This window comes from Mesorhizobium sp. M1A.T.Ca.IN.004.03.1.1 (genome assembly GCF_003997555.1).
GTDB lineage: Bacteria > Pseudomonadota > Alphaproteobacteria > Rhizobiales > Rhizobiaceae > Mesorhizobium.
The window spans coordinates 124,984-182,654 of sequence record NZ_RZTV01000009.1 but is presented as its reverse complement, the minus strand read 5'-3'; the positions used below and the strand labels follow the sequence as shown (position 1 = coordinate 182,654).

The window sequence follows — 57,671 nt, the reverse complement described above, 5'->3', positions numbered from 1 at the left end:
GCTGAACGCGAAGGTTTTCCAGGCCCGCCTTTTTTAGGTGGTACCGGGACCTTTCAGGATCATAGTGCCTTTGCTCGATACTCGCGTCGAAGAACTCAGATGCCTTAGGAATAGGATGGTCGTTGCCCACGGAGGCGAATCCTCCGAGAACGGTCTTGACTGCCAATTCTCGGTCGATGCTGTATTTTATTGCCATTCGAACATCATTACTGTCGAAGGGCTTCATACCAATCTGCATAGGAAAGCTTGCGTAGGATCCTCCCTCGACTGCATCGATTCGGACATCAGGATTTCTCTGCAATAACTTTACGGTTCTAAGATCGCACTCCAGCATGGCGTCGATCTCACCTGTGGAAACCGCATTTTGCCTGCTATTGGTATCCGGCATTGCGATCAGCGTTACGGCCTCGAAGTGCGCTCTGCCAGACTTAAAGTAATTCGGGTTTCGAATGAGCTCCGCTCTGGAACCTGGCTCGAACCGTTGCAACTTATACCCGCCGGTTCCCACGCCGCTTTCCCAATCGATGGTCCCGCTCATATTAGATGGCATAATCGGGAGGTTCAATTCAGTAAAAAAATATGGCAGGTCGGCGCTTCCGCTGCGGAGCTTGATTACAATGCGAGATTTGCCATCCGCCGTTATCTCATCAATCTGATCCATCAGCGATTTTGCGGCGGACTTTGAATTCTCCCCACGATGGAAATTGAGAGAAGCGATCACATCGTCCGATGTAAGCGTCTTTCCGTTGTGGAATTCGACATCACGACGGAGGTCAAAGACCCAGACCTGGCCTCCGTTTGAGGGTTCCCAGTGCGTCGCTAGTTCCGGAATAATGCTATTATCCTCTGCAATCTCGACCAAATAGTTATTTTTTGCCTTGGTCAGAAGATTCAAAAAATTCGTCGTGTATGAACCGGGCTCTAGGCTATCTGCCGTATTGCCGTCGTCGCATCCGACGCGAAAATGCCCGCCCTTTGTTGGAGTTGCTGCCAAAACCGAAGCGGGAGCGATTTGTCCGAGCAGAGTTGCGATACCAGCCACACCGGCCACCTTGATGAATCGCCGCCTGCTGAGTTCCATTGAATCGCCCGTGTTCGGTACGATAATTCCCACGTCACTTCGGTTCATTTCGCTCACCTCTGATGATGACATGGTTGCGCCGCGACAAACGCGATCTCCATGCCTTGTTAATTGTCATGGCAGACCACCATAGGGCTCAACGACCCCAACACAAAAGTGAAGACTTGTCCCCCTCACTTGAGATAGTTTCACTTTTGTCGATGCGTCGGTCCAATCATAGTAGCCACGGTTTCTCCGGGCTCCAAAGCTTGCGGCCGGACCTCCGGGCAAAAATAGGGATGGAACAATGAGCACAACCGCGTCAGCGGTTATCAATCGGGCGACCCTGAGCTTGGTTACGCTCGTGATCGTCACAGTCGTGATTTCAATCGGTGTGAATGCACTGCCAGGGGATGTTGCACAGACGGTTCTCGGTCAAGCCGCGACGCCCGAGACAGTCGAAGCGTTCAGGCGTGAACTTGGCTTGGACCTGCCACTCTACATGCGGTACTTTCAATGGCTGCATGGTGTACTGACAGGAGATTTTGGTAGGTCCCTGGCCAATGGACAGGATGTCATACACCTCATCCGCCCCCGCTTCTATAATACGCTGTTTTTATTCGCAGCCACCGCCCTGGTGTCGATTCCGATTTCATTGGCACTGGGCATCTTGAGCGCTATCTATCGCAATACAGCGTTCGATAGAACTATTTCGGCAGTCGCTCTGACGGGGATCTCTTTCCCAGACTTTTTCGTCGCTTATATACTTATCGTGTTATTTTCCTATCAGCTTGGCCTGTTCCCGAGCATTGCGGACGTTGACGGAAACTCTGGAATAGCGGGTCGGCTCTACGCATCGGCTCTCCCCGTCTTTACTCTTTCACTTGCAGTGATGGCGCACATTATCCGAATGACGCGGGCTGCCATTGTGAATGTGCTTACTAATCCATATATCGAAATGGCGCGACTTAAGGGAGTCAGGCCTAGAAAGATTATCACCCGCCACGCGCTTCCTAACGCGATGGGACCGATTATTAACGTTGTTGTGCTGAACTTAGCTCACTTAATTGTTGGGACGGTCGTGATCGAGGTCGTCTTCGCATATCCTGGTCTCGCCCAACTGCTCATGGACTCGGTTTCCAAACGTGACTTCCCAGTAATTCAGGCGAGCTGCCTCATTTTTGCAGTAGCCTATATTCTTATGAACATGATCGCCGATATGATCGCGGTCGCTTCAAACCCCCGGCGCCGAAACTGAAAACTGAGGATTAATTGGTATATGTCGTGCGTTTTACGGTGGCGAAAAATACCGGTGTCGGCCAGGCTAGGTCTCCTAGTCATTGTGGCAAATCTTTTGATCGTGGCTTTGGCGCCTATGCTTACGCCTTACGGGGAGGGAGAAATTGTTGGAGTGGTCTGGGAACCACCCATATGGTCGTCAGAGGCGCTGCAGCATTCCCCAGTTGTACTTTTAGGAACAGATCAAGTAGGAAGGGATGTGTATACGAGAATGATGTTCGGTGCGCGTAATACAATTGGCATCGCGCTAGCTACTACTCTTATCGCGTTCTTATTTGCCGTGCCTACTGCTTTGTACTCATCGCTTCAAAAAGGTTGGGTGGACCAACTCATATCCAGAGCGGCCGACGTTGTACTGGCGTTGCCGACGCTCATCGTGTCTCTTGGTGTTATATCTATTTTTGGTAGCTCCATCGTCGTCCTAGTCACTGTCATAAGTTTTCTCAATGTTGCGAGCATTTTTAGAGTGTGCAGGGCCATCGCAATCGATATCAATGAAATGGATTTCGTTGAAATAGCGAAGCTACGAGGAGAGCCGCGATGGTGGCTCATGTGGGGCGAAATTTTCCCAAATGTTTTGCCGCCATTGCTGGCAGAGTTCGGCGTTCGATTTTGCTACGTGTTTCTGTTCATAAGCAGCTTGAGTTTTCTCGGGCTCGGAATTCAGCCGCCAACTGCGGATTGGGGGAGTATGGTACGTGAAAACGGAATCGCCATTTCCTATGGCATTATGACGCCGCTTCTTCCCGCGCTCGCGATCGCCTTGCTAACGGTGGCGGTAAACCTCGTAGTTGATTGGCTTCTTCATGCTACGTCTGGCTCGCGCGAACTTATCTAGGATGGCAAAGATGTCCGTTGTGTTACAGATTTGTGATCTGGTAGCTGAAGCCAGCCACGGAAGTGAATGGAATACGATCCTGCACGGCGTTTCTCTAGCCATCCGGCGCGGTGAGGTATTAGGGCTCATTGGGGAGTCCGGTTCTGGCAAGACCACATTAGGGCTCGCAGCAATGGGCTACGCAAAACCAGGCTGTCGTCTGGTATCGGGCTCAGTGACGTTTGATGGCAAAGATCTCTTGAAGGCCGATGCTGAGGAACTTCGTATTATCCGCGGACAAAAAATCTCGTATGTTGCGCAGAGTGCTGCCGCGTCGTTCAACCCAGCGCATAGAATTGTCGATCAATTCGCCGAAGTCGCGGCCGAACATGGAATAGTGGACGAGGCGAATTCACATCGCCGCGCAAAAGAACTGTTCCGTCAACTTGATCTTCCCGATCCAGAGGGCATTGGGTTCAGATACCCTCATCAAATTTCGGGTGGGCAACTGCAACGATGTATGGTCGCAATGGCCATGGCTTGTAATCCTAAAATCATTGTCTTTGACGAACCGACGACTGCGCTTGATGTCACCACTCAAGTGGAATTTCTCCATCTCGTTAAGCGAACAATCAGAGATCAGGGGTTGGCAGCCATTTATATTTCACATGACTTGGCAGTCGTCGCGCAGGTGGCTGACAATGTCGTAATTCTTCGCCAGGGCGCCATCGTGGAGAAAGGCACCAAGCAGCAAATCATTGATGCCCCAGAGGCCGAATATACTAGACGGCTGATTTCGGCACGTGCGGGGGTTAGGGTAGGGATAGACAGCAGTTCCGTGGATCGAAGTGCCGCGTTACTTGCGGTCGAAGATCTTAGTGTCAGCTATGGTCTAGTAAAGGCCGTAGCAAACGCAGGTATCGAAGTTTTTCCGCGCGAAACCGTGTCAATCATAGGTGAGTCGGGGTCTGGAAAGACGACTTTAGCAAAAGCAATTGTGGGACTGCTGTCAAATGTGAACGGGACGATTGTTTACCGTGGCTCGATTGTGCCGCCTCTTTTCAGAGACAGGTCCAAGAAGTTGCTTCAGAAAGTTCAACTGGTCAGCCAGTCGCCTGACAGCGCGCTAAATCCCAGACATACGGTGGGAAGAGTTCTAGCCAGGCCCTTGTCGTTGTACTTTGGAATGAGGAAGGGCGAGCGCGAAGCGAGGATACGAGAGCTCCTGAGGATGGTCGAACTACCCCCGAATTACGCTGATCGGAGTTCGAGCAAACTATCAGGAGGTGAAAAGCAGCGGGTCTGCATCGCTCGGGCGCTCGCAGCAGTTCCGGAGCTCGTCATCTGTGATGAAGTCACTTCAGCTCTCGATCCGCTAATTGCGAAAGACGTGCTGTTGTTGTTGCGTAAACTCCAGAACGAACTAGGTCTATCGCTATTATTTATAACGCACGACTTAGTCGTGGCAGAAGCTATTTCGCATCGAATAGTCGTGATGCGTCGTGGCCAAATAGTAGAACAAGGCAACGCTTCTGAAGTTATGGCTGCTCCACGCGAGCCGTACACGCAGCTTTTGATCGATGCAGTGCCCCAGATGGATACTTCATGGCTCGACCGGTTTAGCCGGTCAAAGACTGCTGAGAGCCGAAAGTTGCATCTCTGCTTGCAGTCCGCATGAGTTGTGGACGACGCGGTTGCTGGCGCGCCATGCGCGCGAGTACGGACCGGGGGCCGGATATGAATGTCTCGCCCGTCTGGTTCAGGGCACGGTGTGCAAGATCCTCGGCCAAGAGGAAATCAAGCCGCACAAGGTGCGCTACTATCTGGAACGCCGCGACGCCGAATTCGAGCAGAAGATGGCGCAGGTCTTGTGTGTCTATCGCGAGGTCCAGATCCTGAAAAAGGCCGCCGCCAAGTCGAAGAAATCGGGCAAGCCGGGTGCGATCGTCTCCTACGATGAGAAGCCGGGAATCCAAGCCATCGCAACGACGGCGCCGGATTTGCCGCCCGTGCCTGGCGCCTACGCCACCTTCGCGCGCGATCATGAGTACAAGCGCCATGGCACGCTCAGCCTGTTGGCGGGGATCGATCTGCTCACCGGGAAGGTCCACGCCTTGGTTAAGGAGCGTCACCGCAGCCGCGAGTTCATCGAATTCCTCAAACTTCTCGACGCAGCTTATCCGGCCAATGCGGCGATCAAGCTGATCCTCGACAATCATTCCGCACACATCTCAAAAGAGACCAAAACCTGGCTCGCCGCCCAACCGGCCGGCCGCTTCGAGTTCACCTTCACGCCCAAGCATGGCTCCTGGCTCAACCTCGTCGAAGGCTTCTTCTCCAAGTTCGCCCGCTCGGTCCTGCGTCACATCCGGGTGGCGTCAAAGCACGAACTCAAGGAACGCATCATGGCCGGTATCGAGGACGTCAATCGCTATCCTGTCATCCACACTTGGTCTTATAAACTCGCCGACGCTGCCTGATATGATTCGAATCACGGAAACGCTCAACTAGTGCAAGCACTATTAGTACCGGCCCTGTGACGAAGTGACGAGAAAACGGCATTAGTCCATGCACTCATGCGTGCACTCGCAACGCAGACGGCATCTTCACGGGCATCCATGGGAGAACTGAGTGCCGATCTCTAAAATCCTTGTCGCCAACCGCTCCGAAATCGCCATCCGCGTCTTCCGCGCGGCCAACGAACTCGGTCTCAAAACCGTGGCGATCTGGGCCGAGGAGGACAAGTACTCGCTGCACCGCTTCAAGGCCGACGAAAGCTATCAGGTCGGGCGCGGCCCGCATCTGACCAGGGATATGGGGCCGATCGAAAGCTATCTGTCGATCGAGGAGGTGATCCGCGTCGCCAGGCTTTCGGGCGCCGATGCCATCCATCCGGGCTATGGGCTGTTGTCGGAAAGCCCTGAATTCGCCGAAGCCTGCGCCAAGGCCGGCATTATTTTCATTGGACCCAAGCCGGACACGATGCGCCGCCTCGGCAACAAGGTCGCGGCGCGCAATCTCGCCATCGAGGTCGGCGTGCCTGTCATTCCCGCCACCGATCCGTTGCCGGACGATATGGCGGCGGTGAAGGCACTCGCCAAGACGATCGGCTATCCGGTGATGCTGAAGGCATCGTGGGGCGGCGGCGGCCGCGGCATGCGCGCCATCCGCTCGGAAGCCGATCTCGCTCGCGAGGTGACGGAGGGCAAGCGCGAAGCGAAAGCCGCCTTCGGCAAGGACGAGGTCTATCTCGAAAAGCTGATCGAGCGCGCCCGTCATGTCGAGGTGCAGGTGCTGGGCGACACGCACGGCAATGCCGTGCACCTGTTCGAGCGCGACTGCTCGATCCAGCGCCGCAACCAGAAGGTGGTGGAGCGCGCGCCGGCGCCGTATCTGGAAATGTCAATGCGCGAAGAGCTTTGCGGTTACGCGCTGAAGATCGCCCGCGAGACGAGCTATATCGGCGCCGGCACGGTTGAGTTCCTGCAGGATGCCGACACCGGCAAATTCTATTTCATCGAGGTCAACCCGCGCATCCAGGTCGAGCATACCGTCACCGAGCAGGTGACCGGCATCGACATCGTCAAGGCGCAGATCCACATCCTCGATGGGTTCGCCATCGGCACGCCGGAATCGGGCGTGCCGGAGCAGAAGGACATCAGGCTCAACGGCCACGCGCTGCAGTGCCGCATCACCACGGAAGACCCCGAGCATAATTTCATTCCCGACTATGGCCGCATCACCGCCTATCGCGGCGCCACCGGTTTCGGCATCCGCCTCGATGGCGGCACCGCCTATTCGGGCGCGGTCATCACCCGCTTTTACGACCCGCTGCTGGAGAAGGTGACGGCCTGGGCGCCGACGCCGGCCGAGACCATCGCCCGGATGAACCGCGCACTGCGCGAATTCCGTATTCGCGGCGTGGCGACCAACCTCACCTTCCTCGAGGCGATCATCAATCACCCGCGTTTCGCCGACAATTCCTACACGACCAAGTTCATCGACACGACGCCGGAACTGTTCGCGAGCGTGAAGCGGCAGGATCGCGCGACCAAGCTGCTCAACTATCTCGCCGATGTCAGCGTCAACGGCCATCCCGAGACGCGCGGCCGGCCGCAGCCGAAGGCCGATGCGGCGGCACCCAAGGTGCCCTATCTCAACGGCAATGTGCCTGATGGCAGCAAGCAGAAGCTCGATGCGCTTGGGCCGGAGAAATTTGCGGCCTGGATGCGCGCACGCAAAGAGGTGCTGGTCACCGACACCACGATGCGCGATGGACATCAATCCTTGCTCGCGACACGCGTGCGCACATATGACATCGCCCACATTGCCGGCACCTATGCGCGCGCACTGCCGCAGCTTTTGTCGCTCGAATGCTGGGGCGGGGCGACCTTCGACGTCGCCATGCGCTTTCTCACCGAAGACCCGTGGGAGCGGCTGGCGCTGGTGCGCGAGGCAGCGCCCAATCTGTTGCTGCAGATGCTTTTGCGCGGCGCCAACGGCGTTGGCTACACCAACTATCCGGACAATGTCGTCCAGCATTTCGTCAAACAGGCAGCAAGCGGCGGCGTCGACCTGTTCCGCGTCTTTGACTGTTTGAACTGGGTCGACAACATGCGCGTCGCCATGGACGCGGTCGGCGCCGAAGGCAAGCTGATCGAAGCAGCGATCTGCTACACCGGCGACATACTCGACCCGGCCCGAGCCAAGTACGACCTCAAATACTACGTCGCGCTGGCCAGGGAGTTGCAGGCGGCCGGCGCCCATATCGTCGCGGTCAAGGACATGGCCGGGCTCTTGAAGCCGAATGCCGCCCGCGCACTGTTCAAGGCGCTGCGCGAGGCGACCGACCTGCCGATCCACTTTCACACGCACGACACGTCAGGCCTGTCGGCGGCGACGGTGCTGGCGGCGGTGGACAGCGGTGTCGACGCCATCGACGCGGCGATGGATGCCCTGTCCGGCAACACCTCGCAGCCTTGCCTGGGCTCGATCGTCGAGGCGCTGAAGGGCACCGAGCGGGATCCGGGCCTCGACCCGCAATGGATCAGGAACATCTCGTTCTACTGGGAGGCGGTGCGCAACCAGTACGCCGCCTTCGAAAGCGACCTGAAGGGACCGGCCTCGGAAGTCTATCTGCACGAAATGCCGGGTGGGCAGTTCACCAACCTCAAGGAGCAGGCGCGCTCGCTCGGGCTGGAGACGCGCTGGCACGAAGTGGCGCAGACCTATCACGACGTCAATCTGATGTTCGGTGACATCGTCAAGGTGACGCCGTCGTCCAAGGTCGTCGGCGACATGGCGCTGATGATGGTGAGCCAGGACCTGACGGTTGCCGATGTCGAAAATCCGGCCAGGGATATCGCCTTCCCGGACTCGGTCGTGTCGATGCTGCGCGGCGACCTCGGCCAGTCGCCCGGCGGCTGGCCGGAGGCACTGCAGAAGAAGGTGCTGAAAGGCGACAAACCGATCACCGTGCGGCCCGGTTCGCTGCTGAAAGCAGCCAATCTCAAGGCCAGCCGCAAGGAGATCGAAGATAAGCTCGAGCGCAAGCTCAGCGAATTCGAATTCGCCTCGTGGCTGATGTACCCGAAGGTCTTCTCCGACTTTACCTCAGCGCAGGAAACCTATGGGCCGGTGAGCGTGCTGCCGACGCCGACCTATTTCTACGGCATGAAGCCGGAGGACGAGATCTTTGTCGACATCGAGAAGGGCAAGACGCTGGTGGTGCGCTGCCTGGCCATCGGCGATGTCGACGAGAAGGGCATGGTCACCGTGTTCTTCGAGCTCAACGGCCAGCCACGCCGGGTGAAGGTTCCGGACCGGGCGCATGGCGCTTCCGCCGCCAAGGCCCGGCGCAAGGCGGAGCCGGGCAACGAGGCGCAAGTCGGCGCGCCGATGCCGGGCGTCGTCTCGGCGCTCGCCGTTGCCGCCGGCCAGGCGGTCAAGGCGGGTGACGTGCTGCTGTCGATCGAGGCGATGAAGATGGAAACGGCGCTGCATGCCGAGCGTGACGGGGTGATCGCCGAAGTGCTGGTCAAGGCCGGCGACCAGATCGATGCCAAGGATCTGCTCGTTGTTTTTGAGGCCGCGCGCCCATGACCTTGGAAGCTCTCGGACTCCCACATGTTCTGTCCGGATCTCCTGACCGGTACAATCGCTTAAGAGCCTTACGGGTTCATCATTGGGAAATGATGGGCCCGGCATCGTCGGCGTCAGGTGGGCCTATCAACCAGCCACAGCAGCAGGCCATGAGGTCACAGTCGTCGAATGGCCAAGGCCAAGTGTCCCTCGGCTACTGTTCGGCATTCCGTTGAAGGCCTGGAAATTGGTGTTGATGGAGCATGCGCCGCTGCTGCGGCAGGCATGAGGAAGACGACGGTTGGACCGTGACGCAGTCCCTGACCAGACAACTCAGAATCCCGAGCTATTTGTCGAACTGGCCGGTGTGCCTGATCGGAACGCGGAGGAAGCCACGCGGCCCTTTTCAGTGTTCAACCCCTCGACAGGCGAGCTGTTGGCTGAGCTTCCAGACATGGGGTGTCCGGGAGGTTTCCACGGCAATAGACAAAGCCCAAGCTGCGCAGGAACCTTGGGCGGCGCTCAGCGCACGCGAGCGCTCCGACATGTTATGGAATGGGACCAACTCCGGCGCGGCGATCAGGATGAGGTCTCCCGGCCACAAAGCGTCTGACGGGCATTCCCCTGCCGTGGTCCCGCCTCCGCCCATGAGCGAAGGATGTGTTTCGCGTGCAGCGACTAGATCAGGTTGCGTGCGCCTCCCTGGCAACAGCCCACATGAAGCCGAGCAACTCGCGCGCTATCGTCGTCCAGACCATTGTCGCCTTCTTGCCTCGTCCGCTCAACATCCGATAGCCGGCCGTCAGTCGGGCCTGCGCCTTACAGGCGATCTCTCTCACCCCTGGCGGCGCCTGCTCCAGACGATACAGCTTCTTCGCGCCGACTCCCGGCGCATGCTATAGGTCCATGCGCTCTCGACCAGCTGGTGATGCCGCCTCGTCTGACTGTCTCTCCGGTCGACCGCGCTCGCTAGGAACAAGGCCAAGATAGCCCATGAGCTGGCGCGGACTTTCGAAACGGCGCACGTCGCCAATCTCGGTGGCAAACGTCACGGCTACGATTTAAATCCACACCACGCATGTCTGCGGCGCCCGCACGATCGGTGCCAGCGACCAGGCTGGAACGAACTCCTCGATCACAGAGCAGTTCCACCCGTCGAGAGTCGAAGCGGGAGCGGTGAAAGCCGGGGAAAAGGTGGCTCTCGAACCGCTCCCGCGCCCTGCCCGGCTTGGGAGGAGGCAAGGGGCGGACAGGAATTGTCGGGAAATTGCCTTTCTCCACGCGCTGCGAAAGGCGCAACGGGCACGGTCCAGGTTCTTGTGTTGTCTTGAAATTTCAAATGACCTAAGATGAAATTTCAGCAACGGTCCATTCTGTCCACCTTACAACGGCGGCCTTAGGTTTATAGGCTCTGGAGGGCGATGCAATTGAAATCGAGGGATGAAGACATGACAAAAACTAAAGAAAGAGGGGGGAGATGAAATGAAACGCAGACTCCCTCCGCTAGGTTGCTTGCGAGCATTTGCAGTCGGTGGCCGCGAGCTGAAGCTTTCTCGGGCAGCCGAAGAGCTAAACGTAACTCCGTCCGCGGTAAGCCATATGATCCGCCGCCTTGAGGATGACCTTAACGTGAAGCTGTTCCGCCGAAATGGCAGAGAGATCGAGCTTACGGATGCCGGCCGGAAGCTCCTCCCTGCCGCTTCAGCCGCCTTTGACCTTTTGCAGAACGCCGTGGACGAACTCGCCAAAGACACCCGTGGCGGAACGCTGACAGTCAGTGCACGACCTTACTTTGCGATGAAGTGGCTTTCGCCCCGCATCGGAAAACTATGGTCTTTCTTACCCGACGCTGAAATTAGGTTGAGGAATACAAACTCAACTATAGATTTCGAATCAGAAGGAGTTGATATTGATATTGACTTGAGGGGTTCATTCGACGATCCAAGGTACGAGGTGTCCTATCTAATGCCGGGCGCGCTAACGCCAATCTGCAGCCCCGACTTAATTAAAGGTGATTCGCCACTCAGGACTCCAGAGGATCTGTGCCGCTGCACGCTTTTGCGAGACACGAAGAATGATTTCTGGCCGGAGTGGCTGGATGCGGTTGGGCTGAGAGATTTGGTGCCTGCCCACAATCTCTACTCTGACAGTACCATTATGCGGGTACAATTGGCTCTATCGGGCCAAGGCATCGAGCTCGGCTGTCTGCCGCTTGTTTCCGACGAAATTGCAGCTGGAAGCCTCGTAGCTCCATTTGATTTTGTGCTGGATTCCTTTGCCTTCTGCCTAGTTAAACCTCTAAATCTAAAGCGGAAACCTTCTGAAAAAGTGGCCGTGCTCACGAAGTGGTTGATTGAGGAAGCGCGTGCGTAGCTCGAGACAAAGACGGTGCGTCCGCCTCAGTGGCTGAGGTGGCTCTAAGCTGTGCGTCTCCGAGGATCGCTCAGCAGGTGGTCCGAGCCGATCCTTGTCACAGGGGGACGAGCCGTTTCAGGGAAGGATGCGCCCGGAATCGATGTCGTGAAGCTGAGAAACCCCGTCGGGATTGCGTAAGCGGGCCCGGGAGGGGGAGATCCCGTTTTCTCGGCGAGATCAACGCCGACGGCTGCGGACGAGCTCCGGGTCTTGCAGCGGATTGTCGGCCGGTTTCGTCGTGTGCCCGCGAGCCTACGGGCTACGGCTTTATCGCCTAAATCCGGTCGTCTCTCGGCCATAAAGGCACCGTGGTCGCGCCCTTGCTGATCCTGAGAAAGCCGGCGATCTGGTGAAGACGAACCTGGGGGAGGCCATCTCCGCGCCCGGCCTCCTTCGCCCAGCCGGGATCAAAATGGATGAGGCAACGCTCGAATCTCGGGGAGCATCGTTACGTGAGGCAATACGAGTTCCTTGCGCAGGATCTCGTTGGCCTGACGCAACTCCTGGTTCTCCCGTCTCAGCGCCTTCAGCTTCTCGGCGACTTGGTTGGGAAGGCCGACGCGCACGCCGCTGTCGACCTCCGCCTTCTTCACCCACTCATTGAGCGTCTGCCCGGTGTCCCCGATCTTCGCGCCGCGATCGAGGACACAGCCGCCCAGTGTGACGAACTCTCGTATTCGAGAACCAAACGTTCCGCGCGGGCGCACTTGGGGAGAAAACCTGTTCGCCGTCTTGCTCGTGATGACTCCACCTTCTCAAGGTTTGGATCCTCCGGCAAACCTGGCGCGGTTCACTATACGTTCTGCCGGGCTAGCGACTCAACAACGTCAAGTAAGATGTTCGCGCCATTGACCAACTCGTTTGATGGAGTGTGTTCTGCGGGGCTATGGCTTATCCCTCCTACACTCGGCACGAAAATCATAGCCGCCGGCGCGACGCGCGATAGCATTTGGGCATCGTGTGCTGCGCCGGAGACTAGCCGAAGTGAAGACAGGCCTCGCTTGCGGGCGGCAATTTCTATCTGTTCGGTGATGGCTTCATCCATTACAGAGGGATGGGTTCGCGCTAAAGGATCTTTTTGCACAGACACGCTGAATTCAGATGAAACTCTGTCAGCAATATCGACTAGCGCGGACTCCAGTTCCTTTAGCCCGGCTTCGTCTGAGCACCGCAAATCTACGGTAAAGATCACACGCGCGGGTATAACGTTGATAGCGCCACGTTCAAAGTGCAAGCTGCCAACCGTGGCTACGGCCTTCGACCCTGCGCGTCGGGCAAAGTCAATTAGATCGGTAGCAATTCGCATCGCAGCATAACCAGCATCCTTTCGAAGATTCATAGGGGTCGTACCCGCGTGGTTGGCGCTACCCTCGACTATTGCACGCCACCACGAAATTCCCGTAATGCCTTCCACCACTCCAATCGATTTACCTGCCGAGTGAAGCACCGGCCCCTGTTCTATGTGAAGCTCAACGTACCTAGAAGGATATCCGAATGGTAAGTCTTCGCCATTTAAGTATCCGATCGCTAGAAGTTCATCCCCCAACCTTCGACCATGAATATCGACCTTATTTAGCGCCTCCTGAACGTCCAGTCCACCCACGTAAACCAACGACCCCATCAGGTCGGGTGTAAACCGAACGCCCTCTTCGTTTGTAAACGCCGCCACGACGATAGGCTTTGAAATTTTTACACCACTTTCTCTAATAGCCTCTAGCACAGACAGACCCGCGAGTACCCCATAACAGCCATCAAGGATACCTGCATCAACTACAGTGTCGATATGTGAGCCGATCATAATCGGCTTTGCTCTCCTGCCTCTCTCCGCAACCATCCAACTAAAGAAGATATTACCGATCTGATCAATGTGGACGTCGAAGCCTGCACATTTAGCCCACGATACAAGAAGGTCTCTCGCAGCTCGGTCTTCCGCCGTAGCAGCTAATCGCGTGAGCCGGCCCTGAGAATCTCGGCCGGTCGACCCCAGCTGTTCTAGGCGACTCAAAAGCTTTTCACCATCAATCGACCGCATTGTAACTACCCAAAAAGGCCGCTGGCACCTAGGTGCTAAGCAGCTTGGTTATCGGCTGACAAAAAGGTTTGCCCTATCTGCGTAGGCACTGTGTGCCGCATCCTCAGCTCGTTCAAAAACCGAGAAGTCAGTGTAATTAATTGCTATCTGATCACGGGCAGCTCTCTTGGCGCTCGCCTGGTTAGCAGACGTGGACCATCTTTCATAACGACGATATTTTCCTCGTGTACGATCATTTTGCCGGGCGCGTACTCCATCCCCGGCTCGATCGTTAAAACCATGTTCTCCCGAATGATCGTCCCATCTCCAACCCTGTGGGATGGTGGTTCAGTCAATTGTAGGCCGAGGCCGTGACCCAGGCGTCCCACATTGTTTCCGATTGCGCCGGCGTCTTGAATAATCTTGGCCATGGCTCTGAACACGTCATCAGTGGTTGCCCCCGGAACCGCTGCTCTAATTCCCGCTTCGGTTGCAATCCACAACGCCTCGTGCACTCTGTGGGCGTCATCCGAGACTTTTCCGACAGCGTAGTTGCGATCGAAGTCGCAGAAATATCCGTCGAAAGTCGAGCCCGTGTCGATGAACAGGATATCGCCTTCTTCAATGATACGGTCGTGCGGGCCACAAACGATTTGTGGAACGCCGCCCGGGCCGGATATTGCTGGCATGAACGGGGTCGCATCAGCTCCTCGTTTCGCAATGTCTATCCGCAGCTTCCGGACCGCTTCCCGCTCAGACTCCCCGATCGAGATCTGAGATGGCAACTGTTCGTAAGCTTCGCTTGCGATTTGGCAAATGAAGTTTATTCGGTCAATTTCCGCGGGTGTCTTGATCATCCGCGTCTCCCAAATCGCGGAAGATCCATCCGCAACGTCAAAGGCAAGGCTGTCTCGCAGTTTCAAAAAGTCTGAAACGGGCATCCGTATGGCCATTTCTCTGCCTAACTCGGCGCCTATTCTGCCAAACCGCTTTGGCAGACTATCAAGCGTAGACTTGAGCAAGGAGATGCCATCATCTTCCGGTACCGGAGCAGGCCATGTGCGAATATCCTTTATCCAAGTCAGCGCCATCTCTGGCGCCCCAATTTCGGGAATGACCGCAATTGGATTACCTCCTAGAGGTACCACCACGAACCATGGCCGAGTTGGGCTCTCCCAGAATTGAGAATCGAAGCCCGTAAAGTAGCGGACGTTGGGGGGCGAGGAAACAAGCAGAGCGTCGAGTTCATGCCGGCGCATGATTTCTTGCGCGCGGCTCGTCCTTGTTTCAAATTCTTCCGCAGAAAAGCCGCGTTTGGGCATAGAAAGTGTAGTATGCACTTCACATCCTTTCGTGAGACTCAGTGAGGTCTTCAAGACGATTATGGTTGCCGCCCTGTAATACCGGGCTCGATCACCTTTTCTGGCGGCAGACCAACTGCCTCTTCATACGAAGCACGGTCGGTTGCAGTCTCAGTGCAGATCAGCAAGATTCGGCTACCGGCATCTAGCTTTAGCTTTTCTCTCGCTGCCGGATCAGACGCGGCGGCTATTAAGCCCGCGAGCCCTGCCGCTCCGCTTTCCCCGCTGATGATCGGGTAATGACCCCCTCTGAAGGCAAGCATTTTCATTGCTTGCCTTGCATCATCTTCCGAAATGATCATGAAGGCGTCAGCGGTTTCCTGAAGCACGCGCCAAGCGACCAGGGATGGCGTGTAGCACTCTAACATGGCCATGATGGTTGGCTCGCGAGCCGCCACAGATGTAAGCTTTCCCGCGATAGCGCTCTCGTAAAGACAGGCAGCTCGGTCAGGCTCAACCACAATGGTCTTTATGTTACCCAGCGCTGCCAATAGATACGCAGAAATGCTGCTAGCAAAGCCACCTACCCCGGCTTGGAGAAACACGTGAGTAGGAGGAGCAACACGCTCGTGTTCGAATTGCTGCAGCGCTTCGTCGGCTAGAATGGTGTATCCTTGCGCGACAAGGGCGGGAATGGTCTCGTAGCCCGGCCACGAAGTATCAGAGACCAGCGTCCAATCTCGCTGTGAGGCCGCCTTCTCTGCTGCTGCTACTGAATCGTCGTAGTTGCCGGGCACTCGCACGATTTCATCAGCTCCGATCGCCTCTGCTCTCTCCGGAGTGACGCCCTCGTGAACAAATATAACAGATCTGCAGCCTAGGATTCGAGCCCCAGCAGCTACCGATTTTCCGTGGTTCCCGTCTGTGGCGCAGCAAAATGTTAAGTTTGCAGCGAGCTTCGCTGCTGGTGGCGAGAGAAGTTCTGGAATTGTAATCTCTCGGCCAAGCCGTGATTCGAGCATTGTGCGAAAGATCGACATAACAGCATAAGCACCGCCGAGTGCTTTGAAGCTACCCATCCCGAGCCGCCGGCCTTCATCCTTTAGCATAACGTTTGCAGTGTTTGTCGCGCGCGCGACTTCCGGCAAGCTATACAAAGGAGTAGGAGAATGATTTTGCCAAAGCGCTAGGTATGGCCGCACCACATTAGGCGATTCCAGCCCGAAGCATTCTCGATCTTGATCTGCCATACGTGCGCGCAACGAGTCGGTATAGAAAAATCTCATACTTATACCATCGGTAGAAAGGTCATAGAGGAAGGACGAGAGATAATAAACTGATACAATGTTACTGGAGAAATAATCGGCCATACCCGCCCAATTTATCAGAAACATTCGCTAACCGTAAGCAATTCCAAAGCATTGCTTGGTTGGAGGTCACGACGGGCTTTCCAACTTGCTCTTCAATTTCAGCGGCGACTTCCGAGGCCCGCAGCGCACTGCAGCTTAAGAAGATTGCCTCGGCGTCAGGGCGGTCGACATGCTTCGCAAACTCGATTAGAAACCGTGGGTCTACATGGGCGATATCGATATCACGAGTGAGCTCTAGTCCGCCGATATTGACGACGTCAACACCACTGCCAGCTAAATAAGCCCGCAAACGGTCATTAATTTCCGGTATATATGGCGTAGCAACAGCGATCTTATTGATGTTGAGCTTTCTGAATGCAGCTAAAACACAACTTATTAAGGTAGTTGGGATCGCACCAGGCATTCCTGCTCTAAGGCATTCAACGATTTGCGCCTCGCCCATGACAATGCTGCCCGACGTACAAGCATAACACAGCACGTCCAACTGGCCGTCGGCAAGCAGCAGCGAGGCCGCCTGGGGAATTTTCGATAGCTGATCCATGAGATTTTCAGCAGTCAATTCATCTGCCATAGCCACGCGCGAGAAGTGAACCCCTATATCCGGAGGGGCAATCTTGATCATTTCGCTTTCCAGTAATGGCTCGGTAGCTAGAATAACGAACCCAATACGTCCACGGCTATGCCTGCCTCGGTCGAAGCGCGGCGCAATTGTTTTTGGTATTTCGTGATGCACAAGAGCCTCCAGCCGAACAAATCCGGGCGTCACTCCGCGCGATAGTCGCGAGAAGGAAAAGCACGCGGACAACCGATTCGCCAAAGCATTAGATCCTGCGTTGTCCGGAACTTTCGTTCCCGTTCAACGACAAAACTGCAAGACGCGATCATGTTAACCGCTTGCCAACGCCCCCGATGTTAGCCGGTTCCAGCGGCGGAACAATTGAAATACACCAGCGCAATATTGAGAGATTTTCAACAAAAGATTTTTTGAAGCGCCGCCCTTCCGCCATTTGGGCGTCTTTGGGGCCTTCGCGTTATCCAGGGCTGCCGAGGAGCTGAACGTCACCACCTCCTCGCCCGGACACGCGAGTCGATGTGCCTGAACGGTTGCGTTGGAAACATGGAAGAGGGAAGCGTCCATGAAAAGATTAGTGGATCGGCCTGGACTTGGCGGAGAGAACGATGCAAATCGATGCAGCCAAGGTTGATGGCGTGGCGGTTCTTCGCCGAAAGGGATATTGCGAAACTGGGGCACCATGTCGTGATCATTGATCGCGCCAATCTATGTGAGCCTTTCGTCAAACGGCAGAAGATGGGATGGTTGCCGCCCTCCCCAGACGGCATCGCAATGTGCCAAGGTCGTGGTGTTCAACGCCACGAGAAGGAGAGGACGGCAAATGAACGATACTATGATCGGGGTGGACCTGGCAAAGAACGTTTTCCAGCTTCACGGCGCGACAATGACGGGGCATCTGAGATTCCGTAAGAAGCTGACGCGGTCACGGTTCCGGCAGTTTATGGCAAGCCAGCCGCCTGCTGTGGTTGTGATGGAAGCATGCGGCAGCGCGAGCTACTGGGCCCGAGAAATGGTCAAGCTTGGCCACGAGGTGAAGCTGATCGCACCTCAATATGTGCGGCCCTTTGTGAAGTAATGCTCACCTCTCCATTCCTTGACTAATCGTCAGATGGCCATAATGCGAAGGAACGCGGTACCGGCGCAGAAAATCCATACACTTCTGCTGTTTGTCGCTGTCTTTGCTCTGCATTATTTTCCAGCGAACCTCTGCGGTCATTCGACCAGCAGAGGAGTTATTGATGTCGAAATCTGAACGAGAACTGATCGCTGAACTCAAAGCCGTACTGAGCAGTCGCCGATACAGTCGGGTGGTGATCGGAAATTACTGCGCCTATGCACAGGAGTTTCTCGATTACTTAATGCATCGAGGAATTCTGGTCGCAGATGTGACCGAAGCCGAGGTAGCGCGATATCTGTGCCATGCAGTCGCCCTATTCCGGAAGCGCCGTGGTCGAAATCCCGGCAAGCGCTGGCACGAAATTCCGCAGGCGGGTATTCACGCTCTGCTGCGGCTTGTGCAGGATCAGTGGCCACCTGCTCCAAAAGTAACCTGCGCCGCCGACGCACTGCGGTTTGCGGTCTGCAACGAATACGAAACCTGGCTTCGCGAGGAGCGTGGTCTTTCTCGGGCCAGCATCGACGCGTTCTTGTGGGAGGCCAGACACTTCCTGGGCTGGCAACTGGAACGATGCGGAGCCGAAGGCCTCATGGAAGTGAGCGTCGGCGACATCGACCGCTATATGGATATGCGTGCCTCGAAACTGACGCGCAGTTCGCTGAAATGTGCAGCGGAGCGGCTTCGCTCACTGCTGCGTTATCTCCATCGGACAAGGCACATTGGAACGGACCTGTCGCCGCATGTCCTGGCGCCGCGGCTTTACGCCTATGAAGGGGTGCCCTCCATTTTGGAGCGAGACCAAATCGCAGCGGTACTGGCAAGTGCGAGCATGGATAAAACGCCGGCCGGCTTGCGGGACCATGCGATATTACAACTGCTCGCCACCTATGGACTGCGATCAGGAGAAATCCGCAACATGCGGATTGAGGATATCGATTGGCGGACCGAAGCCATTCGTGTCCGTCACAGCAAAACGCAAGCCTACACGTACCTTCCCTTGACGGAGCCGGTTGGCGAAGCAATCCTTGCTTATCTGCGTTCCGGACGGCCCGCGACAGATGCGAGAGAACTCTTCGTTCGCACGCGTGCACCCTATCGCAAGCTCGACAAGCTATACAGCATGGTTCGACGGCGGCTACGTGACGCTTGCGTCAAACCCCGGGGCAAGTGTGGACCTCTATCTTCCGCCACGCGCGCGCGACCGAATTGTTGCGCGCCGCAGTGCCACGAAAGATAATCGGCGATTTGTTGGGGCATCGATCGATTGCGTCGACAGCTCCCTACCTCAAGCTTGCGACCGAGGATCTCAGGGCCATCGCTCTTGATTTGCCTGGAACGGAGGTGTCGGCATGACCGTCCGTTGGCCCGATCCCGATCGCGCGTACATTGGCCGCTATGTCGCGAGCCTTGATGTGCGCAATATCAAAAGCCGGACTTGTTACCGTCAAGTCCTGCATAGCTTCCAGGACGTTGTCGAACGTCACGAGGCACTCGACCAACAGGTGCTACTGGCCTGGTTGCGGCAGTCGTCTGACCGTTGGGCTGCGACGACACTGCTACATCGGACCCGCATCATCGATCGGTTTCTCGACCACCTCCTGGAAACGGCTGCGATTGACCACAATCCCGTCGAAGCGCTGCGTGAGGCATGCCACATCAAACAGTGCATGCCAGTCTGGCGCGCATTGATATCGTGTGATCCAGAACAGGCTCTTGCCCAACTGCGTCAGCCCAAACCGTTCGGCAGTGTGCTGGGCGAGATCATGGCTGAGCATGTCACGAAGATGCGCCGCAGGGGATACAAGTATACTTCGCAACCCGTGTTGTTCTTGCAGTTTGACCGGTTCCTGCAGCTGAACCCGCAACTGGAAACCGAGCCCCTGAGCGTGATGATCGATCAATGGGCGGCAACAAAGGGCACGCGCAACCATGCGGGATCAGGAAAACCAGACATCATTCGCGAGCTTGAAAGCTCTTGCAGAAGATTTGGACCCGATCCGCAGATCACCATACCGGCCCGCGGCTTCTTGAAAGGTCGCAACGAAAGGCCTGAGAGAAGAACGCACTCGATCACCGGGCACATCAGGTTGGAAGGCTTCTTGCATCGAGGGCGGCAACCAGAGAAGAATGATGCTGCCGACGTGGAGGCCATCTGCGAAGCGGCTCTTCGTGCAGCGCGACAAACAAGAGACGAACAGGTTCGGCCGCCGGGGCCGCTTTGCGGTTTGACTACTACGTTGGGTTCTTCGAATAGCGGAGAACTACCTTTGTGTGAGACTGTCACGTAACCAATAATCAAATCGCTTTATCATGAAGCTGCGACAAGAGCACAGGGATATGGTCGCTCCTGTCCAGGGTGGCAGATCGATAACAACATCACGCTCGATCGACTGGGCTCTTTCGAATTCAGTACGTCCGTGCCGGCAATACTCCTACCGCGCCCTGTTTTGCTATGATTAAAAACGTATCTCCCAGATCGCTGCTGATCGCGATGGCACTTTCCGTCCGTCAGAATGTTGCCCACCCGCCCCACCATGGCTCGGCTTCCACAATGGCATGCCCATGGAGGATGTCTTCTCATTTACTGCAAGCCGAGGCGATGCATGAGTGATGCTCAAGTGCTGCTGACAAGTTTGCAATTTTGTTTCGGAAGGTTTGGTTCTACTGCCGTGTTGCAACTGGGAGTGCGTTATGAGAAATCACCTGAAATTCTACGTCAATGGCGAATGGGTCAACCCGATGGTGCCGGCGACGCTGGATGTGATCGACCCGTCCACCGAAGAGGCTTACACCAAGATATCCGTCGGCTCCAAGGCTGATGTCGACAAGGCGGTCGCGGCGGCCAAGGCGGCTTTCCCGTCCTTTTCGCAGACCAGCAAGGCCGGGCGCCTGAAGCTCTTGAAGCGCATCCTCGAAGTCTACAACGAGCGCTTCGAGGACATCGCCCAGGCGGTCAGCCAGGAAATGGGCGCGCCGATCAGGTGGGCGCGCGAGGTGCAGGCCTGGGCGGGCAGGGCGCATATGGAAGCTACCATCAAGGCGCTTGAGGATTACGAATTCAGCGAGAAGCGCGGCAACACCATGGTGGTCAAGGAGCCGATCGGCGTCTGCGCGCTGATTACACCGTGGAACTGGCCGCTCAACCAGATCGTCTGCAAGGTGGCACCGGCGATCGCCGCCGGCTGCACGGTCGTGCTCAAGCCCTCCGAGATCGCGCCGATCAGCGCCATCGTCTTTTCCGAGGTGATGGACGCCGCCGGCACGCCGAAGGGCGTCTACAATATGGTGAATGGCACCGGTCCGGATGTCGGCCAGGTCATGGCTGGCCATCCCGACGTCGACATGGTCTCGTTCACCGGGTCGACCCGTGCCGGCATCATCGTCGCGAAGACGGCCGCCGAGACGGTCAAGCGCGTCGCGCAGGAGCTGGGCGGCAAGTCGGCCAACATCGTGCTGCCAGATGCCGATTTCGAGACGGCGGTACGCAAGGGTGTCGAAGGCTGCTTCGGCAACAGCGGCCAGTCCTGCGATGCGCCGACCCGCATGCTGGTGCCGGCCGCCCGCCACGACGAAGCCCTGACCATCGCCAAAAAGGCGGCCGAAGCGCACAAGGTCGGCGACCCGCGCTCGGAAGAGACCCAGCTCGGGCCGGTGGTCAGCAACATCCAGTTCGACAAGATCCAACGGCTGATCGAGGCCGGTATCGCCGAGGGCGCAACGCTGGTCACCGGCGGCCCCGGCCGGCCAGAGCACCTCAACCGTGGCTATTATGTGCGGCCGACCGTTTTCGGCCACGTCAGGCCCGGCATGACCATCGAGAAGGAGGAGATTTTCGGGCCGGTTCTGTCGATCATCTCCTACGAGGACGATGATGATGCGGTGAAGATCGCCAATGACACCGTCTATGGCCTGGCTGCCTATGTGCAGTCCGGGGATATCGACCACGCGCGCAAGATTGCCGGCCGGCTGCGCGCCGGGCAGGTGTCGATCAACTATCCGGAATGGGACACGTTCGCGCCCTTCGGCGGCTACAAGCAGTCCGGCAACGGCCGCGAATACGCCGACTGGGCGATCCATGATTTCCTCGAGATCAAGGGCATCATCGGCCACGGTGATTAATTGTATAGAAGTTGCGTGCTTACCTATCATGAGTGTCGCGGAAACCTCTGCAGTTGCGTTGGTGAATGGCAACGCAATGCCGTAGCTGAGGCCGGGCCACGATCGCGTGTGCGCGGGTAAGCCCCTATATCGCCCGCCCTAGGCGCGGGATCCGGCCGATGCGCTCGGCCTCGCGCGTCTCGGCCTGCTTGAGCTGACCTGCAGGCGGGCGATTTCTTCACGTATCTTCGATGACGGCTTCTTCATTCCGGTCGCGTCTCCTTAGAAGTCTTGTGGCGTTTGTTTCGCCGGAAGACTTCCTAAAAAGTCGACCGTGAACAATCTTGACCGCTAAGCGGCAAGCTGCTTCGGCCGGTTCAGGAACGCGGCGATCAAGAGCCACAAAAATTGCTTCAGCCACCTGAGCAGGAGGGAGAAGTTATAGCCGGCTGCGGCCAGGATGGCATTGATCGCATCGCCTTGGGTGTGAGCAAGGTAATTGCAGCCCATTCTGTGTTCGTTCTTGATGTGGCCGATCACCGGCTCGACGGCCGATCGCCGCCGCATCTGGCGCTTGATGGCTGGGGTGACACGGCGTTTCTGGCCGCTGGTGAAGACCCTGAACTTGTGGCTCTCCGGTGCATTGTGACCGCGATAGCCGGCGTCGGCGAGGACGCGGCTGATCTCGTTGCCGATGGTCTTTTCCATGTCAGGGATGATCGCTGCGAGCGTGTGGCCGTCATAGGGATTGTCGGGCAGCGCTTTTGCATGCAGGGCGAACTGGCCACCCTTTGAGCGCTTCAGCGTGGTGGCCACCGACACCTTCACCCCGAACTCGTAGGGCGCATGCGCCTTGCCCTTGCCGATGCATTCCACCTCGTGCGCGTGCAGGCTGTAGATTTTGCGGCCGCGCTGGCGCTGACGCTGCTCGAGAACGGTGGCGGCCTGGTAGAGCGACCATTTGAAGAGCGCGTCCAGTTGCGTATCGCCGGCGATCTAGCGGGAGATGTCGCGAATGGTCCGGCCGAGATAGGTCTTGAGCCTGCGCAGCGCTGAACTGCTTGGCGTGCGCATAGCGCTGGTGCTTGATCAGCGCCAGCTTGCCGACCCGCACATAGGTCTGGCGCAAATCCAGTCCCGCCCGTTTGGCCAGCCGCACCAGCCGTTCGCGGGCCCGGTGGATGAGCTTGGCGTCGGTCGGGAACATCACGTTCTTCGGCTGCACGGTCGTGTCCACGATCACTTGGCGCGTGTCGGTCGGCTTCATCGCCCCGGTCTTGACCGCAATACTGAGGCTTTCCTGCAAAAGCGCGACGATCCGCTCCTCGCCAATGCGGCTGCGCCAGCGCGTCATCGACGAGCGGTCGAAGGGCAGCGCGTGGCGGAAGTGCGTGTTTCGGTAATTCACTCCACCCTTTTCGCTAAATCCCTGTCCGGCTTTTGCGAAATGCGCAGGAAGAACTCCTCGCCGCACAGATACTGGAAGTAGGGGTTCTCCACCCAGCGCTCGCACAGCGCCTCGTCTGATAGGTTGAAGGTGTGCTTGAGGATCGCCAGCCCCGCCATCAGCCGGGTCGGCAGCGGCGGCATGCGGGGACCGTCCGAGTAGACCGCGCCGAAACGCTCCTCCAGCACCGGCCAGTCGATCGCCTGCGCCAGGCGCACCAGCTCGTGCTTCATGTTGATGAAATGATCGAGCCTGGAGCGGAAAAGATCCTGTTCTCCCGTCTCGCGCTTCTCGCGTGGTCTGCCCATCGCCTGGCTCCCGATTCACTGCGATGAAAGCAGTGAATCACGCTTCGCCAGGCGGCGAAATCGCAACTGGAATTGCAAGAAAACTATCTCACAAACTGGCCGTTACCTGCAATTCGGAAGCCTGAAAAGTAGACTATTCCTATGCGATATCAGCGGCTTCCGAATTCTTCACGGCCGACTAAAAAGCACGTCCGAAGGAACGTGCAGATTTGCACGTCGGCAAGGCCGACACTTTGGAGGATCATCCCGCCGTTCCGAAGGAGCGGATCCAAGGGCGCAATTATACGTCGCTGATGCGACGCCTTGCGTAGAGCCCGAACGGGCCGGCTGCTCCCGACGAACGAGGTTCGTGTTCGGGAGTTTTCGTCGCCGTGGCCATCGCCCACTTCTCCGTCAGCATCGTCAGCCGCGGCGACGGCCGCAGTGCGGTGCTGTCGGCGGCCTATCGGCACTGCGCGAAGATGGAGTTCGAGTGCGAAGCCCGTACCAGTGACTATTCCCGCAAGCCGGGCCTGGTGCATGAGGAGTTCCTGCTGCCCGCCGATGCGCCGCATTGGGCGCGCAAGCTGATCGCGGACCGGTCCGTCACTGAAGCGGCGGAGGCCTTCTGGAATAAGGTCGAGGCCTTCGAGAAGCGCGTCGACGCGCAGCTCGCCAAGGATGTCACCATCGCCCTGCCGCTGGAGCTATCGGCCGAACAGAACATCGCGCTCGTCCGAGACTTCGTGGAAACGTACTTTCTGTCGAAAGGCATGGTCGCCGACTGGGTCTACCACGACAATCCTGGCAATCCGCACATCCACCTTATGACCACGTTGCGGCCGCTCACTGAGGACGGTTTTGGGGCGAAGAAGGTAGCTATAGCTAGGCTGGGTGAGGACGGCAAGTCGCTCAGGACGAAATCCGGAAAGATCGTCTACGAGTTATGGGCCGGCGACGCACACGACTTAAACGCGTTTCGCGATGGCTGGTTTGAACGGCTGAACCATCATCTGGCGCGGAATGGAGTCTCTTTGCGCGTCGTTTGTTTCCGGGATGGGGATGGTGGGGGCTCGTTGCGACTGCCGCTGGCCTCGCGATGATGACATCGCGATACTGGCCGGCAGCCGTCATTGCCCTGGCAGGCTTTTGGCTCTGGTCCGCCGCAACGTGGACAGGCTCATCCCTACCGGACGGTTGGGAGGGCGTCGATCTCAAACTCGGCCAGAGCCTCGGGCGCGAGAGTTCGTTCGAGCATCAGCGTGGCCTGATTACAACGTTTCGCGCCCGGGCAGCCCAGGGAAGCCGATTCATCGTTCTTCCCGAAAGCGCACTGAGCTTTTGGATGCCGACCGTCGCGCATCTCTGGCAGGAGGCCTTACGCGGATCGGACATCACCGTGATCGCCGGCGCGGCCGTGATCGACGCGGCCGGCCACGACAACGTTATGGTGGCGATCTCCGCCGCGAGGTGCTCATCCTCTATCGCGAACGCATGCCGGTGCCGGTCTCCATGTGGCAGCCGTGGCGGGGCTGGATCGGGCAGGGCGGCGGAGCGCGAGCCTACCTTTTTGCTAATCCCATCGTTGAGCTCGCGGGCACGAGGATCGCGCCGCTGATCTGCTACGAGCAGCTCATCGTCTGGCCGGTGCTGCAGTCCATGCTTCATTCTACGGACATCGTCGTGGCGACTGGCAACGGATGGTGGACCGCCGGCACCGCCACCAATGGACGGTTGAAGAGCTTCGCCCAGGCGATTGCGCTGGCCTGCTTTCATCCCAGGGTGACTTTTGTTCACCAATGGACAAGTAGTTCCCAATTTCAAGGCTTCACACAATCCGGCTCGACCGGCCGGAATAGCCAGAGGCCACCGCAGAGCACCGTCAGATAGACAGCCGCGGCTGCCCCGAATAAGCCCTGTGCCCCAAGCCCATTCATCATGCCGCCGGCCAAGGCAGGGCCGATCATGGCGGCCAGAGCATAGACCGAGGCAAGGGCGGCGGTGGCCGCCGCCAGCTTCTCAGCCTGGAAGCGGTCACCGATCAGCGCAAGCGCAGCGGTGTAGAGTCCATAATTGGCGCCGCCCCAGACCAGCATCAGCCCGGCTACGGGCCAGAACCCCATATCTGATCCGTAGACCAGCGCCAGTGTGCAGGCAAGTGATAGCCCGCAGCAACCAAGCACCGTGCGGCGGCGGCCGGCCCGGTCCAGCGCCAGCCCGATCAGCGGCTGCCCGATCACCAGGCCGACATGGAATATCGTGGCGAGCAGCACCGCCTGCGAGACATTAAAATCTTGATCGAGCATGATGACCGGCATCAGGCTGATCGCGACGGCATCAATCATCGATGCGATAAAGAGAAAGCCAAAGGCTAAAGGGAAGGCGGTGATCGCCGACACAATGTGTCGCGCCGATCCTGGCCCGACCAAGCGGCTGACCGGCCGTTCCACCGCGGCGAAAGGAACCAGCGTCATCAGCGCTATCGCGGCGCAACCGAGGAGAAGCGTGGCCGGGCGGTCGGGCATCAGCGCTATCATCGCGGGACCGAGCACGAAACCAAGGGCATTGGCAGCAGTATAGATGCCCATAATGAGCCCGCGCCGCTCTGGGGCTGCGGAGGCGTTCAGCGCCGTTTCGGCGACGATAAACGTAAGACCCGCCCCGCAGCCCAAAATCATGCGGGCCGCGAACACCGGCCAGAAGTCCCGCAAAAATGCCAGCACGATGAGCGCGGCCGCCATCAACCCCACACCTGCCAGCGCCGTTCGACCCGCGCCCAACCCGCGGCCGAGGCCGGGCACCAGCAACACGCCGGTCATGAGGCCTAGACCGGTTGCCGCCGTATTCAGGCCATTGAGCGCGCCCGACACGCGATCCGATAGCAAGAGACCCAGAAGCGGATAGGTGGTGCCCATCGCCAAGCCGAACATGGTCACGCCCAGGATCAGCGCGATGATTATCCTGTTTTGGGGGTTCTGCGGTCGCGCCATGAATCCTCCTGATGGGGTCTTGAGAAAACCGGCTCGGCACGACACACGTCTCGTTGACGACTACACCGCTCACAACTTCCAAAAGCGCGAAGACTTCTTCCCAGGATATCGAAGCGTCGCCTCAAAAGGCGTGCTTCACTCCGTTCTCGACCTTTAACGGGCCATCAAAGCGTTTCCTCGCCGCCCCGAACGCGGGAACATCGTGTAGATCCCATCTAGTTGTCCAAAGTCGCTTAGCAGGTACTAGCCTAGGGACCCGATCGATGGACGATATCAATGCTCTCCAGACATCTAATCAGCTGCTCTCCCGGCACGGCTAGATTAATCCTCACGTGCATTGGGTGATCAAAGAACCGACCGGGCGTAACTAGAATCCGCTCCGCCAAGAGCAAATGCTCGGCGATACGTCCATCCATTGGGGCAAGCTTTGGAAAGACCGTCACCCCACCGTCGGGCGTCGTCATAGTCTCGCAACTGGCGGAGCGATACGCCCACTCGGAGAAAATCTCAAAATTTTCAATCACTTTGTCCTTCCATAGACTAATTATGTTTTCGTGTTTGCTGAGAATATGCAGTGCCATTGCGTCGAGAACGGGCGGCACCGAGAATGTAAACAGATTTTTGGTCTCATGAGCGGCAGAGATCACGTCACGTCGTCCTCTGAGCCAGCCGATGCGGAGGCCGGGAGCGCCATAAGTTTTGCAGAGGGAACCAGCACCGAGCGTCAATTCGTAGCTAGCCAACATGTCCAAAGCTCGCCGACACTTTCCCTCCCAGTCGATAAAACGGTACGTCTCATCAACTAGGATGTCGCAGCCCTGCTTACTTGCGATATCGATTAACCCAAGAACATCGTGCTCACCGAGTGCGAATCCAGTTGGATTATTGGGAATGGTTACCACAATGCACAGCGTGTCACTTCCAACGTACCTTTCGATTTGCTCCAGATCCAGCCCGCTCGGACAGCAAACGTCCATACCGACCCGAAGAACCTCAAATCCGAGGAACGTCGGAATATCCACCAGTGTGTGGAATGTCGGCGTTACGACCACAACCTTCCGCCGACGTTGCAGGCCTGTGAGAAAGTACAACCCAAGGGCCTCTGTCGCGCCATAGGTAATTAGGACCTCATCCTCCTTGCACTGAAGAAGCTGCCCAATACGCCGACGGAGGGCAATAGAACCAACGGTGTCATTGTACTTTCCGAAGGGCATGCCGTAGATAACTTCACCCGATCCCATTTGAAGGTTCACGAGATCAAACGCTTCGTCGACCACCCCGCTGCCACTTAGATCATGGTCGGCGCCTCCGCCTAGCTCCAGCCATTGATCGAAATTGGTTCGGATTAGCGCATTCAAGGCACGCTCCGACTCAGTGTTTTGCATCGTTCTGCTCTCCCCTTTCGAACCTCGCTCGGTTCTGCTGTAAAAGAAGCTGAACTATCGACGAGCTGCCATCCGCCCCTCGTTGAAACAGGCCACCAGTCTCTTCGCAGTGAGAGCGATAAATGGGATCTTTGAGCCGTGCCAAATGCGCTTTTCGCAGGAGCCAACAGGGCGTTCTTGCGTCGAGATGATGATCCAAGTGGTAGTGATCGTTGTTGATGCCGAACAGCCATTTCTCTATGTGGCGGCTTCGACGATTCCGGGTCATATGGACGTCGAGGGTGCGGCCCTCTGTGGACGTGGTGTGCTCAGATAGCTCAATGAACCATCCTATCACGGGCAGTGCAGTTACGAACGGTATGATCCAAAATAAAAGAAAGAGCGGCAGGAGGCCTAAAAACGCCATTGCGCCGAGCAGGGCGGACCAAAAGGCCAAAAATCCTAGTAGCTCCCGTAGTGTGGAGCTCCGCTCAACAAAGGACATTCCGGATCCGCGCGTCAGGGCTGCTTTCACGGCGCCCACGCGATTTGCGACCAGATAGCGAATGTATCGCCAATTACCTGCCCCTAACATCGGTAGCAGAACAACTTGCAGGAAGAAATCACGATCGGACCGTGGACGGAAAATGCCCTCTTGGGCGAAGAAGGCCAGATCGGGATCCTTATCCAAGCGTCCTAAATAGGGATGATGAAACCGGACGTGCGATTTGCGGTAAGAAGTAAAAAACTGCATAACCATCCACGACATAACATAGCCTGCAGCTTCGTTGAGAAGTTTGTTGCGGGCAAAAACCCAGTGAGAGGCGTCGTGCACAAGTGTGGAAATGGCGCGCTGGCGGGAGGCGATGACAATTATGGAAACGGGCGTTAACCACCATGAAAGAAGTACTGGCAATGCAGCGAATGCCAAAATGATAACCAGATCCTTGCCTAAGAAAAAAATGCCATGCCAGTTGTCAGTCGTCAGCGCCCTCACCTCGTCTTTGATGTCGCGAGAGAACCGATGTGCTACAAAGCGAGATGGCGGCTCGAGGAATTTGCTGACAATTATTTCTTCTGTCGGAGCCATTTCTATCTTCCTATTCAACGAACAATATTGCACATTCACTTAGCGAAGGCGAACAATCCATATCGGAATTCTGGATGAACCCATTTCTTCAACAACAAAAACTCAGCATCCTTAAACTCTCTTGCGATTTCCTCTTCTTTGAATTTCTTCATACGTTCGAGAAAAATCCGTTCATCCCGCTCCAATTCGAGCACTAGCCCTAGAGCTGGAATGTTAACTGTCTGATTGATTGTGCTACGCAGGTGAACCAGCACCTCATTGGTGTCAGTATTGAATTCTGCCTCGTACACGAAATTGTCCGTATTAAAATTAGAGCCAAAACGGGCGTTCAAGTGATTTAGCGCGTTCAGAGAGGACGCTGCACCAAATCCGGCCTTATCGTTATAGGCAGCGTGAAATGTTTCCGCCGACTTGGCGAGGTCTGCGCCGACAAGGAACACTTCGCGGTCTGCAATCGACCGACCGACGGTCCTGATAAGGTCTTGACGCTCATTGATGCTCATGTTGCCGATTGTACTACCAAGAAGTGCGAAAGCCCGCTTTCGGCCATCCGCCATTTCATAGGTTTTTTCGTCGAGGAACGACCCAATTATACCCACCGCGTGAACGTTCGGAATTGATCGCGTGAGCGCGGGAAGCGCGCGCTCTAGCGCCGCGGCGTCGATATCAATCGCTGCGTACTTAATCGATGTCTTTCGCCCGGCCAGTGCCCGAATGACGACTTCACTTTTGCGGCAGTTGCCGGCGCCAAGCTCGACGATAGTGTCAGCGTTCTGCAACTGGGCTATTTCGGCCGCATAGCTGACGAGGAGCTCGTACTCCGCTCGAAATAAATAATATTCTTGTTGTTCGCACTGTTGTTCGAACAGGCGCCCGCCGACTTCATCGTAGATGTATGCAGGCGGAACGCTGCGTGGCCTGCCGAGAAGACAAGTCTTCAGGGCTTCTGGATCAAAGGGATTAATCGAGCTGCCCCGCACCTTACGCCAGGACAAACGCGAATAAACATCAGAGGGGGGCATTATAATGATCTCCCGTAGAAGAGCTGGCGATCGTAGTCCGTGAGTACTGTGTCATGGCGTTCGGAGAAGCTGAGTATACCAATTAATCGCGGTGTCTCTCCGGTCACTTGCGTGACTCGGTGCAGCAACTTATTGCCGCGAATTATTACGAGAGTGCCAGGGGACACGCGAGCCACATTAGAGTACGAGTTGTGCATGGAAAGATATTCGCCAACGCGCGCGTAATCGTATTTATTCGGGAGTAAAGAGAGTGGAATATATTCAAATTCCCCTCCTGACTCGGACTGTTGGAGTAGGAGGGTCACCGAGTAGTTCGGCTCATCATAATGCCAGCCGAGTTCATCGCCACTGTTGAATATCAAGGCATTTACCGAGCCAAGCTTATCGGCGAGAAAGTGTAAATCCGTACCAGCTATTGCGCTTATAAGGTCGACGAAACGTTTGGATCTATATAGAGAGGACAGTGGGAATCGCGAGGGAAGTTGATCCGCAGCGAGGGTGCCTACTCGGTTGTACACGGTGGCGCGTAGCGGATGATCGGGTGCAGACTCCTCGTCTGGAGGGGTCAAGTATATAGTTGATCTTGTTTCTTTGCGGTACGCTTCTCCTTTGGTCGTGGTGAGCAATTCGACACACTCCGCTAGCGTCTGAGGGAGAAGGAAATTCTCTATTTGACAAATACCGAGGTCTGCGAGGAGCTGGCCATGGTGGCTAATCTCTTCGCGCGAAAGGGTGCGGGTTCTGTCGTTGGCATCGGCCGTGGAAGAAGGTCGGCTTGGGTGCTGAGGTACTTTGGTCATCTAGCGCTCCGCTGGTTGGCACGTTCTTTCTGCGGTGTCACATCCGTGTGCAGCTCGTCTCACATCGACTCTATCAACACACCAACTGCATCAAGAAGTGTGCCATTTGGCTGACGGACCTTATGGGGAATATTGTGCCTTCCTTCAGATGTTGTTTGTCGCTGACCCGACGAATCGGACGCAAGATGTCGGGATCATGACGATGGGTGACAGCCTCCCGGCGGCCGCTGGAGGCAATTTTGGGCTCTCCCAATCGGAGGAGCTTCAATGCGGACGCGCTGAAGGCGATTGTCTGATGCGCGACCTCGAGAATGCCCGTCTCATACAGATCACAAGGAATTGCAGCGCCCGCTTCGGCCCGAAGAGCCTGAGACGCTCCCATGGATCAGCTACTGCTGGGGTCACTCAGCGGTAGGTAAACCTCGATCCACCCGTACACCATCCTCCCGTCAACCTTTGTAGGTGCCCGGAAACAAGATGTCCTGATCGACGACCACATTGAATTGTAGCCAGGGCGGATCTCGAGCGTCGGCTGCACGTCCATGTTTCTCTGAATGGTTCGATCGACCACACGCCCGAATGTCTCCGCGAAATTCCGTCTTGTGGCATCCGAGGCCGTGTCTTGCGTCGCGAGTGTGGAGCTCTGCGGAATTGCCATGTCCATGTGTCCATGCTCGTGCCGATCACCGCGATGAGGATGGCCGAACCGAAGGTCTGAAGCCACTTCCGGTCGACTTTGTCCCGGAAGCCGCTAAAGCCTTGAGTATCAGTGCCTGCCATACCGCCGATCCGGAGGTTGGAACCGTTCGGGAAGATGATGTCCGTCCAGACGATGAGTACGCTGTCGCACTGCACTTAAATGTAAGAATGCGCCTGTTTAGACTTAGACGGGACGCTGCGCTTAATTGCGAGAATGACCGAGCTCTGAGTCTCAAATTAACCACAACTGCTGTGAACCGGACGGCAACGGGTTTTGGGCAAGAAGATAGTCAACGACAATGCCGAAGCGGGTGCGGTTTTCACCTATCGTACGGGCGTGAAGCATCTCGAGCATCGCAGGCCCGGCGCGCTCGACGATGGCGACGCCGGCCAGCAATCCTGGGCGCAGGTTAAGGGGCAGGATCGGGTTAGCCGCGGAAGGAAGCGGCTTCCCCCATTCCACGGCGGCAGCGTCGAATTCAGGCACGATGATGCCAAGCATCCTAGCGCCACCAATCCGCTTCTCCGGTCCAAGGGTCTTCGGATCACGCCGCATCAGGAGGAGCCGCACGATGTCAAGCGGCGATGCCCAGGCCCGAACGCCTTGCTCCGCCTCGTCATCGATCAGTCGTTCGCCATGGAGAGCGGCACTCCGATAGTTGCAGAAAGGGGAGGGGATTTCGTGTTCGTCGCTGTCGTGAAGCGGGCCCCCGCACAACGGGCATATGATGCGCCATCCCAGCAGTTGGCTTCGCAGGGTCGGCTTCGGGTCGCTGTCGCTGGAGATGCAGTTCGGGCAGGTATGCGCCGGCTTGGCGGCGATCAGCCGGCGTGATGTATGCGCGACATTGCTAAAGGTCATCCGGCGCAAGGTGTGCGGCTCTGTGGCGAAAGGTTTCGCGAGATGGCGAAGCTGACCGTCGGCCAGATAGAGATCCGCGGCGCGCAGTGAAGAGGCTTTCGGCAAACAATGCCGGAGCATGATGAGCGGCGGGACGCCATAGAATGCCGCATGCCGACTGATCCAGGAAGACAACAGCTCATCGGGGACGGGTGGCAGTATGATTGGTAACTGCCGTTGTGGCTCGACATCCGGCATCATGCGAATGCCGCTTCGCTGTCGAACTCGGGCTCCCAATTCTCGATCGCCTCGTTTGTGATCTGCTCGCGTCCACTTTCGACGGCCTCGACGGCAAGACCGTTGATCATGTGGAAAATGTTGGCCGTGATGCCCTCGGTGATCTGGAGCATCCGGCGCAGGGATTTCGCAGTGAGCACCGACGGATTGCGCAGCGGCGTGTTGCGCAGGATCGATGCGACAAGGGCTTCGAACTGTTCGTTGGCCGCCCATCGGTTCAAGGTGAGCTGCTCGAACCGGCGCGCCAGCTGGACATCGCCGCTGATCGCCTCGCGCGCTTCGTTGACGCCGAAGCAGACGAGCGAGATCTGCAGACGGTTGCTGAGGAAGCGCAGCGTGTTCAGCACGATCCGTTGCTCGCGGTAGGCGCCGGCGAGGATGTTGTGGACCTCGTCGATGACCAGCACCTGCACGCCGATCCGCCTCCATGATCCGCAACGCCGCCTGCTCCATCTGGGCGATGTCGGCGCGCGGGCGCTGCGGTGCGCCGAGCAGAGTAAGCAGTTCGGCGTAGAATCGTCGTTCCCCGGGCCGGCTGGTCATTTCCATAGCAAGGACCGGCGTCCTCAATGTTCCGGTCACGGGATTGAACCGCGGCGGATGTTCGTCCCGAAACCGCTTCATGATCATGGTCTTGCCCATGCCGCTGTCACCGTAGATGGCGACCGAAGGCATTCGCGTGCCGCGCGGATGATCCAACAAGCGGCTCAGCCGATCGAGGAGCCTGCTTCGCTCGCGGGTAGAGCACCCATCGTCGCGATCGTATCGCGCGGATGCGTCGCTCGTCGCTTTCGGCAAGGAGCGCCGCAGCGGCGGGTGTCAGATGGGAGGTCTCATCATTCATTCGCTCAATTCGCATCCTCGACAAAGGGTACGGGTTTGCTCGAATCGACGCCGCGAAGCGAGCCCCAACCGCCGTCATCCACTTTGGATTTCGAGCCGCGTGCTTTCGCGTGTCGTGCCGCGGCCGTTTTCTTCGCTGCGACCTCGACCAGTTCACGCTGCGCCATAGCGGTGCGGATGATCGAGCGCATATCGACCTCTCGCCGTCCTTTCTCCAGCAAGGTGCGCCGAGCGGTCTGCGCCTCCCGAAGAGTTACCGATGGCAAGGTCACATCAGCGTAACGGGCCTCCACGAAGTTGCCGGATGGCCGCCGAACGAAAACGCGTGACATGTCGCGCGGATCATACTTGACGAGGAGCCGGCGCTTTGACCGTCCGACATCCGCGCTTAGCGCAGGGGACCAGTACCGCAAGCCGAACAGGTGAATGCCGTCCGGCCGCAACGTGCGTTCTTCCTCGGGCAAAAATGTCAGCCAGAAGCGCATCCGGTCCTGCGGCAGTCGGAGCGGGATCTCACCCTCGTCCTCTCTCCACACGGCAATCGGCGGTCGGCCGAGGCCGCTGTGGATCGATTGATGGCAGGAGCCAACGACTTCGAGCGCGATGTAGCGCTCAAGCTCCCGCAACGTCAGGGAGGCGTGGCGCTTGGGATCATAGTCGCCGAGTTCCTCCGCGTTGCTGAACGTCGTGCCGGGCATGAGGTGCAGCGCCCCCATCTGCGTTCCGATTAACCGCTCGATATGGCCGCCATAGTGCGGCTCGCCCGCTGGTCGCCAGACTATCTTGATCCCGGCATCCTGGCATCCCCGCTCAAAGAGGCGGCTGCGGAAGTCGGGGCCATTGTCTACGTGCAGCGTTTCCGGTGTGCCGGCGGCCAGGGTTCGTTTATGTCGCGCTCCCTCAGCCAGGCCGACTTGTCGAACACGGAATGCAGCAGGCAGAGACTGGTTGACAGCCGAGACGGCGCCTCTGTCGCCAGGTAAAATCCAGGCACCATGCGGCTGCAAACGTCCAATGCCAGCGTCAGCCACGGGCGGCCGATCGGCGTTCGCGTCTCCTCATCGACGACGAACACATCGGCCTTCGTGTGGTCGATCTGGACAATCTCCAATGGTCGTGAAGCGGAATACTCACCGGGCGTAGCTATCGTCGCCTTTACAATCTTCTTCTCGCCCCTCCGCTTGGCGCGCGTCTCGAGGTCGACGTCCTCAACGCGTGCTTTGATCGTGCGCCAGTTCGGCGACTTGAGCCCCGCAGTCGCGATCGTGGAGCGGATGATCTCTTGCCGCTTTTCGTCGAGGGTCCGAGATCCTTTCGGCCGCCCGCGCGTGCGATCCAGAAGCGATGTGACGGTCCCGCCTTTCCGGAATACCTTGATTAGTCGGTAGATCGTTGCTCGGCTCAACCCGAGTTCTGCCGCGAGCCTCGCGACATCACCAATCGTTGAGCCATCAGGCTGCTGGCGCAGGAAATCGCGGATAGCGTCCGCGCGTCGGCAGGCCTCGTCCCAGCACTGCTGGTCCACCTCATACGGTTAGGTCATTTGCCTCACAACACGGAGATCAACGTGGTGAGTCCTGATTCTCACATTAAGTGCAAATATGTCGCCTCGAATTCTCAAATTAAGTATACAGTCTCAAATTAAGTATTAAACCTCTGAAATAATTGACTTTGCATTCTCATGGCCCCGCAGGTAATGGCACACCAATCTGAGGCGCTGTTTGTGTCGTGTACTGCGTTGCGAGCGGCTCTCGCCGTGCGCGCGATCGAAGCGGCGATTAACCGACCAGTCGTAGCCAGCAACCAGGCGACCTCATGGCAATGCCTGCGCCTGACCGGTGACAATGTTTCACGTCCAAAGTTCGGCCAATTGATGACCCTGCCACTCACAATCCCGCCGTCAGAGGAACCCTTTTATCGGTCCGGACCCTAAGCTCTGGGCCGACTTTCGTCTGTTTGGAATGTGAAATTATGTGAAATTGATGGCCGAGCAGTCGGCCAGAATCGACGGCGAGCCGAACAGTCTTGAGCTTTTTGCAATTCATCCCTAACCTGGAGTTGCATCGCCAAAAGGAGCGCTCATCGCTTCGGCAGGCACTTGCAGACCATGATCGGAATGTCGTCTTGAGACGATATTCCCCTCGGGTTCGGGTAGCCTATCGAAGCGAAATCTTCGACCAGTTGTTTCCGGAGCCCGATATCGTGATGAAATACACAGACGTTGAACCAGGTCTTAAAGATGAAGTCCCCTGGTCGGACAGCCTGACCGCCTACGACAAGGAGCACTTCAAGACCTACTTGAGGTTCCTGGACGCCTCTGCTGACGATGCCAGTTATGAGGAGATGGCGCAGGTCATCCTCGGCATCGATCCGGCGGAAGAGCCGGTGCGCGCGCGGAAAGCCGCGAGAAGCCATCTCGATCGGGCGAACTGGATGATGACGACCGGTTACAAGGAGTTGTTCGCGTAAATGAGGGTGAACGGGCGGCGACACACGCTGCGTGTTCAGACGTGATCACGGCGTCCGCCACAAGAATGGCATGACATCCGGGCCTGCGGGATTGCAGGCTTCCGCTGACGTCTATTCATTGTCAAACTCCGCTCCTCGTACAGGCAGAAGATTCGCTGCGCCGATGCGTCTGTGCGTGGCCATGCAGGTCGGGGTCAGAACAAGATTTGTACGAAATCGTACGTTTAGCCGGGAAAATCATTTCGAGAACCGCCACCCATGCCTAAATGGCGGCATACGTCGCTTTGTCCGCCTAAAAGCTGATACTCGTCGTGCATGATAAACCACGGAAAACATGAGCGATTTTTCTTAGCGTACAATTTTGCACAAATCTTGTTCTGACCCCGTACTGTCCAAGCCGGGAAGATTCCGAAAGGCACCAAAGTCGTCGCAGACTTTTGCAGCGTGCGAAGGTCAAGAAGTTTTGCGACAGTCGCAAAGAGCCTGAAGCCGTCATCCGCCCTCGGTGCTCCAATATATCGCCGCTAACGCCGGATGACGATAATCCCGGCCAGCGCGATGAGAACGATACCGAGCATGGAAGCCGCATCCAGACGTTCCGAGAACAGCACTACGCCCCATAGCACTGCGAAGGCCAGATAAGAAAAGTCCCAGGTCGAGATGATCGAGGATGGTCCCAACTGGTAGGCGATGGCCGTGCCCACACTGCCGATCAGCATCGTCATGCTCAAAAGCCCGATCAGCCCCCATTGGGTCCAGCCCATCGCGACCCACTCGCCCATGAACAGGCTTTGCCCGCTCTCGATCCCTGCCATCACGGTCGCCAGGCTCGCGCCACCTCCCAGAACGATCGCTAACAGGTTGAAGATCAGCGCCAGAACGAAGGGGTTTTCGCCGCGACTCTTGGTGCGCGTCAGCACCATCGCCAGAGCGTAGAGAATCGCGGAAACCAGCGGCATCACGGCATGGATGCTAAGATCGCCGGCCTGCGGCTTCAGCATTAGCAGCACACCGACGAAGCCGAGGGCGACTCCGACCCAACCTTGCACACCGACAGGCTCCCTTATCCCGAAGGCCGCAAAAAGGGTGATGAACAGCGGGATCGTGTAATAGACCGCCGCCGCCATCGAGAAGTCGAGGCACGGTAGCGAAGCGTAATAGATCAGCAGGCTCGATAGAAGCAGACTGCTTCGCACGATGACCCAGGCAAGATGGGCTGGGCGCAACGATACCTGCGGAAGGCGCCATTTCAGGATCGAGATCAACAACGGCAGCGTGACGCAGGACCGCAGGAAAATGAACTGCGACAGCGGCATGTCCGAGATCGTGACCTTAATGATCGCATCCGCGATGGAAAGCGTCAGGTCAGTGAAAACCATCGCCGCAACGGCGATGCCCACCCTGTCCGCCTTGGGGGCCGTCTGACTGATCGACATTTTCGCGTTCCCTTCTTCGTGCGCCGAGGCTACCGGGCCGAGAACGTTCCAACAATTCCGGTTATACGGAAAATTTGTCCGTGTTGTTGTACAATGAGCAACGACACGAAAGAGGATGCGGGGCTTTGGACAGCGTGAACGACATGATCCTTTTGGCCGAAGTCGCCGAAACGGGCAGCTTTACCCGTGCCGGGGGGCGGATCGGGATGCCCAAATCCACGGTCAGCCAGCGCATCGCTCAGCTTGAGGCACGTCTGGGACTGCGCCTCCTCAACCGTTCCACCCGGCACGTAAGCCTCACCGGCAGCGGCCAAATCTATCTCGAATACTGCCGCCGTGTTCGCGCAGAGGTCTCGGCCGCGAACATGGCGATGACCAATCTGAAGGAACAGCCTATCGGGACGCTGAAGATCACCTGCCCAGAGGTGACAGCCACCTATTTCATGTCGACCTTCCTACACGGATTTACCACACAGTTTCCCCGGATCGCGGTCGAGCTGATCGCCACGAACCGACATCTCGACATCATCCGCGAGCGGGTTGATTTCGCTTTTCGCGTTGGCACGACCACAGGTCAGGACCTGATCGTGCGGCGTGTCTCGTCGATCAAACGGGTTCTCGTCGCCGCCCCAGCCTATCTGGCGGCTGGCAGTCCTCTTCGGGAACCGACCGATCTTCTACATCACCGCTGCCTGGTGCATGATGCGCAGCCCGAATGGGTGTTCTCGTCAGACGACACACCGATCGTCATGCGGCCGCCTGCGGCCGCGACTTCGGATTCTATGGGGTTTCTGCTGCAATCCTGCATCGCGGGCGGCGGGGTCGCACTCCTTCCCGCTTATGTGTGCCAGCCGTCCGTTGCGGTCGGCCGCCTCGTGGAACTGCTACCGGGCTGGGAAATTCCACCCTATGAAATGATGCTGATCTTCCCCAACCTGAAGAACCAGTCCAAGGCTCAGGTCGCATTCCGCGATTATGTGAATACCTTCGACTTTTCAGCGTTTGTCGTCGGGCGATAGCCGGAACTTCCAGAGGTCCAACGGCCGCTTTGTTCCGCATAGCGGACTATCTGTCGCAAAATTCCTAAAACCCGCGACAGAGCAGTTGACGCTAGGTTTCCGGCCGTTTTCGTATCCCATGTCATTGTCGCAACTAGTAGAAATACCGCGACATGATCTGCGACAAGCCTTGGGCTGCCGACCTGACCTCGACGTCGGCCGAGTGTTCATCGGCTATGCCGTGTGTCGATGCGCGGCCCGGCCATTGACCGGCAGCGCGCCCGGCTGGAACCCTCGGGAGTCAACCACCATCGTTGAATGTCCAGCAGCAACTGTGGTGGCCCATGCGCCCTCACTCCTGATGGCGACGGAATGCGTAAACCAGTTCTCGCGTGTTTAATCGATATGCAATCGAGCGGCCAGTGAAATCGTTAGCGAAAAATCGCGCCTATCGTAGCCGCTATTGAAGTCGGGAAGTGAAAGCGACAGCGGAGGATCAGCTCGCCCGATTGGACGAGCAGGTCCGCCGCAGTCCGGTGGGCGAAGGCTTCGTCGAGCGTGGCCACTTCTTCGATGCCGCGGCGAGCATGTGGGTTGGGGGCGAACTTGTCCATGTCGAGGACCTGGCTCTCCACGACGCGCACATGGATGTGCGAACGCCGACGCATGAATTGACGATCGCCCATCGAATTCTCCGTGCTCGACGGTGGCTCGCGGGAGAGAAGGCCGGTTGGGCCGTAAGCGACGCGGGGGATCGGCGCGCTCACCGGCCATGGGGATCATGAGCAGGAGGCCGGGGCAGGGGAGGGGGCGACACCGGTCGACGAGACGTCAGATATCGACCTCATGAGTGAAGACGATCCGCTTGCTCAGGAACTTGCCAACGTCGATGCGCTCCTTGAGCAGTCGCAACGCCTCCTTGATCGGATGTCCGACGGCAAGAGCGGCCGGCCCGTCCTCGTCGTCGGCGATCTCGTCGTTCGAGATCCCGACTGGGACGAGGAGGATCGCCTGACTCAATGGAAGCGGGTTTTTGCGGCAGTGCGACGATCTTCCCCCGACGCTCGGCGCGGCGCTGATCTGGGATGCCTGGGAATCGCTCGAGCCGATGCAACGGCAGCATTGGCTCGGAAGCCAGCTGGTCAGCGCCTATCTCCGCGCACGAGGGAAGGTCGCCTCGCATCTGTTCGGCTTCAATGTCGGGCTGAAAGTCGTGCCAAGGGAGCGGCGCCGGTCCCCGAACCGTTTGACCCGTCTGCTCGCCTCTGTCGATGCGATGTCAGCGTCGGCCGAGAGCGGCATGAAGGAGATTGCCCGGCTGGCACAGGCTCGCGAGCAAATGACCCGTCGCCTGAACGGCCGCCGCTCGTCGAGCAGCCTGCCGGCGACCATCGAGCTCGTCCTGTCCCGACCGATCGTGTCGGCGCCGATGATCGCGAAGACCGCCAAGGTGACGCAGCGGGGCCCACTCAATCTCATCGGCGAACTCGGCGTGCGCGAGATGACAGGGAGAGGGCGCTATCGAGCGTGGGGCATAATCTAGTGGGCACGGCCGACGTCCGAAGTTTGTCGCATGTTTCGGACAAAAGCGATCTGCTGGCTGATGCAGTTCCCTACATCAAAAACCGACGCTGATTACTATTCTATATCAGGTTGGTTGACTCGTAGATACGGTATCCTTATCATCCGATCTGTTTGATCGAGGATTCTATATCGTGTCCTATCAGAGCGAGAGCCTGATTGCGCAAACTCGCGAGATCCGCGAGGCCTCCGGCGTTAGCCAGCGCGCTCTCAGCGAGCGGGCCGGACTAACGCAAAGCCACATCTCCCAAATCGAGAGCGGCAAGATGGAGCCAGGGCTGTCGAGCTTCATCGACATGACCCGGGCGCTCGATCTCGAGCTCATGCTCGTGCCGAAGAAACTCGTGCCCGCGGTGCTCGGCCTGGTCAAGGCCCAGGCAACGCCCGACATGCACATTCATGCCGGTCAGCCAAACGACAAGCGCTTCGCCCGCGCCGAACGGCTGGTCAAGAAAATGAAGCAGCTCTACGGGAGCTCGGCCGAGCTCGATCGCATCGAGGATACACTGCGTTTCCTGCGGCGGGTGAATCTCAGCGATCAGGAGATGCAGGTCGTGCGCGAACTGATCGCGCGGCTGGAGCGCTATCAGGCGAGCTCACAGGCGGCACCCATTGTCCGCGACATCGCGCAAAACCTGCAGCGGCTGCGCAATTCCATCGCCCATGGCGTGAGCATCGAACCGAAGCCGGCCTACTCACTCGACGATGGAGATGGCGATGCCTGACGTCGCGGTTCTCGACGTGCGGCTCTACGACGAGCCCATCGGCACGCTAACTCACTTGCAGGGCGATCGGACGATCTTTGCCTTCAACGAAGACTATGTCGAAAACCCCGACCGGCCGACCCTCAGCTTGTCGTTCAAGGACAATCTGGGTGGCCTCATTACCAACATTCGCCCGACGCAGCGGGTCGTGCCGCCGTTTTTCTCGAACCTGCTACCCGAGGGCGGCCTGCGGCGCTATCTCGCTGAGCGGGCCGGGGTCAATCAGCAGCGCGAATTCTTCCTGCTCTGGGTCCTCGGTCTCGACCTCCCGGGGGCACTGTCGATCCATCCGGCAGCCGGTGAAGCCCTTCCGCCCGGTGCCGACGAGGATTTGCCGGAGAACGCCAGACCCAACGCCTTGCGCTTTTCGCTTGCCGGCGTGCAGCTCAAGTTCTCCGCGCTGCAGAACGCCGGCAAGGGCGGCGGCCTGACTATTCCCGCTGAGGGCGTCGGCGGATCCTGGATCGTGAAGCTTCCGTCTCAGCAATTTTCCGGCGTTCCGGAGAACGAATTCTCGATGATGACGATCGCCGGCATGATCGGCATGGAGGTGCCGGTCATCAACCTGGTGGCCCTCGATTCGATAGCCGGCATTCCCGAAGGCATTGGCGAGTTACAGGGACAAGCGCTCGCTGTCAGCCGTTTTGACCGCACCGTTGATGGCGCCGTTTTTCGGAGTCTTTCCGGACGACAAGTACAAGCGCGCGAGTTACGCCAATATCGCACGCGTGATTGGCACCGAGGCGGGGGATGCCGGCGCCGCCGAGTTTATCCGCCGCCTCGTGTTCAGCGCGCTGATCGGCAATGGCGACATGCACCTCAAGAACTGGTCGCTGATCTATCCGGACCGGCGAGCGGCTGCGCTCTCGCCGGCCTACGACCTGGTGTCCACCATTCCTTACATGGAGGGCGAGGATACGGCCGCCCTCAATTTCTCTCGAACAAAGAAGATGGCCGAGCTCGATGCTGATGAGCTTCGGCATATGGCGGCCAAGGCGCTTCTACCGGAAAAGCTCGTCATCGACACCGCCACCGAAACCGTCCAGCGATTTCGGCAGGCGTGGGAGGCCGAGAAGAGGAATCTCCCCCTCGCCGCCACAGTCGTAAAGGCGGTCGACGCACACGCTCTGACCGTGCCGCTCTATGGCGAACTCGCATAGGCGGAGGGATTATTTTGACGCAAGCGGCGCGGCGAGCAGCCAATGTACTGGATCCGGCCCAGCTTGTTCGGATCGAAGCCGTGCATCGCGGCTTCCTTTTTCAGCATCTGTACACGGTGCAGTGCCTGCTGTCGGCGGCGACGTTGTCGGTGCAGAGTGTCCAGGTCGAGAGCGACGAAGATGTCGAGGTGCAGTTTGAGGGGCGGCGCATCTACGTCCAGGTGAAGCATCGGAAAGAACCGCTCGCCTGGAACGATATCGAGGAAGCCCTAACGCGCTTTGGAGGACTGCGCGCCGCTCATGAGCGGGGTGAGCGGGACGGAGAGCCAGCGTTCCTGGTCGTCAGCAACGCAGCACCGAACGGCCCTCTCGCCGCTAAGCTCGCCGCGGCCGACTGGCCGGTCGATGTACGCATCGATTGGCCGTCGGCCGATTCAGTCGCCCGAATCCTGCCTGCTCCACCAGCGTCGCTCCTGGAGGCGGCAAAAGCCGCCAGCCAGATGGCGGAAGACCTGCCGTTTGCAACGCTCGCACCGGAAACCCTTGTCTGGAAGCTGGCAGGTCTCGTTTCTCTCGCGGCCACCGGAGAAGACGAGAACCTGGATCACACCTTCCAAGTTGGAGAGCTTCCCCACCTTTTCGAGCAGCTTGTCCTGCAGTTGCAGGATCTGCCACTGCCGCCGTCTCCCTACCGGGTCCAAGAGCACGAACCCGATCTATTGTCGGGAGAGAGGGTCAGGCTGATCGTTGGCTATTCGGGAGCCGGAAAGACGTCGTGGCTGGCGCAGTCTGCGCAACACGCCTCTGGCACTCTGGTCTATCTCGACGTCGGCGACACACCTGGCGCCGCCCTCGCCAACGCCGTCGCCCGTGAAGTCGCTGGGCGCCTGTTTGAGAAGGGTCAAGGCCTTGGACAGGTCTTTCTGCCTGGCGCGTCCGGGCGAGAAATCCTCCAGCTCCTTTCCCGCCGCCTGGCTGACCAGGGCCAGGTCGTAACCGTTGCCCTCGACAATGTTCACCAGCTGCCGGCAGACGATCTGATGGGGGTGATCCAGTCTGCAAGGGACATACGCTTTGTGCTCTTGGGACGTCCCGAAGGCGAAGTCTCCGCCCTCGAGGCGGTTCTGGGCGTCGCCCGCGAGGCCCTCCTGGGATGGGCACCGGATACAGTGGCCGCGGCCGCGCATGATGAAGGCTGCCAGGGCGATGCTGCCGATTGCCAGCGATTGATAGATCTTACCGGCGGGCTTCCGCTCTTCGTTCTGAATGCCATCTCGGTCGCAAAATCCGATTACGATGGTTCGTTAAAGCGGCTATGCGCAGACCTTGCACGATCGGCACACACGAGGGAAATCGCCCAGGACCTCATTCTCGGCCGGGTCTTTGATCGGTTGCCCGAGGCAGTGGCAGACGTCGCCGAACTGCTCAGCCTCTGCGATGCGCCCCTGAGGCGCGAGGAAGTACGGTCCTATGTTGCAGCAGCGGGAGGTCCCGAGCAGGCCGTCTTCAACCGGACCCTTCGCCACTTGGTGAGTCAGGGTCTGCTGCAGGCCTTTGCCAACGACCGGATCAAGCTCCATGACGCGGCACGCGCCGTAGGCAAGGGACGGCTGCTTCTTCACGGCGCTGAAGGGTTGAAAGGTAAGCGCTGTTCTCAGGCCACGGCTTCGAGCTCAGGAGCCCGGATGTAGGCCCATGGCAGCAGATCATCGATCTGGCTGTTGGGATGGTCGTTGACGATCCTGGTGAGGACATCAGCAAGATAGCCGAGCGGCTCGACACCGTTGAGCTTGCAGGTTTATGCCGACCGTCGAACTATGCCGATTGAGCAAGTTTTTACCAACGCTTTCCTCAACGTAGCGGTAGCTGGATCGGCATAGCTTAGGCTCTCTCCGTCGCAATTGACGCGAAGGAGAGGACACATGAACGCAAGTGACTATCTGCAACGCAGCACACTGTATCGGAAGCTGATCCACGGGCCGTATGGCGAGTTTGCACGCGTTTACGCGGGCAGATTGTCGGACGAAGGCTTCGGTCGGCAATGCACCTGGCGATCGCTAAGCCTATTTCGCGAGCTGATAGACTGGCATGTCGGCAACGGGCACGATCTCCAGGATTTAAGCGAAGTTCATGTTGAGCGGTTTCTTGAGCACCGCTCCAAACACTGGAGCATCGATTCGGGCGCCCGATCGGCGCTCCGGCGCTTGCTTTCCGCGTTACGGCAAGAAGGTTTGATACCAACCGCTCTTCCGATTGAGCGCACGGAGCACGAGCAGATTGTTGATGTGTTCGCGGCTTATCTCACGAATGAGAGAGGGCTCGCCGCCTCGACGGTGGAAAGCCACAAGCTGCTCTCACGCCGATTTCTGCAGGAGGTCTGTCCGGCTGGCGCAGAGGGGTTTGCAGCGCTCACCCCGGAGATCGTCATCGGTTATGTCGAGCGACATGCTCTCGATGGCTCCGCCGACAGCGGCAAGGCGATGTGCGGGGTGGTGCGTGCCTTCCTGCGCTATTTGCATCTGAAGGGCTTCATTTCGATGGCCTTGGCCGATTGCGTGCCGTCCATCCGCCGATGGCGGCTTGCGGGCTTGCCAACCTTCCTGCCGCCAAAGAAGGTCCAGCAGGTTTTCGATGCCTGCGACCGGACCACGGCAATGGGGCATCGGGATTATGCAGTTCTGATGGTCCTGGCCAAGCTCGGCTTGCGCGCCAGCGAGGTTGCGGCCCTCAGTCTTGATGACATCGACTGGCGGTCAGGCAAGATCCTCGTCCATGGCAAGGGGCGGCGACAAGCGACGATGCCGCTACGCCACGACGTCGGCACAGCTATCGTCGCTTACATCCGGCATGGGCGACCAGCTTCACCGTGCCGCCGCCTGTTTGTGCGAACGCTTGCTCCACATGTCGGCTTTGCCTCCGGCTGCGCCATCACGATGATTGCGAAGCAGGCACTCGAGCGGGCAGGCATTCACGGCTATGCGCACCACGGCGCCCACCTCTTCCGCCATAGCCTTGCGACCGACCTGCTGCGGTCGGGGGCCAGCTTTGCCGAGATCGGCCAATTGCTTCGCCACCGGAGCATCGACAGCACAAGGATCTATGCCAAGCTCGACATCGAGAAGCTGCGCGAACTGAGCCTGCCGTGGCCGGGAGGTGCCGAATGAGCCGGCTTCGAACAGCGCTCGAGCGCTATGTAGGCATGCGCCAGGGGTTGGGATACAAGTACCACGGGCCCGCCCGACGGTTGTCGGATTTCGTCACCTTCATGGAGGCTCGCGGCGCCGAGACCATCACCACGGCGCTGGCAATGAAGTGGGTGACGTTGATCGGCCGACAACCGAGTTGGTCCATCCGCCTGACCGATGTGCGCTGCTTCGCTCAGCACCTCGCTCATTTCGACCCCCTGACGGAAGTGCCACCTCAAGACGCTGTGTCGCCGGCGCGGCGGGCAAAGCCCTACATCTATACCGATGCTGAGATCACGGCGCTTCTGGCGGCGGCACTGTCGCTGCCGCCGGCCAACGCCCTGCGTCGCTGGACATATCATTGCCTGTTCGGATTGATTGCGGTGGCCGGGCTACGCCATTCCGAAGCGCTCGACCTGCGCCGGGACGACGTCGATCTCGACCAAGGTATCCTCACCATTCGGGAGACGAAGTTCGGCAAGTCGCGGCTGGTCCCGCTCCATGCCACGACGGTCGCCGTGCTGTCGGACTATGCCGCGCGACGCGACGCGCATCTCGTCGCGCCTCGTAGCCCCTGTTTCTTTGTCGCCGAGCAGGGCGGCAGATTGCTGCACCAATACGTGCACCGGGTGTTCTGGCAGCTGTCGCGACAGATCGGTCTGCGGCAGCGGGGGCAGCGCAATGGTCCGCGGATTCACGATCTTCGTCACCGTTTCGCCGTCCAGGCCCTGACCAACTGGTATCGTGCGGGCGAAGATGTCGAGCGGGAACTGCCGGTCCTCTCGACCTTTCTCGGCCACGCCAATGTTCGCGACACCTACTGGTATCTATCCGCCGCGCCGGAGCTAATGACCCATGCCGCGCGACTGCTGGATAAGCGGTGGGAGGCTCGCTCATGAGTGCCCCGAACGATCTGGCCGTGCTGATCGAGCGGTGGTTCACCGATCGGCTCATGCGACATCGAGGCGTAAGCTCCAACACCATCGCCTCCTATCGCGACACCTTCCGGCTCCTGTTTGCATTCGCGCAGACACGCCTTGGCAGGTCTCCGTCGCAGTTGACACTGCGGGATTTGGACGCGCCTTTCATCGGCGCATTCCTGGAGGACCTCGAGACACAGCGATCCGCCTCAGTGAGGACCCGGAATCTCCGCCTCACGGCCATTCGGTCTTTCTTCAGATATGCGTCGTTCGAGGAGCCGGCCCATAGCGCCCAGATTCAACGCGTGCTCGCGATCCCGAGGGGTGAGTCACCGTCACAAACTGCAACGGGGACGATGAACCGCCTGCATTTCCAAGTGAGTTACAAGCTTCCGGAGGTCGATCGCATCTGCCGATTGAAAGCTGCGATTCCCACCTCCGGCGTTGTGGTGGCATAGCATTTGACTTCCAGTCTGCCGCTCGCGTCCTGCCGAAAGTACCCTGGTCCAACATAGGTGACAGGCTCGGTTTCTTTGCACTGCTCGATCGTGATGGTCGCGAAATCGAGTTCGAGTTCCTTTCGCCGAAACGCCTCAGCAGCCTTCTCAAAATCCATGACTTCCTCCGCACTCGACCAAGCGCCATCACAGATAGGCGTTGGCCGCTGAGCCGTCCACACGGCTGCGGTGTCGGCGGCTCCTCAGCGGACGACCAGACCGACCTAGATCAGGAGGTTCTGGCGGATCGCTGCGCGCTACACGATCGGGCTGGCACCCTAAACGAGTCGCCTGTGTTTGAGGTCGTCTTCCGGCTGCTGAGAGCAGCCCCTTCTTGGCTTGCCGATCGATCCGAATTGCACATGCCGTTGCAAGGACCGCCGGAGCGGTCCATGCGAATCCACTTTTCCGATCTCATTCGGTCGAAACAGGCTGCAAAATATCTGGCCCGCGCCGCGACCGAACTAAGCCTCGCAATAGTGCATGAGGCACTTGCGCGGGTTCTAGGCTACCGTGACTGGCATGAGCTCTCGGAGCTCAACATGCACGTTATCGGCTGAGCGGCAGATTGTTGCGATCTGAGACGGCAAGGCGGCCACGAATCTGCTAGGACAGAAGTATTCACGGGCTGGAAACTGTATGGCCGCAGTCAAGAAGAAGAGTATCGCGCCGCTAGACTCACGTTTCACATTCGCAGCAGACTCCTACGCGCGAGTAATGGGAGGATGGGACTCCCACCTTCGAACGGCTGTCGGCATCGCGGACGGTGAAAGGTACCTCCTGCGCCTGTTCAAGAAGACGGGTACGGCGCTCGACGATGACCTGAGAGCGATCATCGCCCGCGGATTGAGGCGGATTAGGCGCGTGCTTTCGTCCCGTCGCGCTCGGGACGTTCTGGTCGATGTGCTGGAAATTGCCGAAGACCAGAAGGAACTCGCCATCGTCATGGTGGATCCGGGAGGCCCGATTTCAGCAGCCTCCCACCGCAGGAGGACGAGAGAGGGTCGCTTTCTGACAAATGCAAGCCGTGGCGTGTTCTGGCGGAATTTGGTCCGCGTCGCAGAAGCTCTCACTCTATGTCACGACGCGGGCATCGTGCACGGCGGTGTGAACGCGCATTCGATATTTTCGCACCGGGACGACCGCACCGACTGGTGTCTCGGGGGCGTCGAGGCATGCGTTCATATCTCCGACGGCGATCTTGGAGGGTCCACGCATCTTCTTCGCACCTCCGCCGCGATTTCATTCCGACAGGACTGGGTCGATCTTGCCGCAGTCGCCGGCTCTGTTCTCGGGCTGGATGGTGACAACCCTCCGTCACTATTGTCGGTCGAACGCCGCATGCTGGACCGGCTGGCCAGTCCACCCCAGTTCCAGTTGTTTGACGGTGCCATCGTCTTGGAAGAGCTGCGGAATGTCGTCACCGAACTCGACCGGGTCGGATCCAGTTCTGATGGTGAACTGATTCTCTACCCATCAAGGAACGTGGTGCAGAGCGATTTGCCTGCACTGGCGTCGGGGACCATACCCGCGGCCGACGGCGGAGCGGTCGTGCAGTTCGTCGCCGACGATCTGCTTTCGGCTGGCGTCCGCCTCGTCCCTGCGGGCGCCGACATCGCACGCCTAATGACGGATCTCGCAGTCTACAACATACGGATCGTCAGCGAGTCTGTCGGGATGATCGAAGGGGCACACCAGCGCCGTTCGAACGAATGGATGCACGGCGCGGTGGACATAGTCCATCGTCTCCACCTCTCCAGGAACCGGGCAGGGGCCGAAGAGCGGGTTCAGAACCTCGGTCCGGGCGCCAAGCGATGGCGGGACCTCCTGGAGCCAGTCCGGGCCTTTAATGGGGCGAACGACGTTCCAATGTGGTTCGCCCTGATCCTCCTCGAAGCGTTCACTCTGCTGAGAGAGCAGTTTCGCCTTTATCCAGTTGACGTGCTCTTCCCTGCCAACGTGGAAGCAAATGTCGTCTGGTTGGCACCTCGAGACGATGCGCAACGTGATGCCCAGCGCGAGACGATGGGACTACGTCCGGCAGCCGAAGCGCTCCGGCGCGAGCTCAAGTATGACGACGGAAAAGCGAACTGGACGCTGTCGCAAGCAGCGAGCCTGGCAACTGGCCGCGAGCGGGTGCCGGAACTTAACTATGAGGGTAGCAGCCTGATCAACGGGAAGACGGCGCTCGCCTTCGCGACCAACCTGTCAATCCCGCCGGGGCAACGTCTCTATCTCCGGCCTCGCAAGGACACGGGAACCGAGCGGGCCATTCGGCGACGGCTCCAGAACATTGTGGCCGCCAGGTCCAATGTCGAGCTTCTCAGGGCATTGGACGATCCGACGCAGGTCGCAATGGATGAGGTGCTGCGCGAAATCGCGGTTCCTGGTCCGCCGCCACCTGACGCAAAGATGGAGCGATCCAAGATCGAGGCGTGGGAGTCGATCGTCGCCGGAAGATCCATCAATGTGGTTGTCGGGCCACCTGGCGTGGGAAAGACGTTTCTGATCTCACACCTTGTGAAGAGCATCCTGCATCAAACGGCCGATGCTCGAATCCTCGTATCCGCACAGAACCATGAGACGCTCCTTCACATGGAGGACGAGCTTCGAAAATTCCTCCCGGCGGAATCCACCATCGTCGTTCGCGTTGAGCGCTCGCGCTCCAACGAAAAAGAGAGCACGCTGAGGCAGTGTTCGCGTTCTCTGCTGCGCTCCGTGTCAAAGCCCGACTCGGACAGCGCCGCCGTCATGACGAACCAGCTCAATCAGATCATCCAGGCGCTCAGTCCTCATGACATTTCGGACCAGTCGATTGGCGACCGCGCGCTACGCGACACGGACAATCTGATGCTTCGCTCGTCGGACGTGACGCTCGCGACCACCTCATCGCATGTTCTTGAGGAAATGATTGCCGATGGCGAGCAGTTCGACTGGGTCTTCATCGAGGAGGCGGCGCGCGCCAATGGCGCGGAACTGATCGGTGCCCTGCTTCTCGGAAACCGCCGGGTGATGATCGGCGATCACAATCAGTTGTCTCCCTTCGACGCCGCTGACCGTCAGAAGTTCTACGATCCCGGGCGGGCGAGCGAGCTGCTGCACGACGCGAAAGAGAAGCTTACGGCGATTTCCGACCTTCCGGACGAGGTGGAGTTTGCGCTAGAAGCTTTGAAGGCTGATCCGTTCCTGCTTAGCGACGTCCTCGCCGTGGCGTCCCGCCTTGAGGAACCGTTCAGATCCATCGCGACGCGTGAAGAGACCAGGGCGGAAGACACAAACCGCCCCAGCACGATCGCCAACACGCTTCGCGAGCAGAGCCGCATGCATCCTGCCATATGCGAGCTGGTTTCCAACACTTTCTACAAGCGGCAACTCATCTCTTCGGAACGTGTGAAAGCCCGCGAGTATGTGGTGGAGAGCGTGGAAGGATTTCCTGCCTCTCCGATCGTGATCATCGATCTGCCATCCCTCAGCGTTGTCAAGCGGCGGGCATTCGAGCAACCGGTGAAGCGTTCCTATCGCAATGAGGTCGAAGCAACGGCATTGCTGGCAGCCATGAAAAAACTACGGCCGATCATCCGGAAGGGCAAGCCGACGCCGACGCTCGTCGTGCTCTCTCCATATTTGGCGCAGGTGAATCACATCGACCGGCTCATCAAGCCTGAGATTGATGCCGCGACGGATACGCTGTTTGGCTTTGCGAGCCCCCGAGGCGATGGAAAGTTCGTCTACACGAGCGACAGTTTCCAGGGCGGTGAGGCCGATGTGGTTGTCGCCAGCCTTGTGCGCAACAACGTGCTCGTTGGGTCGAGGGCCCTCGGCTTCATGACGAATCCCCAACGGCTGAACGTCCTGCTCAGTCGCGCCAAGTACAAGCTGATCCTGGCAACCAGCCGGCAGTTCATTCGCAACGCCGTGGAGGGGATCGACCCCGACGGGCTCAAGGACGAACTCGGCTTTCTGCGGATCATGCTCGACGAAATTGCCCGCCTGTCCGAGGCCGAATTTCCAGGCACTGGCACAGCTGCTTCCGTCATCGCCGTTGACGAGCAGGGGAGGCTGCCCCTGTGAATAACATCTACATCCCGGCCTGGCACTATCGGGCACCCGGTATCGTCCAGAGGACATGGGGCTGGAGCCCCGTTGAGGAAATGATCCTGCTGTCGCTGGATCGAAGTCCAGGAACGATCGATGACATCTCCGAGGCTCTCAAGATCCCCCGACAGGTGGTCGGCTCCACCGTCGCCCGGCTGATGCAATTCGGACTCGTCGAAGTCAGGCTGTCGCCGCAACCGGTTCTGGCCACCAGCAGCGTCGGTCATGACTTCATACGCGCGGGGCGCGCGCTTCCGGAACGGACGGCCGATCGTGAGATCGGCATCAGCGTTGTCTATGAGAAGGTCGGACAATCCGTTTTCAGGACGCGGGACGTTGACACGATTGCAGTCACCAAGCTTCCCGCCAAAGGCGCGATCATCACGTTCCCAAAGGGGGAGCCACCCGAAACCCACTACTCGATGATGCAGCGTGTCAACCAATTCATGGTGGGAGCGCTTAGGCCCGGCGAGTGGCTACGAGGCGTCCAGGCCAACAGCTCTTTCCTCGAGCCCAGATTTCTCGTGCTTGACCTTGATGAGGTGAGAGACGGCGTCTTGCGGCAAGGGGCAAGCGACCAGCTTGTCGAGGCGCTTAAAGCGACGATCAAGACCGGCGTTCTGCCGAAAACCACGACCCCGCCAGCAGATGACCCTGCGCCGATCGAAACACGATTTGACGCCGATCATTTTGTCGTTGGTTCCGAACAGCATCTGCACCGCTTCGAGCAGATCGTGGGCGCGGCCAAGTCGAACATATTTGTCCTTTCGACCTTCGTGGCATCGCAGTCCGACGAAAAAGGCAAAGAGAACCGCGAACGCATCTGGCGGTCGCTGGAGGATGCTTGCAGGCGAGGCGTGAGGTGCCATCTATTCTTCGGCACATCGCTTGATCGCGCCAAGCACGCCACGGCCATGCAGGAACTCTTCCTCCGCTTGTCCGCCGTCCGCCAGACGAGGGGCTACCTCCAGGTGCAAAGGGACCCGGTAGGCAGCCACGCGAAGTTCCTTGCCGCCGATGACGGTCAGGATGGTGCAGTCGTTATCATGGGGTCGTGCAACTGGCTTTCCTCCCCTTTCTCGGCGGTAGAAGTCTCGGCCGAACTCCGCGAGGGCAACGCGGTGGCGGAGGCACTGGATCTGCTCCGCGCAATCATTTCCAAGCTGTCCAGCGCCAGCCGATCCGTCGAAACGCTTCAGTTCATGGCCTCTGAGCTGCGGCGTCAGCGAAGCCTGCTATCGAGGCCTGAAGCGAGCCAGACGCCGACCGCCATGATGACGGTTCTTCATGCTGGCGATCACGAGCGCCTGCTGCGCGTCGCTGCCCATGAGGCGCAAGAGCGTTTCATCTGCTGCACGAACAGGGTGGGCGCCAACATGGTGCCGGCCCTGTTCGATCCGGCTGAAGTTGCCGGAAGGCGACTGAGCGATGTCCGGGTTTATTACTCGCGCCGCTCCGGCCCAGTCAAACGCGGCCATGTGACGAGGCACCGTGAGCGGCTCAACGGCATCGTCGAGCTTGCGGGCGTGCCCGAGCCGCAACTGCATGCCAAGTTTCTGGCCTGGGACAGCGATCATGTCGTTGTCAGCAGCCTGAACTGGGGCTCCGCGTCAGGTCTGGACGACAACCCGCTGGATGAAATCGGCCTCTATTTCGAGGGCCAAGGTCTGGCGACGTCGTTGCTCAAAAAGTTTGAGGCCGAGAACCATTAGGGCGATGAGTGACTGTCGTTCACGTCAGCGGCAATGTGTGATCGCAAATGGGATACTGGGTGCATCCGAAGAAGCGGCGGTTATTGCGTCCTCGTCGCTCCACGATCTGGCCGACACGACAGGCAGGACATTGACGCAAGGGCTCCCCATCGATGGACTCAGAGCGCAGGTTATCGCCGGCGATCTCGGAAAGCTCGCGGATATATCGAGATGGTTCTTCGCTGTTCGTGAGCAGGAACACGCCGCGGCTCGCACGGGTCAGGGCGACGTAGAATAGCTGCCGCTCCTCGGCATACTCGAATATCTCTGGACGCGGCATGACCAGATTGAGCAGTTCATTATCCTCGATCTTGCTTGGCACACCGTAGTCACCTTCGCTGACGTCGAGCAGGATCGTGTAGTCTGCTTCAAGCCCCTTGGCTCGATGGAACGACAGTCCAGCAACATCGATGTTCTCGAAGGTTGGCCTTGATCCCTTGAACGGGTCAAGCTGGTTGTGGCGCCAGAGCACCATCACCTTCAGTTTCTGGCGCGCATCGCTCCGCCACTGCGCTGAGATGCCGCCGAGAAAGACATCGAGGCGCTTGAACAGCCGATGGCAGGCACCGCCGAAGTCGAGTTTACCTCGGTCGCTCTCGATCGGAATGACTCGGATCGATCTTGCGATCGCCGGCCGCGTCGACCGCACCGACTTCTTCAGCTGAGCGGGATTGCGCTGCACGAAGCTTGCGGCGGTTTCGGCGATGAGCTGGTTGCAGCGATAGGTCTGTTCAAGCCGACCTTGCCAGCTCGCGCCGAAATTCGCCTCGAACTGGGTGAATATCGTTATGTCGGAGCCGGCAAAGCGGTGGATGAGGGGATCGCGTTAAAAGCCCGCTAAACAACGCTAAGCCGAAAATCTAATGAAAGCAGATAGTTCGGCTATCCGAATGATTTTGGCTGGATGAGCCAATGTAAACGCTGAATGCGATGGACGCTCCAGAGACGTCAATGAATGCACCCTTTTCTGTGTTCGTTCGACCTTATCGTTGCTGAGCGTACTTTCAACGCCATGCCCTCATCTTCGCATTGGTGGCAGGACCGATGCCGTGGAATTTTTTCACCGGGAGCACTTCGACGAAGCTCGGCCCCATCTTTGGCGTGATAACGAATAGCCCGTCAGGCTTGCCCTGATCGGAGGCCATCTTGGCGAGGAACTTGTTGTAGCTGACACCGGCTGAGGCAGTAAGGCCGGTCTTCGCCTTGATCTTCGTCCGGATCGCCTCGGCGATCTCCGTCGCCGTGGCGATCCCGTGCATGTTTTCGGTCACGTCGAAATCCTCGTCCAGCGAAAGCGGTTCGATCAGTGGCGTGTGCTCGGCGAAGATCTCCCGGATTTGCTGGGAGACCGCCTTGTAGACGTCGAACCGGGGTTTGACGAAAATCAGATCAGGGCACTTGCGCCTCGCCGTCACGGAGGGCATCGCCGAGTGAACGCCGAAATTGCGAGCCTCATAGCTCGCAGCTGCGACCACGCCACGTTCGAGGGCGTGCCCGACGGCGACCGGCTTGCCCCGCAGCTCCGGTTTGTCGCGCTGCTCTACCGAAGCGTAGAACGCGTCCATATCTACATGGATGATCTTGCTCTGCAGCGCAGGCCTCTCGGCCCTAGCAGCTTCGCTTGTGACTGCGTCTTCCACGACTCGTCCGCCTCGATTACCGGCTCACCTCCACATGCCTCTCATCCGCGCGTCGACATCGACCCTCACCTGCCGTGCCTTCGAGCGCGCGGTCTGATAGGCCACAGCGATCGGCCGACGACGTTTGCCTCAGGTGCGGCGGGCTTCTTTTGCTCACGCCATCCGAAGGGGTCCGATCGTTACATCTGCGGAAGCCGCTCCAGATTGCCAATCGTTTTGCTGCTGAGCTGCATATCGGCCTATTCGGTATCGGGCCGGGATGCTTCTATTGCCAGCACATCCAAGGCCTCAATCTCCTGCATCACCTTTCCGGCGATACCTTGCAAGTCGCCGTACATCCCGACGGTCGATTCGATCACGCCTTGGATCTGGGCCTCCCGCTTGGCCCACAGGCGTGTTGTGGCCTTGCGTTCCTTGGCCAGGTCCTCCTGCATATCAGAGAACTTTTCGACGATCGCTTCGACGCGATGGCGGAACCGGGGACCGGTCAGATAGCCATAGACCTGCTCCATTTTGGTAGCCTGGCCGTCCTGGGCGAGGCGGGAGTTCGCCAGCTCGATCAGGGATTGCCGGAGCATGATGGCGATCGGAATCGCGCATTTGGTATTGGCGACATAGACCCCGTCCAGAAGATCGAAGGTTTCCACGCCGGGAGGCAATGCTTCCGAGATCATCAACGCGATATCCGCTTTCGCCGCCCGTTGAGGCGAACCTTGTTAGCTGCCTCAAGCTGACGCAGCGCGTCTTTCACTGCGGCGAGCTGTGAATCCCCGGCGACACCGGGATGGAGCGCGGCGGCAATGTTCTCCGCGGTGCGGTGAACGCTCTTCACGTACTGCAGCAGGCAGATGACCTTCGCGACCGGCTGTGCCAGGGGGTGTTCAAGCTCTTTCGAAATGGCCGAGATCTTCGCCCGCACCTCAGAGCCAATGTTGCCTTCGACGAGATCGTAGACTTGATCAAGGCGGGCCACGGCACCGATTGGCTGGTCTGCAAGATTGACGGCAGGGTTGATCACTAGCTGCTGCGCCAGCTTGATGATGGTGCGGTTTGCGCCGCCCACGTGCTTACTAGCTCCACCCTGCGTGCGAAGCCCTGAGACTACTTGGATAATTAGATCGATCTGGTAGGGCAGCAGCGGATAGAGGTCGATGAAACTGTCACGTGTCAGTTCTGGCAGCCTGATATCGGCGGTGAGGCGGGTGTGCTCAGTGAACCTTCCCCGGTGCTGGTCGAAGAGCTGTCCTAATGCCTTCTGCGCCGGCGCGTTCTTGGACAGAACGCGTCGGCTGGTGACCTCCGAAATGTCGGAAGGCTCCAAATGGACCTGCAGAGGGAAGCGGTCCATCAGGCGCGCAAGCTCGATCTTCTTGTCATCGAGGCCGCTGACGAGCTCGCCAAGCTTTTCTTGCGAGGTAACGACAATCCAGTGTTTACCTCGGCCTTTGACGCCGAGGCTCTGAACAACCGCCTGTAGGTCGAGCATCTTCTGTATAAAGGACGAAACAACGTTCGAGCGCGACGCCGACGTCATGCGTCTGCCCTCCTCATGTAGGGGACCGCCAGCACGCCGGATTCTCCACGTGCAAAGCCAAGAGTCAGGAGCGCAAGGTCGGCCTCGGTGCCTGAAAACACGCCCGGCAGCGGTACGGAGCGTCCGTCGGCTGCGCGACGTAGATTTGGGACACTCGCAAGGTCCTGCTCGCTCACGAGTTCGAAGGCGCGGAGTGTCGACGTGAGGTCGTTGCCCTGCAGCCCCTCAAGGTCTTCGAAGAAGGGAGTCCACTCCTTCGCGTTGTCGAGCCAGTGCTCCCAACGCGCGTCGAATTCGTCCTCGATCGCTTCCGGCAGGCGCCACAGCGTTACGCAGCCGGGCGGTTCGAAGATCTCAGAGCATCGCTGCGCGGCTACAGCAAAGACCGCGCGGGCCTGTGCAAACCGGTGGGTTCGAGGGAAGCCACGCCGCAGAGTTGCCGCGCCTAATTTGCCAAGTTGACCCCTGGTATTCCACCACCTCGCGAGATCCATTTCGCCAAATCGCGCAATTACCAATCGACTCTTTAAGAGCCGTTCAAAATCGATGCTTCTCTTGGTCATTAACCGCATTTCAAAGTAGCGCCCTGTCGTCCTTGGAATTCGACGAGTGCGCCGGACAGATATTCCATTCCACCTGGCCCGAATGCCAAGCGATCCTCATCGTGAGGTGAAAACATGTACTGCGGCCCCCCAATTGCCCCAAGGCACGAGCAGTTTCGTAGGGCAGTATCCCCCCTGAAGCAAGACATCGCCCGGGCGGGTGAACACGGCTCTGCTGCGCATGGAGCCAATCCTTATACGTGCGGTTCTGCAGGAACAACGATCCCGATGCATGTCCTCTCGGCCAGCGTGTAGTTTTTCGATGTCCTCGGGTTTGAAGTAGCAGACCATTTGCTCGACAACGCCTTGATGATGCCCCCGGCGACGTGGCCAGGCGACTACGAATGGGTGTTGATGTCCTGCTCAATCTGCCGCGCTGATTCCAGAATGTCATCGAAACTCGGCGGAGTGCCGAAGATCATGGCCGCCGTATTGGCGTAGTCGCGCGTGAGCGCGTCCACCATCTTTGGAGCGGGCGCGATCGCGAAGCTGCCCGGGACTGCTGAGGCGAGGTCATAGTCGGGACGGTCGAAAAACATTCGTGCGTGCCGCACGCAGTCGGCGCCAAGATCGAGATCGCCGAGCGCGGCCTTTCCAGTCTCGGATCCGAGAAGACAGTGCAGGTCATAATAGTGCCGGGAAACCCGCTGTCCTTCCTGCCGCAGTTCGCCGCGCCGCTCGTACCAGCGGCGCAATCCATGGGCGATCACCACCTTGTCCCAAAAGGTGCGGGTCGCCTCGATCGTGGTCACGGCAGCGACGGCCAGGTCAATACCTGCCGCTTCCTCCGCGACATAGGGCGTGATCGCGATGGGGCGATTGGGATCGAGCGCCGATTTCGCGCCGGACTCGAGGCGTATGACCGGTCGCACATAGGCGCCATCACGCGGCTCGACCTCGGGATACCAGAGCAGCAGGGTCTGACCATCGGCATCGGCTTCGTCGATCTCCATCCGGCCGGCACCGTTCGTAGTGTCGACAAGTTGAGCGGTGAGGAAGTCTCGCAGCGGGCCTGTGATATACGCACGGCAGGCGTCCCGGATGGCGTCGAGCTTGGCGCGGCGCTTCTTGTTCGACAGTCCCTCAAGCTCTTCGACGGAGGCAGCCTCGTCGAGATCGTCGCGGAACACGGTAACGTGTAGAGTAGGTGGCGAGCGCGGTGCCGCCTTGCAGCGGTCCGTTTCTCACCACCCCTCGCAGAACCGGACGTGCACCT

38 protein-coding genes and 16 pseudogenes (1 of these 54 running past the window's edge) are annotated in these 57,671 nt (G+C 58.5%); 27 read left to right on the top strand and 27 right to left on the bottom strand.

All coding sequences use genetic code 11. The annotated features are described in order from the left end of the window. Positions 1-1,129, bottom strand: partial view of an ABC transporter substrate-binding protein gene (locus tag EOD29_RS24495; protein ID WP_164763827.1) — the 5' portion only. Its footprint begins 476 nt before the window's first position; only the first 1,129 of its 1,605 coding nucleotides appear in the window; the start codon lies at positions 1,127-1,129; its stop codon lies off the left edge, out of view. Between the two features lie 238 nt (positions 1,130-1,367). Here EOD29_RS24495 and EOD29_RS24490 point away from each other — a divergent pair, with 238 nt between their 5' ends. The 6 genes and pseudogenes from EOD29_RS24490 to EOD29_RS37250 all read left to right on the top strand — a co-directional run. Next, positions 1,368-2,318 carry an ABC transporter permease gene (locus EOD29_RS24490; RefSeq protein WP_127248154.1) on the top strand — a complete coding sequence of 317 codons (951 nt, stop codon included), beginning with the start codon at positions 1,368-1,370 and terminating at the stop codon, positions 2,316-2,318. A gap of 252 nt (positions 2,319-2,570) precedes the next feature. After that, positions 2,571-3,197: an ABC transporter permease gene (locus EOD29_RS24485; protein WP_245475409.1), complete on the top strand. Its 627-nt coding sequence runs from the start codon at positions 2,571-2,573 to the stop codon at positions 3,195-3,197. After that, positions 3,166-4,854: an ABC transporter ATP-binding protein gene (locus tag EOD29_RS24480; protein WP_348630443.1), complete on the top strand. Its 1,689-nt coding sequence runs from the start codon at positions 3,166-3,168 to the stop codon at positions 4,852-4,854. Before EOD29_RS24485 ends, EOD29_RS24480 begins: the two co-directional genes overlap by 32 nt. After that, a pseudogene (locus EOD29_RS24475) lies at positions 4,847-5,656 on the top strand (IS630 family transposase); the annotation flags it as partial. The gene EOD29_RS24480 and the pseudogene EOD29_RS24475, both read left to right, overlap by 8 nt. Positions 5,657-5,807: 151 nt before the next feature. Continuing rightward, entirely contained in the window at positions 5,808-9,278 is a 3,471-nt protein-coding gene (pyc, locus tag EOD29_RS24470) for a pyruvate carboxylase (RefSeq protein ID WP_127248151.1), read from the top strand. Between the two features lie 242 nt (positions 9,279-9,520). After that, a pseudogene (locus tag EOD29_RS37250) lies at positions 9,521-9,811 on the top strand (aldehyde dehydrogenase family protein); the annotation flags it as partial. Between the two features lie 129 nt (positions 9,812-9,940). Here the strand turns inward: EOD29_RS37250 and EOD29_RS24460 are convergent. After that, positions 9,941-10,399, bottom strand: a pseudogene (locus EOD29_RS24460) (transposase); the annotation flags it as partial. A gap of 340 nt (positions 10,400-10,739) precedes the next feature. Between EOD29_RS24460 and EOD29_RS24455 the strand changes: the two are divergent. After that, a complete protein-coding gene (locus EOD29_RS24455; RefSeq protein ID WP_127248150.1) occupies positions 10,740-11,630 on the top strand; it encodes a LysR family transcriptional regulator in 891 nt (296 codons plus the stop codon). A 512-nt stretch (positions 11,631-12,142) separates the two neighbouring features. Here EOD29_RS24455 and EOD29_RS24450 read toward each other — a convergent pair. From EOD29_RS24450 to EOD29_RS24430, 5 genes and pseudogenes are all read right to left on the bottom strand, one after another. Further along, positions 12,143-12,415: pseudogene (locus EOD29_RS24450) on the bottom strand (transposase); the annotation flags it as partial. Positions 12,416-12,465: 50 nt separating this feature from the next. Then, positions 12,466-13,704, bottom strand: a complete 1,239-nt coding sequence (locus EOD29_RS24445; RefSeq protein ID WP_127248149.1) for a Zn-dependent hydrolase — start codon at positions 13,702-13,704, stop codon at positions 12,466-12,468. A gap of 143 nt (positions 13,705-13,847) precedes the next feature. Continuing rightward, positions 13,848-15,023 carry a Xaa-Pro peptidase family protein gene (locus EOD29_RS24440; RefSeq protein WP_206520491.1) on the bottom strand — a complete coding sequence of 392 codons (1,176 nt, stop codon included), beginning with the start codon at positions 15,021-15,023 and terminating at the stop codon, positions 13,848-13,850. A gap of 41 nt (positions 15,024-15,064) precedes the next feature. Next, on the bottom strand, positions 15,065-16,354 hold the full coding sequence (locus EOD29_RS24435) for a diaminopropionate ammonia-lyase (RefSeq protein ID WP_245475408.1): 1,290 nt from the start codon (positions 16,352-16,354) through the stop codon (positions 15,065-15,067). Continuing rightward, complete coding sequence (locus tag EOD29_RS24430; RefSeq protein WP_164763826.1) at positions 16,332-16,976, bottom strand: arylmalonate decarboxylase; 645 nt, start codon at positions 16,974-16,976, stop codon at positions 16,332-16,334. The genes EOD29_RS24435 and EOD29_RS24430 overlap by 23 nt, the downstream gene beginning before the upstream one ends. Positions 16,977-17,748: 772 nt before the next feature. On the opposite strand from EOD29_RS24430, the gene EOD29_RS24425 reads away from it, so the two are divergent. From EOD29_RS24425 to EOD29_RS24405, 5 genes are all read left to right on the top strand, one after another. Next, on the top strand, positions 17,749-18,003 hold the full coding sequence (locus EOD29_RS24425; RefSeq protein ID WP_348630442.1) for a hypothetical protein: 255 nt from the start codon (positions 17,749-17,751) through the stop codon (positions 18,001-18,003). A gap of 163 nt (positions 18,004-18,166) precedes the next feature. Then, a complete protein-coding gene (locus tag EOD29_RS36055) occupies positions 18,167-19,282 on the top strand; it encodes a tyrosine-type recombinase/integrase (RefSeq protein ID WP_281059226.1) in 1,116 nt (371 codons plus the stop codon). Beyond that, positions 19,213-19,398 carry a tyrosine-type recombinase/integrase gene (locus EOD29_RS37915; RefSeq protein WP_348630440.1) on the top strand — a complete coding sequence of 62 codons (186 nt, stop codon included), beginning with the start codon at positions 19,213-19,215 and terminating at the stop codon, positions 19,396-19,398. Before EOD29_RS36055 ends, EOD29_RS37915 begins: the two co-directional genes overlap by 70 nt. Then, positions 19,395-20,333, top strand: coding sequence for a hypothetical protein (locus EOD29_RS37245; protein ID WP_245475407.1), 939 nt, complete (start codon positions 19,395-19,397; stop codon positions 20,331-20,333). The genes EOD29_RS37915 and EOD29_RS37245 overlap by 4 nt, the downstream gene beginning before the upstream one ends. A gap of 403 nt (positions 20,334-20,736) precedes the next feature. Further along, entirely contained in the window at positions 20,737-22,164 is a 1,428-nt protein-coding gene (locus EOD29_RS24405) for an aldehyde dehydrogenase family protein (protein WP_127248146.1), read from the top strand. A 330-nt stretch (positions 22,165-22,494) separates the two neighbouring features. On the opposite strand, the pseudogene EOD29_RS24395 reads toward EOD29_RS24405, so the two are convergent. Then, positions 22,495-23,898, bottom strand: a pseudogene (locus EOD29_RS24395) (IS5 family transposase). Between the two features lie 371 nt (positions 23,899-24,269). Between EOD29_RS24395 and EOD29_RS24390 the strand changes: the two are divergent. Both EOD29_RS24390 and EOD29_RS24385 read left to right on the top strand, forming a co-directional pair. Beyond that, positions 24,270-24,920, top strand: a pseudogene (locus tag EOD29_RS24390) (MobA/MobL family protein); the annotation flags it as partial. Positions 24,921-24,922: 2 nt separating this feature from the next. Next, positions 24,923-25,599 (top strand): annotated as a pseudogene (locus EOD29_RS24385) (carbon-nitrogen hydrolase family protein); the annotation flags it as partial. A 98-nt stretch (positions 25,600-25,697) separates the two neighbouring features. Here EOD29_RS24385 and EOD29_RS24380 read toward each other — a convergent pair. The 10 genes and pseudogenes from EOD29_RS24380 to EOD29_RS37235 form a co-directional block, all read right to left on the bottom strand. Then, positions 25,698-26,867 (bottom strand): MFS transporter, encoded by a 1,170-nt coding sequence (locus tag EOD29_RS24380; RefSeq protein ID WP_127248145.1) that lies wholly within the window; start codon positions 26,865-26,867, stop codon positions 25,698-25,700. A gap of 248 nt (positions 26,868-27,115) precedes the next feature. Further along, on the bottom strand, positions 27,116-28,252 hold the full coding sequence (locus tag EOD29_RS24375; protein ID WP_127248144.1) for a pyridoxal phosphate-dependent aminotransferase: 1,137 nt from the start codon (positions 28,250-28,252) through the stop codon (positions 27,116-27,118). Next, a complete protein-coding gene (locus tag EOD29_RS24370; RefSeq protein ID WP_127248143.1) occupies positions 28,239-29,321 on the bottom strand; it encodes a fatty acid desaturase in 1,083 nt (360 codons plus the stop codon). The genes EOD29_RS24375 and EOD29_RS24370 overlap by 14 nt, the downstream gene beginning before the upstream one ends. A 35-nt stretch (positions 29,322-29,356) precedes the next feature. Beyond that, entirely contained in the window at positions 29,357-30,343 is a 987-nt protein-coding gene (locus tag EOD29_RS24365; protein WP_127248142.1) for an L-histidine N(alpha)-methyltransferase, read from the bottom strand. Further along, a complete protein-coding gene (locus EOD29_RS24360; protein WP_127248141.1) occupies positions 30,343-31,143 on the bottom strand; it encodes a hypothetical protein in 801 nt (266 codons plus the stop codon). Before EOD29_RS24360 ends, EOD29_RS24365 begins: the two co-directional genes overlap by 1 nt. Positions 31,144-31,592: 449 nt before the next feature. Next, positions 31,593-31,983: pseudogene (locus tag EOD29_RS24355) on the bottom strand (TrbI/VirB10 family protein); the annotation flags it as partial. 91 nt (positions 31,984-32,074) lie between these two features. Further along, positions 32,075-32,944, bottom strand: coding sequence for a TniQ family protein (locus EOD29_RS24350; RefSeq protein ID WP_245475406.1), 870 nt, complete (start codon positions 32,942-32,944; stop codon positions 32,075-32,077). Continuing rightward, positions 32,941-33,824: pseudogene (locus EOD29_RS38035) on the bottom strand (TniB family NTP-binding protein). The gene EOD29_RS24350 and the pseudogene EOD29_RS38035 overlap by 4 nt, the downstream one beginning before the upstream one ends. Before the next feature lie 4 nt (positions 33,825-33,828). Next, positions 33,829-34,539: a Mu transposase C-terminal domain-containing protein gene (locus tag EOD29_RS37240; protein WP_245475405.1), complete on the bottom strand. Its 711-nt coding sequence runs from the start codon at positions 34,537-34,539 to the stop codon at positions 33,829-33,831. A 128-nt stretch (positions 34,540-34,667) separates the two neighbouring features. Continuing rightward, positions 34,668-35,228 carry a hypothetical protein gene (locus EOD29_RS37235; RefSeq protein WP_348630439.1) on the bottom strand — a complete coding sequence of 187 codons (561 nt, stop codon included), beginning with the start codon at positions 35,226-35,228 and terminating at the stop codon, positions 34,668-34,670. Between the two features lie 300 nt (positions 35,229-35,528). Between EOD29_RS37235 and EOD29_RS24335 the strand changes: the two are divergent. After that, positions 35,529-35,756: pseudogene (locus EOD29_RS24335) on the top strand (hypothetical protein); the annotation flags it as partial. A 272-nt stretch (positions 35,757-36,028) separates the two neighbouring features. Beyond that, on the top strand, positions 36,029-36,292 hold the full coding sequence (locus EOD29_RS24330; protein ID WP_127248170.1) for a DUF2285 domain-containing protein: 264 nt from the start codon (positions 36,029-36,031) through the stop codon (positions 36,290-36,292). Between the two features lie 524 nt (positions 36,293-36,816). Here EOD29_RS24330 and EOD29_RS24325 read toward each other — a convergent pair. After that, positions 36,817-37,728: a DMT family transporter gene (locus EOD29_RS24325; RefSeq protein WP_127248140.1), complete on the bottom strand. Its 912-nt coding sequence runs from the start codon at positions 37,726-37,728 to the stop codon at positions 36,817-36,819. A gap of 134 nt (positions 37,729-37,862) precedes the next feature. Here EOD29_RS24325 and EOD29_RS24320 point away from each other — a divergent pair, with 134 nt between their 5' ends. From EOD29_RS24320 to EOD29_RS24300, 5 genes and pseudogenes are all read left to right on the top strand, one after another. Next, entirely contained in the window at positions 37,863-38,747 is an 885-nt protein-coding gene (locus tag EOD29_RS24320; protein ID WP_245475415.1) for a LysR family transcriptional regulator, read from the top strand. Positions 38,748-39,202: 455 nt separating this feature from the next. After that, a pseudogene (locus EOD29_RS24315) lies at positions 39,203-40,269 on the top strand (RHE_PE00001 family protein). Positions 40,270-40,441: 172 nt separating this feature from the next. Then, positions 40,442-41,032 carry a helix-turn-helix transcriptional regulator gene (locus EOD29_RS24310; RefSeq protein WP_127248138.1) on the top strand — a complete coding sequence of 197 codons (591 nt, stop codon included), beginning with the start codon at positions 40,442-40,444 and terminating at the stop codon, positions 41,030-41,032. After that, positions 41,013-42,231 (top strand): annotated as a pseudogene (locus tag EOD29_RS24305) (HipA N-terminal domain-containing protein). Before EOD29_RS24310 ends, EOD29_RS24305 begins: the two are co-directional and overlap by 20 nt. A gap of 14 nt (positions 42,232-42,245) precedes the next feature. Continuing rightward, positions 42,246-43,922: an ATP-binding protein gene (locus tag EOD29_RS24300; protein WP_127248137.1), complete on the top strand. Its 1,677-nt coding sequence runs from the start codon at positions 42,246-42,248 to the stop codon at positions 43,920-43,922. On the opposite strand, the pseudogene EOD29_RS24295 reads toward EOD29_RS24300, so the two are convergent. After that, a pseudogene (locus tag EOD29_RS24295) lies at positions 43,886-44,029 on the bottom strand (transposase domain-containing protein); the annotation flags it as partial. The gene EOD29_RS24300 and the pseudogene EOD29_RS24295 sit on opposite strands and share 37 nt — an antisense overlap. 124 nt (positions 44,030-44,153) lie before the next feature. Between EOD29_RS24295 and EOD29_RS24290 the strand changes: the two are divergent. The 3 genes and pseudogenes from EOD29_RS24290 to EOD29_RS24280 all read left to right on the top strand — a co-directional run. Beyond that, entirely contained in the window at positions 44,154-45,395 is a 1,242-nt protein-coding gene (locus EOD29_RS24290) for a site-specific integrase (protein WP_127248136.1), read from the top strand. Then, a complete protein-coding gene (locus EOD29_RS24285) occupies positions 45,392-46,315 on the top strand; it encodes a tyrosine-type recombinase/integrase (protein WP_127248135.1) in 924 nt (307 codons plus the stop codon). Before EOD29_RS24290 ends, EOD29_RS24285 begins: the two co-directional genes overlap by 4 nt. Next, positions 46,312-46,656, top strand: a pseudogene (locus EOD29_RS24280) (site-specific integrase); the annotation flags it as partial. The gene EOD29_RS24285 and the pseudogene EOD29_RS24280, both read left to right, overlap by 4 nt. 62 nt (positions 46,657-46,718) lie before the next feature. Here EOD29_RS24280 and EOD29_RS36050 read toward each other — a convergent pair. After that, positions 46,719-46,952: a hypothetical protein gene (locus EOD29_RS36050; RefSeq protein ID WP_164763816.1), complete on the bottom strand. Its 234-nt coding sequence runs from the start codon at positions 46,950-46,952 to the stop codon at positions 46,719-46,721. Positions 46,953-47,225: 273 nt separating this feature from the next. Here EOD29_RS36050 and EOD29_RS36045 point away from each other — a divergent pair, with 273 nt between their 5' ends. From EOD29_RS36045 to EOD29_RS24270, 3 genes are all read left to right on the top strand, one after another. Beyond that, a complete protein-coding gene (locus tag EOD29_RS36045) occupies positions 47,226-47,393 on the top strand; it encodes a hypothetical protein (protein ID WP_164763815.1) in 168 nt (55 codons plus the stop codon). Positions 47,394-47,472: 79 nt separating this feature from the next. Beyond that, entirely contained in the window at positions 47,473-50,904 is a 3,432-nt protein-coding gene (locus EOD29_RS24275; protein WP_245475403.1) for an AAA domain-containing protein, read from the top strand. Continuing rightward, positions 50,901-52,640 carry a MarR family transcriptional regulator gene (locus EOD29_RS24270; protein ID WP_127248134.1) on the top strand — a complete coding sequence of 580 codons (1,740 nt, stop codon included), beginning with the start codon at positions 50,901-50,903 and terminating at the stop codon, positions 52,638-52,640. The genes EOD29_RS24275 and EOD29_RS24270 overlap by 4 nt, the downstream gene beginning before the upstream one ends. A gap of 19 nt (positions 52,641-52,659) precedes the next feature. Here EOD29_RS24270 and EOD29_RS24265 read toward each other — a convergent pair whose 3' ends face one another. The 6 genes and pseudogenes from EOD29_RS24265 to EOD29_RS24240 all read right to left on the bottom strand — a co-directional run bounded on the left by EOD29_RS24265 (position 52,660) and on the right by EOD29_RS24240 (position 57,585). Continuing rightward, complete coding sequence (locus tag EOD29_RS24265) at positions 52,660-53,361, bottom strand: topoisomerase DNA-binding C4 zinc finger domain-containing protein (RefSeq protein ID WP_245475402.1); 702 nt, start codon at positions 53,359-53,361, stop codon at positions 52,660-52,662. Positions 53,362-53,695: 334 nt separating this feature from the next. Then, positions 53,696-54,319: pseudogene (gene dinB / locus EOD29_RS24260) on the bottom strand (DNA polymerase IV); the annotation flags it as partial. Positions 54,320-54,558: 239 nt separating this feature from the next. Beyond that, a pseudogene (locus tag EOD29_RS24255) lies at positions 54,559-55,023 on the bottom strand (DUF2130 domain-containing protein); the annotation flags it as partial. Further along, positions 54,993-55,853 carry a hypothetical protein gene (locus tag EOD29_RS24250; protein ID WP_206520489.1) on the bottom strand — a complete coding sequence of 287 codons (861 nt, stop codon included), beginning with the start codon at positions 55,851-55,853 and terminating at the stop codon, positions 54,993-54,995. The gene EOD29_RS24250 and the pseudogene EOD29_RS24255, both read right to left, overlap by 31 nt. Continuing rightward, positions 55,850-56,416: a BrxE family protein gene (locus EOD29_RS24245; protein ID WP_127248133.1), complete on the bottom strand. Its 567-nt coding sequence runs from the start codon at positions 56,414-56,416 to the stop codon at positions 55,850-55,852. Before EOD29_RS24245 ends, EOD29_RS24250 begins: the two co-directional genes overlap by 4 nt. 377 nt (positions 56,417-56,793) lie before the next feature. After that, positions 56,794-57,585, bottom strand: coding sequence for a nucleotidyl transferase AbiEii/AbiGii toxin family protein (locus EOD29_RS24240; RefSeq protein ID WP_206520488.1), 792 nt, complete (start codon positions 57,583-57,585; stop codon positions 56,794-56,796). Between the last annotated feature and the right edge of the window lie 86 nt (positions 57,586-57,671).

Coding starts and splice junctions, on each gene's coding strand:
- EOD29_RS24445 (WP_127248149.1), bottom strand. CDS start 13,704: ATGCGGTCGATTGATGGTGAAAAGCTTTTGAGTCGCCTAGAACAGCTG.
- EOD29_RS24285 (WP_127248135.1), top strand. CDS start 45,392: ATGAGCCGGCTTCGAACAGCGCTCGAGCGCTATGTAGGCATGCGCCAG.
- EOD29_RS24245 (WP_127248133.1), bottom strand. CDS start 56,416: ATGACCAAGAGAAGCATCGATTTTGAACGGCTCTTAAAGAGTCGATTG.
- EOD29_RS24425 (WP_348630442.1), top strand. CDS start 17,749: ATGAACGATACTATGATCGGGGTGGACCTGGCAAAGAACGTTTTCCAG.
- EOD29_RS36050 (WP_164763816.1), bottom strand. CDS start 46,952: ATGGATTTTGAGAAGGCTGCTGAGGCGTTTCGGCGAAAGGAACTCGAA.
- EOD29_RS37240 (WP_245475405.1), bottom strand. CDS start 34,539: ATGGGGGCGCTGCACCTCATGCCCGGCACGACGTTCAGCAACGCGGAG.
- EOD29_RS24330 (WP_127248170.1), top strand. CDS start 36,029: ATGAAATACACAGACGTTGAACCAGGTCTTAAAGATGAAGTCCCCTGG.
- EOD29_RS24370 (WP_127248143.1), bottom strand. CDS start 29,321: ATGGCTCCGACAGAAGAAATAATTGTCAGCAAATTCCTCGAGCCGCCA.
- EOD29_RS24480 (WP_348630443.1), top strand. CDS start 3,166: ATGCTACGTCTGGCTCGCGCGAACTTATCTAGGATGGCAAAGATGTCC.
- EOD29_RS24325 (WP_127248140.1), bottom strand. CDS start 37,728: ATGTCGATCAGTCAGACGGCCCCCAAGGCGGACAGGGTGGGCATCGCC.
- EOD29_RS36055 (WP_281059226.1), top strand. CDS start 18,167: ATGTCGAAATCTGAACGAGAACTGATCGCTGAACTCAAAGCCGTACTG.
- EOD29_RS24430 (WP_164763826.1), bottom strand. CDS start 16,976: ATGATCAAGATTGCCCCTCCGGATATAGGGGTTCACTTCTCGCGCGTG.
- EOD29_RS24405 (WP_127248146.1), top strand. CDS start 20,737: ATGAGAAATCACCTGAAATTCTACGTCAATGGCGAATGGGTCAACCCG.
- EOD29_RS24490 (WP_127248154.1), top strand. CDS start 1,368: ATGAGCACAACCGCGTCAGCGGTTATCAATCGGGCGACCCTGAGCTTG.
- EOD29_RS24365 (WP_127248142.1), bottom strand. CDS start 30,343: ATGCCCCCCTCTGATGTTTATTCGCGTTTGTCCTGGCGTAAGGTGCGG.
- EOD29_RS24375 (WP_127248144.1), bottom strand. CDS start 28,252: ATGCAAAACACTGAGTCGGAGCGTGCCTTGAATGCGCTAATCCGAACC.
- EOD29_RS24275 (WP_245475403.1), top strand. CDS start 47,473: ATGGCCGCAGTCAAGAAGAAGAGTATCGCGCCGCTAGACTCACGTTTC.
- EOD29_RS24435 (WP_245475408.1), bottom strand. CDS start 16,354: ATGGCCGATTATTTCTCCAGTAACATTGTATCAGTTTATTATCTCTCG.
- EOD29_RS24380 (WP_127248145.1), bottom strand. CDS start 26,867: ATGGCGCGACCGCAGAACCCCCAAAACAGGATAATCATCGCGCTGATC.
- EOD29_RS24290 (WP_127248136.1), top strand. CDS start 44,154: ATGAACGCAAGTGACTATCTGCAACGCAGCACACTGTATCGGAAGCTG.
- EOD29_RS24360 (WP_127248141.1), bottom strand. CDS start 31,143: ATGACCAAAGTACCTCAGCACCCAAGCCGACCTTCTTCCACGGCCGAT.
- EOD29_RS24485 (WP_245475409.1), top strand. CDS start 2,571: ATGATGTTCGGTGCGCGTAATACAATTGGCATCGCGCTAGCTACTACT.
- EOD29_RS24250 (WP_206520489.1), bottom strand. CDS start 55,853: ATGACGTCGGCGTCGCGCTCGAACGTTGTTTCGTCCTTTATACAGAAG.
- EOD29_RS24350 (WP_245475406.1), bottom strand. CDS start 32,944: ATGATGCCGGATGTCGAGCCACAACGGCAGTTACCAATCATACTGCCA.
- EOD29_RS36045 (WP_164763815.1), top strand. CDS start 47,226: ATGCGAATCCACTTTTCCGATCTCATTCGGTCGAAACAGGCTGCAAAA.
- EOD29_RS24455 (WP_127248150.1), top strand. CDS start 10,740: ATGAAACGCAGACTCCCTCCGCTAGGTTGCTTGCGAGCATTTGCAGTC.
- EOD29_RS37245 (WP_245475407.1), top strand. CDS start 19,395: ATGACCGTCCGTTGGCCCGATCCCGATCGCGCGTACATTGGCCGCTAT.